44 protein-coding genes and 4 pseudogenes (2 of these 48 only partly in view) are annotated in these 57,671 nt (G+C 64.6%); 28 read left to right on the forward strand and 20 right to left on the reverse strand.

All coding sequences use genetic code 11. The features are described from left to right. A protein-coding gene (locus tag HYN69_RS00610; RefSeq protein WP_108434032.1) for a LysR substrate-binding domain-containing protein crosses the window boundary here: on the reverse strand, positions 1-630 show its 5' portion. Its footprint begins 267 nt before the window's first position; 630 of the gene's 897 nt are visible here — the first part of the coding sequence; the start codon lies at positions 628-630; its stop codon lies off the left edge, out of view. A 101-nt stretch (positions 631-731) separates the two neighbouring features. Between HYN69_RS00610 and HYN69_RS00615 the strand changes: the two genes are divergently transcribed. Next, entirely contained in the window at positions 732-1,553 is an 822-nt protein-coding gene (locus tag HYN69_RS00615) for a creatininase (protein WP_108434033.1), read from the forward strand. Between the two features lie 59 nt (positions 1,554-1,612). Here the strand turns inward: HYN69_RS00615 and HYN69_RS00620 are convergent, their stop codons facing one another. From HYN69_RS00620 to HYN69_RS00630, 3 genes are all read right to left on the reverse strand, one after another. Further along, positions 1,613-2,824, reverse strand: a complete 1,212-nt coding sequence (locus HYN69_RS00620) for an aminopeptidase P family protein (RefSeq protein WP_108434034.1) — start codon at positions 2,822-2,824, stop codon at positions 1,613-1,615. A 170-nt stretch (positions 2,825-2,994) separates the two neighbouring features. Then, positions 2,995-3,777, reverse strand: coding sequence for a COG4705 family protein (locus tag HYN69_RS00625; protein ID WP_230426453.1), 783 nt, complete (start codon positions 3,775-3,777; stop codon positions 2,995-2,997). A 4-nt stretch (positions 3,778-3,781) separates the two neighbouring features. Beyond that, positions 3,782-4,429, reverse strand: a complete 648-nt coding sequence (locus tag HYN69_RS00630; protein ID WP_108434035.1) for a hypothetical protein — start codon at positions 4,427-4,429, stop codon at positions 3,782-3,784. A 178-nt stretch (positions 4,430-4,607) separates the two neighbouring features. Between HYN69_RS00630 and HYN69_RS00635 the strand changes: the two genes are divergently transcribed. Both HYN69_RS00635 and HYN69_RS00640 read left to right on the forward strand, forming a co-directional pair. Next, positions 4,608-5,279, forward strand: a complete 672-nt coding sequence (locus tag HYN69_RS00635) for a response regulator transcription factor (RefSeq protein WP_108434036.1) — start codon at positions 4,608-4,610, stop codon at positions 5,277-5,279. A 20-nt stretch (positions 5,280-5,299) separates the two neighbouring features. Continuing rightward, positions 5,300-6,661: a sensor histidine kinase gene (locus HYN69_RS00640; protein WP_108434037.1), complete on the forward strand. Its 1,362-nt coding sequence runs from the start codon at positions 5,300-5,302 to the stop codon at positions 6,659-6,661. A gap of 133 nt (positions 6,662-6,794) precedes the next feature. Here HYN69_RS00640 and HYN69_RS00645 read toward each other — a convergent pair whose 3' ends face one another. From HYN69_RS00645 to rfaE2, 4 genes are all read right to left on the reverse strand, one after another. Beyond that, positions 6,795-11,843 carry a beta strand repeat-containing protein gene (locus HYN69_RS00645; protein ID WP_108434038.1) on the reverse strand — a complete coding sequence of 1,683 codons (5,049 nt, stop codon included), beginning with the start codon at positions 11,841-11,843 and terminating at the stop codon, positions 6,795-6,797. Positions 11,844-12,025: 182 nt separating this feature from the next. Then, a complete protein-coding gene (locus HYN69_RS00650; protein WP_108434039.1) occupies positions 12,026-13,180 on the reverse strand; it encodes a glycosyl transferase family 8 in 1,155 nt (384 codons plus the stop codon). Then, a complete protein-coding gene (locus tag HYN69_RS00655; protein WP_108434040.1) occupies positions 13,177-15,285 on the reverse strand; it encodes a tetratricopeptide repeat-containing sulfotransferase family protein in 2,109 nt (702 codons plus the stop codon). Before HYN69_RS00655 ends, HYN69_RS00650 begins: the two co-directional genes overlap by 4 nt. A 127-nt stretch (positions 15,286-15,412) precedes the next feature. Continuing rightward, positions 15,413-16,831 carry a D-glycero-beta-D-manno-heptose 1-phosphate adenylyltransferase gene (rfaE2, locus tag HYN69_RS00660; RefSeq protein ID WP_108434041.1) on the reverse strand — a complete coding sequence of 473 codons (1,419 nt, stop codon included), beginning with the start codon at positions 16,829-16,831 and terminating at the stop codon, positions 15,413-15,415. Positions 16,832-16,997: 166 nt separating this feature from the next. On the opposite strand from rfaE2, the gene HYN69_RS00665 reads away from it, so the two are divergent. From HYN69_RS00665 to HYN69_RS00680, 4 genes and pseudogenes are all read left to right on the forward strand, one after another. Continuing rightward, complete coding sequence (locus HYN69_RS00665) at positions 16,998-17,549, forward strand: D-glycero-alpha-D-manno-heptose-1,7-bisphosphate 7-phosphatase (RefSeq protein ID WP_108434042.1); 552 nt, start codon at positions 16,998-17,000, stop codon at positions 17,547-17,549. Between the two features lie 149 nt (positions 17,550-17,698). After that, positions 17,699-18,691 (forward strand): AGE family epimerase/isomerase, encoded by a 993-nt coding sequence (locus HYN69_RS00670; RefSeq protein ID WP_230426537.1) that lies wholly within the window; start codon positions 17,699-17,701, stop codon positions 18,689-18,691. Next, positions 18,655-19,188 (forward strand): annotated as a pseudogene (locus tag HYN69_RS00675) (integrase core domain-containing protein); the annotation flags it as partial. The gene HYN69_RS00670 and the pseudogene HYN69_RS00675, both read left to right, overlap by 37 nt. A 50-nt stretch (positions 19,189-19,238) precedes the next feature. Next, a pseudogene (locus HYN69_RS00680) lies at positions 19,239-19,717 on the forward strand (IS5 family transposase); the annotation flags it as partial. Positions 19,718-20,026: 309 nt separating this feature from the next. On the opposite strand, the gene HYN69_RS00685 reads toward HYN69_RS00680, so the two are convergent. Further along, entirely contained in the window at positions 20,027-22,309 is a 2,283-nt protein-coding gene (locus tag HYN69_RS00685) for an adenosylcobalamin-dependent ribonucleoside-diphosphate reductase (protein WP_108434044.1), read from the reverse strand. Between the two features lie 146 nt (positions 22,310-22,455). Between HYN69_RS00685 and HYN69_RS00690 the strand changes: the two genes are divergently transcribed. Next, positions 22,456-22,887 carry a DUF1489 family protein gene (locus tag HYN69_RS00690; RefSeq protein ID WP_108434045.1) on the forward strand — a complete coding sequence of 144 codons (432 nt, stop codon included), beginning with the start codon at positions 22,456-22,458 and terminating at the stop codon, positions 22,885-22,887. A 294-nt stretch (positions 22,888-23,181) separates the two neighbouring features. Then, a complete protein-coding gene (locus tag HYN69_RS00695; protein WP_108436956.1) occupies positions 23,182-24,063 on the forward strand; it encodes a DMT family transporter in 882 nt (293 codons plus the stop codon). Here HYN69_RS00695 and hisG read toward each other — a convergent pair. From hisG to hisS, 3 genes are all read right to left on the reverse strand, one after another. Continuing rightward, complete coding sequence (gene hisG / locus HYN69_RS00700; RefSeq protein WP_108434046.1) at positions 24,060-24,734, reverse strand: ATP phosphoribosyltransferase; 675 nt, start codon at positions 24,732-24,734, stop codon at positions 24,060-24,062. The genes HYN69_RS00695 and hisG overlap by 4 nt on opposite strands. Continuing rightward, on the reverse strand, positions 24,731-25,837 hold the full coding sequence (locus tag HYN69_RS00705) for an ATP phosphoribosyltransferase regulatory subunit (RefSeq protein ID WP_108434047.1): 1,107 nt from the start codon (positions 25,835-25,837) through the stop codon (positions 24,731-24,733). Before HYN69_RS00705 ends, hisG begins: the two co-directional genes overlap by 4 nt. 261 nt (positions 25,838-26,098) lie before the next feature. Further along, a complete protein-coding gene (gene hisS / locus HYN69_RS00710; protein WP_108434048.1) occupies positions 26,099-27,598 on the reverse strand; it encodes a histidine--tRNA ligase in 1,500 nt (499 codons plus the stop codon). A 96-nt stretch (positions 27,599-27,694) separates the two neighbouring features. Between hisS and HYN69_RS00715 the strand changes: the two genes are divergently transcribed. The 4 genes from HYN69_RS00715 (at position 27,695) to HYN69_RS00725 (ending at position 30,121) form a co-directional block, all read left to right on the forward strand. Continuing rightward, positions 27,695-27,898, forward strand: coding sequence for a SlyX family protein (locus HYN69_RS00715; RefSeq protein WP_108434049.1), 204 nt, complete (start codon positions 27,695-27,697; stop codon positions 27,896-27,898). A 137-nt stretch (positions 27,899-28,035) separates the two neighbouring features. Further along, positions 28,036-29,103, forward strand: a complete 1,068-nt coding sequence (locus tag HYN69_RS00720; RefSeq protein WP_108434050.1) for an AbrB family transcriptional regulator — start codon at positions 28,036-28,038, stop codon at positions 29,101-29,103. Positions 29,104-29,179: 76 nt separating this feature from the next. Continuing rightward, a complete protein-coding gene (locus HYN69_RS20420) occupies positions 29,180-29,356 on the forward strand; it encodes a hypothetical protein (RefSeq protein ID WP_159082314.1) in 177 nt (58 codons plus the stop codon). Between the two features lie 57 nt (positions 29,357-29,413). Beyond that, positions 29,414-30,121 (forward strand): hypothetical protein, encoded by a 708-nt coding sequence (locus HYN69_RS00725; protein ID WP_159082315.1) that lies wholly within the window; start codon positions 29,414-29,416, stop codon positions 30,119-30,121. Here the strand turns inward: HYN69_RS00725 and dnaE are convergent. Next, the gene (gene dnaE / locus HYN69_RS00730) at positions 30,118-33,549 is read right to left on the reverse strand and encodes a DNA polymerase III subunit alpha (protein ID WP_108434052.1); all 3,432 of its coding nucleotides are present in this window, start codon (positions 33,547-33,549) and stop codon (positions 30,118-30,120) included. The genes HYN69_RS00725 and dnaE overlap by 4 nt on opposite strands. Positions 33,550-33,784: 235 nt before the next feature. Between dnaE and xdhA the strand changes: the two are divergent. The 10 genes and pseudogenes from xdhA (at position 33,785) to HYN69_RS00780 (ending at position 46,684) form a co-directional block, all read left to right on the forward strand. Further along, positions 33,785-35,196 (forward strand): annotated as a pseudogene (xdhA, locus tag HYN69_RS00735) (xanthine dehydrogenase small subunit). Continuing rightward, the gene (xdhB, locus tag HYN69_RS00740; protein ID WP_108434053.1) at positions 35,193-37,622 is read left to right on the forward strand and encodes a xanthine dehydrogenase molybdopterin binding subunit; all 2,430 of its coding nucleotides are present in this window, start codon (positions 35,193-35,195) and stop codon (positions 37,620-37,622) included. Before xdhA ends, xdhB begins: the two are co-directional and overlap by 4 nt. 50 nt (positions 37,623-37,672) lie before the next feature. Further along, entirely contained in the window at positions 37,673-38,620 is a 948-nt protein-coding gene (gene xdhC, locus HYN69_RS00745; protein ID WP_108434054.1) for a xanthine dehydrogenase accessory protein XdhC, read from the forward strand. Further along, a complete protein-coding gene (locus tag HYN69_RS00750) occupies positions 38,617-40,155 on the forward strand; it encodes an ABC transporter ATP-binding protein (RefSeq protein WP_108434055.1) in 1,539 nt (512 codons plus the stop codon). Before xdhC ends, HYN69_RS00750 begins: the two co-directional genes overlap by 4 nt. A 99-nt stretch (positions 40,156-40,254) precedes the next feature. Then, positions 40,255-41,375 (forward strand): annotated as a pseudogene (locus tag HYN69_RS00755) (ABC transporter permease). Further along, complete coding sequence (locus HYN69_RS00760; protein ID WP_174213643.1) at positions 41,372-42,304, forward strand: ABC transporter permease; 933 nt, start codon at positions 41,372-41,374, stop codon at positions 42,302-42,304. The pseudogene HYN69_RS00755 and the gene HYN69_RS00760 overlap by 4 nt, the downstream one beginning before the upstream one ends. Positions 42,305-42,381: 77 nt before the next feature. Then, a complete protein-coding gene (locus tag HYN69_RS00765) occupies positions 42,382-43,485 on the forward strand; it encodes a BMP family ABC transporter substrate-binding protein (protein ID WP_108434057.1) in 1,104 nt (367 codons plus the stop codon). A 124-nt stretch (positions 43,486-43,609) separates the two neighbouring features. Next, positions 43,610-44,518 carry an aldo/keto reductase gene (locus HYN69_RS00770; protein WP_108436957.1) on the forward strand — a complete coding sequence of 303 codons (909 nt, stop codon included), beginning with the start codon at positions 43,610-43,612 and terminating at the stop codon, positions 44,516-44,518. Further along, on the forward strand, positions 44,515-45,585 hold the full coding sequence (locus tag HYN69_RS00775; RefSeq protein WP_108434058.1) for an NAD(P)/FAD-dependent oxidoreductase: 1,071 nt from the start codon (positions 44,515-44,517) through the stop codon (positions 45,583-45,585). Before HYN69_RS00770 ends, HYN69_RS00775 begins: the two co-directional genes overlap by 4 nt. Positions 45,586-45,892: 307 nt before the next feature. Continuing rightward, positions 45,893-46,684 carry a glycoside hydrolase family 25 protein gene (locus HYN69_RS00780; RefSeq protein WP_108434059.1) on the forward strand — a complete coding sequence of 264 codons (792 nt, stop codon included), beginning with the start codon at positions 45,893-45,895 and terminating at the stop codon, positions 46,682-46,684. Here HYN69_RS00780 and HYN69_RS00785 read toward each other — a convergent pair. The 5 genes from HYN69_RS00785 to HYN69_RS00805 form a co-directional block, all read right to left on the reverse strand. Further along, positions 46,676-47,266, reverse strand: a complete 591-nt coding sequence (locus tag HYN69_RS00785; RefSeq protein WP_230426454.1) for a poly-gamma-glutamate hydrolase family protein — start codon at positions 47,264-47,266, stop codon at positions 46,676-46,678. The genes HYN69_RS00780 and HYN69_RS00785 overlap by 9 nt on opposite strands. Positions 47,267-47,389: 123 nt before the next feature. Further along, positions 47,390-49,885, reverse strand: coding sequence for a GcvT family protein (locus tag HYN69_RS00790; protein WP_108434060.1), 2,496 nt, complete (start codon positions 49,883-49,885; stop codon positions 47,390-47,392). A gap of 283 nt (positions 49,886-50,168) precedes the next feature. Beyond that, complete coding sequence (locus HYN69_RS00795; RefSeq protein ID WP_108436959.1) at positions 50,169-50,960, reverse strand: metal ABC transporter permease; 792 nt, start codon at positions 50,958-50,960, stop codon at positions 50,169-50,171. Beyond that, complete coding sequence (locus HYN69_RS00800; protein WP_108434061.1) at positions 50,953-51,735, reverse strand: metal ABC transporter ATP-binding protein; 783 nt, start codon at positions 51,733-51,735, stop codon at positions 50,953-50,955. The genes HYN69_RS00795 and HYN69_RS00800 overlap by 8 nt, the downstream gene beginning before the upstream one ends. After that, complete coding sequence (locus HYN69_RS00805) at positions 51,732-52,265, reverse strand: Fur family transcriptional regulator (RefSeq protein ID WP_108434062.1); 534 nt, start codon at positions 52,263-52,265, stop codon at positions 51,732-51,734. Before HYN69_RS00805 ends, HYN69_RS00800 begins: the two co-directional genes overlap by 4 nt. A 70-nt stretch (positions 52,266-52,335) precedes the next feature. On the opposite strand from HYN69_RS00805, the gene HYN69_RS00810 reads away from it, so the two are divergent. Both HYN69_RS00810 and HYN69_RS00815 read left to right on the forward strand, forming a co-directional pair. Further along, positions 52,336-53,277 (forward strand): zinc ABC transporter substrate-binding protein, encoded by a 942-nt coding sequence (locus tag HYN69_RS00810; protein WP_108434063.1) that lies wholly within the window; start codon positions 52,336-52,338, stop codon positions 53,275-53,277. 67 nt (positions 53,278-53,344) lie between these two features. Next, the gene (locus HYN69_RS00815) at positions 53,345-54,379 is read left to right on the forward strand and encodes an aldose epimerase family protein (RefSeq protein ID WP_108434064.1); all 1,035 of its coding nucleotides are present in this window, start codon (positions 53,345-53,347) and stop codon (positions 54,377-54,379) included. 7 nt (positions 54,380-54,386) lie between these two features. Here the strand turns inward: HYN69_RS00815 and HYN69_RS00820 are convergent, their stop codons facing one another. Further along, positions 54,387-55,613, reverse strand: a complete 1,227-nt coding sequence (locus HYN69_RS00820; protein ID WP_108434065.1) for a urate hydroxylase PuuD — start codon at positions 55,611-55,613, stop codon at positions 54,387-54,389. Positions 55,614-55,726: 113 nt separating this feature from the next. Here HYN69_RS00820 and HYN69_RS00825 point away from each other — a divergent pair, with 113 nt between their 5' ends. The 3 genes from HYN69_RS00825 to HYN69_RS00835 all read left to right on the forward strand — a co-directional run bounded on the left by HYN69_RS00825 (position 55,727) and on the right by HYN69_RS00835 (position 57,543). Continuing rightward, positions 55,727-56,653: a LysR family transcriptional regulator gene (locus HYN69_RS00825; RefSeq protein ID WP_108434066.1), complete on the forward strand. Its 927-nt coding sequence runs from the start codon at positions 55,727-55,729 to the stop codon at positions 56,651-56,653. Positions 56,654-56,917: 264 nt separating this feature from the next. Further along, positions 56,918-57,133 (forward strand): FitA-like ribbon-helix-helix domain-containing protein, encoded by a 216-nt coding sequence (locus HYN69_RS00830; protein WP_108434067.1) that lies wholly within the window; start codon positions 56,918-56,920, stop codon positions 57,131-57,133. After that, entirely contained in the window at positions 57,130-57,543 is a 414-nt protein-coding gene (locus tag HYN69_RS00835; protein WP_108434068.1) for a PIN domain-containing protein, read from the forward strand. The genes HYN69_RS00830 and HYN69_RS00835 overlap by 4 nt, the downstream gene beginning before the upstream one ends. Here HYN69_RS00835 and uraH read toward each other — a convergent pair. Beyond that, positions 57,528-57,671 carry the end of a hydroxyisourate hydrolase gene (gene uraH / locus HYN69_RS00840; protein ID WP_108436960.1) on the reverse strand. It continues 207 nt past the right edge of the window, so 144 of the gene's 351 nt are visible here — the last part of the coding sequence; its start codon lies beyond the right edge, outside the window; it ends in the stop codon at positions 57,528-57,530. The genes HYN69_RS00835 and uraH overlap by 16 nt on opposite strands.

Genomic DNA, 57,671 nt, shown 5'->3' on the forward strand with positions numbered 1-57,671 from the left:
CCAGCGCCGCGCCGCGCCGTCCAGCGCGTCGACCATGCGCGAACGATAGTCGCAACCTTCCAGATGCGCGCCCAAAGGCACCGGGCGCGCCGGGTCCGGCACATAAGAATCGGCCGCCGCCCAGATTGGCTGCTCGACCCATGACCGCGACAGGTAGGGCATGCGCGGGCTGTTCATGGTAGCGATGATCAGGTCCAATTCCTCGGCCCGCAGCATCTTGTGCAACTCGCGGCTCAGGTCGCAGTGGATTTCCAGATCGACCTGCGGGTTGTCATGCAAGAAGCGGGTCAGGGTGTTTTGCAGGAAGGCGACCGCATAATCGGTGGGCAGGCCGATCCGCAGCACACCGGAGCGATCGGTGCGGTGGAAATAGCTGACAGCCTCGTCATTGGTACGGACCATCTCGCGCGCATAACTCAGCAGAGCCTCGCCCGCCGGAGTGGGAAGAATATTGCGCCCGTCCTGCATCAGAAGCTGGGCTTTAACCAGTTCCTCCAGACGCCCGATCTGAAGCGAGATCGCAGGCTGGCTGCGCCCCAGCGCCGCCCCCGCCTTGGAGTGTCCGCCCAGTTCGACGACCGTGATAAACGTCCGCAAAAGGTCGGTCGGGAGATTGACCAGCGCTGCCATTCGGATTTGCCATCATAATGAAGCCATAAGGACTATATATTTTCCAAATGCGTTTGGCGCAACGAATATGACGGAGACCACTTTCAACCCGTCGAGGACCCATGCCCCTGTCATCAGCCTTTGCCTCGGAACTTACCTGGCCCGACTATGATGCCGCCGTGCGCGACGGCACGACCCCGATCCTGATCCCCATCGGGTCGATGGAACAGCACGGCCACCATATGCCGCTTCATGTCGATGTGCTTCTGCCCACCGAATTTGCCCGCCGCGTGGCACTGGCCGTCGGCGGTCTGGTCGCCCCGCCTTTCACCTATGGCTACAAGTCGCACCAGAAATCGGGCGGCGGAAACCATTTCAGCGGCACGACCAGCCTTGACGGGGCCACCCTCGTCGCCGCGCTAAGGGATGTGGTCAAGGAATTTGCCCGCCACGGCGTCCGCAAGGTCTGTCTGGTCAACGGCCACTTCGAAAATTCGTGGTTCATCATCGAAGCGATCGATCTTGCGCTGCGCGAGTTGCGCTGGGACGGGATTACGGACCTCAAGGTGATCGTGCTGTCCTACTGGGATTTCGTCGACCCCGAGGCCATCGCAAAGCTGTATCCGAACGGATTTCCGGGCTGGGATATCGAACATGGCGGCGTGCTGGAAACGTCTCTGATGCTCGCGCTCTATCCTGATCTGGTGCAGCTTGATCGCGCGATCGATGTCGCCCCCGCAACGTTCCCGCCCTACGACGTCTACCCGGTCAAACCGGAATGGACCCCCTGTTCCGGCACGCTTTCGTCACCGAAGGAGGCCAGCGTCGAAAAGGGGCATATCCTGCTCGACGTCTGCACCAAGGGCATCACCGCGGCGCTGCAGGCGGAATTCGGACTTGGGCGCCATGCCACGACAACGCCAGACCTTGCGAAAGCGTCCTGAGCGCGACCTTGAAACCTCCCCGCTCGGGGCCCTTCGGGGCCCCTTTTTTTATCGGATCGTTACCCTACGACGTTATGGGCAGGCCCCATGGGGGCGGATGTCAACCGCTCGGCCCCTTCGCTGGTGACGATCAGCAGGTCGGTTTCGTGGTAACCGCCCGCCCCGGCGCTTCCTGCGGGTGACAGGATCATCGGACCCACCGATACCGCCATGCCGGCCTGAAGTTCGGTCTGCACATCCTCGCGCAGATCTACCGCCTGCTCACGCCCGAAGAACGGGCCGGTGACGCCTGCCGAATGGCCATAGCCACAGGACCGCTGCCGCAGCAGGCCCCAGTTCCGGTACATCTCGTTCAACTCTGCCGCGATCTCGTTGCATTTCGCGCCGGGACGGACCAACTCGATGGCCCGCCGGTGCACGGCAAGGTTTTTCTCCCATAGCGCAAGGCTGGCATCGTCCACATGGCCGCAGAACAGGGTGCGCCCCAGTGCCACCGAATAGCCGAACAGCATCGGACAACAGGTCAGCGACAGAATATCGCCACGCGCGATGCGCCGGTTCGTCACCGGATTATGCCCGCCATCGGTGTTGATGCCAGACTGGAACCATGTCCAGCTTTCCATCGGCTCGATATGCGGAAAGGCATCGGACGACGCCGCGATCATGGCGGTGGTTGCAGCGGTCGCCACTTCGAATTCCGGCACGCCCCCGGCAACCCGCCCGATAGCTTCCGAAAAGCCGATCTCGGCGATCTTTGCCCCCTTTCGCAGCAAATCCTGCTCCTCGGGGGATTTGACGGTTCGCAGCCACATGGCCGGCAAGCTGAGGTCGACCATCTCGACACCCGGAAGCGCCGCATCGAGAAGGCGCCGGAAGTCGAGCGAGACGTGGTCGAACTCGATTGCCAGCCGCTTTACCCCGGCCGTCAACTGGCGCACCGCGCGGTAGAAATTATCGCGCCGCCAGTCGGTATAGGTGACGTTTGGGCCATAGCTGTGCCGCCAAGCCTGTCCCCCGTCCACGCCTGCGGAAATGGTCGTGCCTGCCGTCCGTGTCAGGACCATCCCGTATTTCCGGCCAAAGGGGCGGTGCATCCATCCGGCAAAGTAAAGAATGCACTGGGGCGAGGTGAAAAGCGCAGCATCGACTTCGGATATGTCCATCCAGTCACGCATAGCGGTCTGGCGCCGATCCATCTCGAGGTCGGAAAAGGGCGCGTAACCCTTGGCACCGTTGTGCCACTCCAGAACATGCAACATATCGTGCGTCACAGACGTGCTTTCGCAGATTTCATCAGCGAAACGATAGCCAACTGGATCGGGAGAGTTGAAATTTGTAATTGAAATCAACGCATTTGCAGTGCGGAGAAAGAGCGGAAACGTCGGAAACCGGGCTAGCGTAAAATCCCCCCGAACGGATCGGGGGGCGCGGGTGGTCAGGGTCAGGCGCGGTTGCGCCGCCGGAAGGTCATCACAGCCACGGTCACCGCGATGATGCCAAGGAAGGCGAGGCTGGTCGTGATCGTGCCAAGGCCCAAGCCGCCATATTCGTCGGGCTGCGACAGGAAATCCCCGACCGAAGCGCCCAGTGGCCGCGTGAAGATATAGCACAGCCAAAAGGCCCAGATCCCGTCGAGGCCAAGCGCGAAGTAGCCCAAGGCCAGCGAGGCGATGATCAGCCCGAACAGCACGCCCGTTCCGGCAAAGCCCACGCCGAAGGCTTCGGCCACCAGATCGCCCGCAGCGGTGCCGAGGGCAAAGGTGAACAGGATGGCCAGCCAATAGAACGCCTCGCGCCGGAAGGTGAAAACCTCGTGGATCGACAGGGTGCGTTCGGAGGCGAACCATGCAAGGAAGGTCAGCCCGAGCGCCAAGCTGAAGCCGATGGCGGAATAGAGGAGCGGGATACCGAAGGCATCGGTCATGTTGTCAGTGATCAGCGTGCCCACCACCGAGATCAGGACCACGGCGCACCAATAGGCCGCCGGAACATAGACCCGCTGGCGGAACTGCCAGACCATCGCGGCGACCAGCACCGCCGTCATCAAAAGCGTGGTCGTCTGCAGGCCAAGGCCCGCATTCACCGCCAGAAAGTCGGCGGCGGTTTCGCCCATGGTGACGGCGGTCAGCTTGATAAGCCAGAAGCCGGGGGTCACATCGGGCACGCGGTTCGGCGCGGTTCCTGCGGCAGGGCTGGCAGTCGTGTGAAATGTCGAAGCGGTCACCTTGTCATCCTTTCAGTTGGGCCAGCGCCTGTGCCGACAGGGCATTGGCGCTTGTGTCATCATCTGCGTTGCAGCGTTCCAGTGCCTTGGTCTGCAACCCGGCCACGGCGGCGGCGGCAGGCTTGGCGCCAATCGCCGAATCCAGCTGTTTGATCAGCACCTCGCAGGGCAGCGCGTGTCCGTTCGCATCGGTCACGGCGATCCCCGACACCCTCTGCACGGATCCGCCCGCAACAGCGGCAGGCGTGCCACCCTCCGGCGCGCCAAGGGCGACCACCAGCGCATCGAGCGCCGCGTTCACCGATGCTGCATCCGGCGCGCTTGCCCGCAGCGCCTTGAAGGCGGCATCGTTGGCCGCGTCGACCATGCCCCAGCCATTCGCGTCAGCGGCCCGCATGGTATCGGCATTCCTGTCCCACAAGACTTCCAGATCGGTGATCCGGTGCCCGGCCGCCGCGAAATCGCCCGTGGCCGCGATCTTCTGCGTATCGGCCACGATGGCGGCGTAAGCCGACAGGTCGCCAAGACCCGCAGCCGGTGTGCCAGCGGTCGCCCCGACCGGCGACATCATCAGTTCCGCCACGGTAAAGCCGCCCGCCGGAACGCCGATCAGCGCCACCGACAGGATCAGGTTTCGGAGTGTCGTGTTCATATGCGTCTGCCTTCTTCCCTATCCGGGCCAAGCCCTTGGACGGGTCAGGGATCGCATGGCAGGTCCTGCGTCGCCTTTCCGGCTTCTTACAAATCCGTAAGGGCAAGGGCGGCACGATGCGCTTCGCAAGCGGGGCCGTCTGGGCTATGCCAAGGGCATCAGACGGGGCAGACCGCAGATGAGGATTCTTATCGCCGAAGACGATGCCGAAGCCGCGCGTTACGTCATGCGCGGCTTGCAGGGCGAAGGCCACGGCGTCGACCATCTGGCCCACGGGCGCGACGCGCTGGCGCAGGCCATGACGGGCGATTACGATCTTTTGCTGCTCGACCGCATGCTGCCGGGGCTGGACGGCCTGTCCATCCTGCGCGCGGTGCGGGCGGCGAAGCTGCCGGTTCCCGTTATTCTGCTTACGGCAATGGGAAGCGTCGAAGACCGCGTGACCGGCCTGCGCGCAGGGGCCGACGATTACATGGTCAAACCCTTCGCCTTTGTCGAATTGCTGGCACGGATCGACACGATCAGTCGCCGCCCGTCCTTGCGGGACGAGGTTCTGGGCCTGACCGTCGGCGATCTGACCCTCGACCTTCTGACGCGCGAGGCGCGACGCGAGGGGCAGTCGATCGAGTTGCAGCCCCGCGAATTCCTGCTGCTCAAGCATTTCATGGAACGCCCCGGTCGGGTGCAGACGCGGACGATCCTGCTGGAAACCGTGTGGGGGCTTCATTTCGACCCCAAGACCAGCGTCGTGGAAACCCACATCAGCCGTTTGCGGGCCAAGATCGACAAGCCCTTTGCCAAGCCCTACCTGACCACGCTGCATGGCGTGGGCTATGTGCTGCAACCGTGACGCGGCCCTTGTCTTGGTCGATGCGATTTGCGCTGTCGCTGTCGGCAGTCTTCGTGATCGCCACATTCGCGGCGGGCGGGCTGTCATGGCTTTTCGTGTCGCAGGAACTGTCCCGCCGCCTGCAAACCGATGTGCAAAGCGCGGCCGGGGCCTTGGCTGGCATCGCCGAGGCAGGCGACCGCACCGACCTTTCCGAACAGATCACGGCACAGGCCCGCGCCGTGCGCGACGGCGCGACGCTTTACGCCTTTGTCGATGGCGAAACCGGCAAGATCACCGGCTCGTTGCAACTCGCCGCCCCGTTCGAGGGCGCAAAACAGCTTTCCCCCGATCGCGATTTCCCGCCGCCCCTGTCCAGCGGACGCCCGCACGAGGACCCCTATCTCGCCTATGGCATCCGCACGCCGCTGGGTTGGGTGATCGTGGCGCATGATACGCAAGGCATCGTGGAAACCGGCGAAATCATGGTTCGCGCGACCGGTGCCGCCACGGTTGCCGCGCTGATCCTGTCGCTTGGCCTTGCGCTCGTCATCGCCCGCCGGACCGGGGCGCGCATCGGCAGGATGGAAAGCGTGCTCGACGCGATCGGGAACGGCAACCTTGCCCGCCGGATCGGCGACACCGGCAATGACGATCTGGCCGATCTTGCCCGCCGCGTCGACCTGATGCTCGACCGGTTGCAAAGGAGCATCGCGGCGATAAGGCAAGTGTCGACCGATGTCGCCCATGACCTGCGCGCACCGCTTGCGCGGCTGCGGATGCGGCTTGAACCCCATGCGCTTTCACCCGCCGTCCCCGGTGCCATTCGGGCCGAGATCGGGCAGGCGCTGGAGGACATCGACGGTATCTCTGCCACGTTCGACGCGATCCTTCGCCTGTCCCGGCTCGAGTCCGGCACGGCCGAGGCGCGGTCCGAGACGGTGAACCTGACCGCCCTGACGCAAAGCGTGCATGACATTCTGGAACCCGCGGCGAACGATATGGGCCATAGCCTTATGCTTGACAGCGGGCCGGGCAACGTGACCGTGACGGGGGATCAGGACTTGCTGATGCAGGCTTTGGTCAACCTCGTCGACAATGCCCTGCGCCATTGTCCGCCACCGGCCCGCGTCACGCTTTCCCTGCGTGAGGGGCCGCACGGCCCGACCCTTGCCGTGACCGATGACGGCCCGGGTATTCCGGCGGCCGACCGTGCGCGGGTGCTGGATCGCTTCGTGCGTCTGGATGCCAGCCGGACAGTCCCGGGAAGTGGGCTGGGCCTCTCGCTTGTTGCAGCCATTGCGCGGCACCACGGCGCCAGAATGTCCCTGACAGACAACCACCCGGGCCTTCGGGTTTCCCTGTCATTCCGACAAAGCGCACAAGACCTCACGTCAGGGTGACGCACCTATGCTGCCGCCGGGTTCAGTCCGATCGCGGTTTTGGCACCGCCCGCGCAGATCGGCCTGCGACTGCAAAATGACAGGCCGGGGCTGGAACGCGCGTTCCAAGCCCCTGCCACCCGATGCGGGCAACCTAGAACCGAAGCTTTGCCTTCAGTTGCACGCTGCCCTGACTGCCGTAACCGTCCTGCATCACGTTGGTCGTATAATCCAGCGACACATTCAGATTGTCCTGAACGCTCAGGTTGAAGGATGCGGTGATGCGGCCGTAATTCTGGTCCACACCCGCAACGGTTGCGTCAAAGATGTCGCCAGAGCCTAGGAAGCTCGTTGCGACCGAACGTTCACCGTCGCGCACGGCATGGATCCAGGCTGCGTCGAGTGTCGGGGACAGGGTCATGCCGTTAGCCAGTTGGACATTGGTCGAAACCGTAGCCCCGATGGAGGTACCGGCGTTCCATGTGCTGTCGGCACCGACTTGCAGGGGCGCGTCACCAATCCCGGCCTCGTCATAGGCATCGGTCGATTGCTGCGTGTAGGACAGGGCCAGATAGGGCTTGATCGACAAGCCGTTTGCGAATTTCAAACCGTTGCTCGAAATCTTCGCATAGGCGTTGAAGGCATCGCCATCGGGTGACGCGGTGTAGACATAGCCCGCAAGGCTGCGGCTGATGTCGTGGGATTGGCGGTAATAGGCAAGATAGCCTTCAAGTCGCAGGCCCCCGCCCAAGGCGGTATCGCCGAACAGGCCCACACCCTTTGAATCTACGCGGTCAGAGGTGCGCTGATTGGAGCTTTCGCTGGTGAAAAGCGACCCGAACACGCCGATGCGCGCGTCTGCATCGCTGAGCTGATGCGCTGTGCCAAAGGTCAGGCCGATCGCCTGTGCATCGAAACCCTCGGTTTCGGCCGTGGCGTCATAGCGGGCGATGGCACCCTGCGCGATGGCAAAGCCGTTCATCCGTGGCGCTGGGGCACCGCTGCTCGATATGCGCAGGCTTTCGTCGGGCGTCGCTTCCGCCGCAGCGCGCATCTGGAAAAGCTGGCCGAGAACGGCGCTGCCATCGAATTGCTGCGCGAAACTTGTGACGACCGCGGTCTGGTTGACGGCGGTCACATTTTCCTTCGTCGGGGCTGTGATCAGGTCTTCGACGACAAGGTCCCAGACACCGCCACCGACATTCACAAGGTTCCAGTCATAAAGGACCGTATCCTGCAGGAAGGTTCCGACCACCGTCGCGTCCTGCCCCTCGACCGTGCCCAGCCCGCTGATGACGCTGGCATAGGTCGCCCCGTAGCTGAGGGTCGACCCGGCCGCCACTTCGAAATCGGCAAGCGTACCGACGGGTGACGACAGGGCAAGCTGGCCGTATTGGCTGCCTGACACGACGTAATCGAGATAGGCGCCCGGCAGATTGCCCGAATAGGTCAGCGCGGTGATCGATCCGCCGCCCTGCGCGTTGATCAGGCTGCCGATGCTGCCACCGTTGACGATGGCGGCCCCACCCAGCCCGCCGGTCATGATGCCAAGGTTGGACAGCGTTGCGATGGATGCGCCGGAAATATTGTTGAAACCGGCCGCGCCCATGATGGTGCCACTGTTTGCCAAAAGCCCGATGCTGCCCTTGTTCAGGCCGCCCGAGATCGACCCGTCAAGCACACCGCTGTTGGTGAAGCTGCCCAGACTGCCCGCCGCTGCGACGTATAGCGGCGTGTCCGTCCCGCTGATCGTGCCCGCGTTGGTAATCGACCCGTAGCTGCCGCCGACGTAATAGTTGCCGATGGACAAGAGCAGGTTGTTTGCGTCGACCGCTTTGACCAGTGCCAACCCGTCAAAGCCCTCGGCCACGGTGACGGTCGCGCCGGTATAGTCAGACCCCGCGCCACCGGCGACCAGCGTGCAGCCCACCGATCCGGCCAGATAGGTACTGCCCGACGTCAGGCAATCCGCCTTGCGGGTGATGCTTGCACCCGCCAGATTTGCGACACCGCTCACCACCAGTTTGCCTGCGCCAGACAGCGCCAACGATCCGCCGGTTTGGCTGAAGTTGCCTGTGACGCTTATCTGGCTGCCCATCGACAGCGCAGCACCCGAGTTGGTGACCGTGTTGGTCCCGACGTTGATGTTGTCGTTCACCAGCAGGTTGCCGCTGGCAAAGACAAGGTTCGACGAAGTGTTCGTGATGCTGCCACGATTGGCGGGGTTCGCACCTGTCAGCGTGCCGGTGACAGTGCCCGTTCCGCCCGTGATCGTCAGGGCGCGCGACGAGGCGTTCACGATGTTGCCCGATACGATGCCGCTGTTCGAGAACCCGCCCAGCGTGCCCGATATGTAAAGCGCGGTGTTGCTGCCCAAGGTGCCGCCGGCTTCGTTGATCAGCGTTCCCAGCGATCCTTCGAGGTTGATGCCATTAATGCCGCCGCCGATGAAACCGCTGTTGGTAAGTGACCCGACAGTCCCGCTAAGCCCGATGGCCGATTGCGGTGCCGTCATCCTGCCCGTGTTGCTGATCGTCGAGATGGAGCCAGAGTTGTAAATGCCCTGCGGTCCGCCGTTGATGCTGCCGCTGTTGGACAAGAGCCCCAAGGTGCCATAGTTCGCAAATCCCGCCGAACCCGACGAGATCAGCCCCGCATTGGTGATCGTGCCCATCGAGGTGTCGTTTTGCAGCCCTGCGGCGGTACCGCCCGTGATCGTGCCGGTCGCGCTGTTGGTCAGGCTGGTGATGGTGGACTGGTTGCCCATCCCCTTTTCGCTGCCGCTGATCAGCCCGTCGTTGACGAAACTGCCGATGCTGCCGTTGTTCGACCCGCCGTTCGACGTTCCGGTCAACTGTCCGCTGTTGGTAAAGGTGCCGATGCTGCCGGTGTTCGCCACGTAAAGCGCGTTGGTCACACCTGTGATCGTTGCGGTGTTGGTGATCGAGACTTGGGTGTCGCCGACGTAGTTGTTTGCGACGGCCATCAGCAGGTTGGTTCCGCTGGTCGAAGCGGTGGCGGCCAGTCCGGTAAAGGCGCCCGCGATCGAGACGTTCACGCCCGTGTAGGTCGAGCCTACGCCGCCCGATACCAGCGTCCGGCTGTTCGAGCCGACCAGATAGGTGCTCGTCGATGAGAACCCTCCGACCAAGACCGATCCGCCGGTGATGCTGGCCGCCTGCGTGACGGCCAGTTTGCCTGCGGTTCCCAGGTTCAGGCTGCCTGCGGTCTGGGTGAATTTGGCATCGACCGAAACGATGGTCGACAAGGTGATATCAGCCCCGCTGTTCAGCACTGTCGCACCGCTTGCCGCAAGGGTGCCGGCGGCAGTGATCGAATTGTTCAGCAGCAATGCGCCCGAAGCAAAGGTCAGGGTGGGCATCGACATGCCGATGGTCCCCTGCAACGTGCCGCTCGCACCGGTGAAGGTGCCGACCGTGCCATTGCTGCCACCGATGATCGTGCCGATCGTGCCGCCGTTTCCGTTGACGTTGCCGCGCATCACGCCGCTGTTGACGATCGTGCCGAAGTTGCCCGCGATGACGTTGCTTCCGCCCGACATGGTGCCGCTGTTGTCGAGCAGGGTGATCACGGCATTGTTCTGGATCGCGTTGCCCCCGCCCGCAATTACACCGCTGTTGGTCAGCGTCGAAATCGTGTTGCTGTTCAGGATGGCCCAGCTGCTGTTCGAGATTGTGCCGGTGTTGACTAGTTGGCCGATGGTGCCCTGGTTCCAGAACGCGGTGAAGTTGCTGTTGGTGATCAGGCCGCTGTTGGCAAAGCTGCCGATGCTGCCGCGGTTGTTCACGCCGAATTGCGCGCCACCAAAGGTGCCTGAATTGGTCACCGTGCCGATGGTGCCGGTCGTGGCCACATAAAGCCCGGTGTTCGCGCTGGTGATCGTCGCGGTGTTGTTGAGTGTCGCGAGCGTGCCGCCGACATAGTCATTCGCGACCGTCAGCGCCACTTGGTTGTTGATGGTGCTGACCGAATGGGAAAGTCCGGCCAGTGAGCCGACCGAGACGGTCGCCCCGCTGAGGTTCAGGCTTGTTGCGCTGACAAGGGTTCGCGTACCGACCAGGTAATTGCCGGTGCTTTGGAACGACGACATGATGGTGCCGCCCGAAAGCGTGGCGGCGCCCGATATGGCCAGTCTCCCCGAAATCAGGTCGATGTTCAGCGTGCCCGCGCTTTGGCTGAAGGCGCCTGCGATATTGATCGAGTTCGCGATCGAAAGGTTGGCGCCGGTGTTGGAAACCGTGTGGCCGGTGGCGTTGATATTGTCGTTGAGCAGCAGGTTGCCGCCGGTGAACACGAGGTTCGACAGCGTGTTCACGATGCTGCCACGGTTGGAGGGGATCGCACCGGTCAGCGTGCCGGTGACGGTTCCCGCCCCGCCCGAGATCGTCAGCGCGTTCGACGAGGTGTTTACGATGATGCCCGACACTATGCCGCTGTTCGAGAACCCGCCGAGGCTGCCCGAGAGGGAGAGCGCGAAGTTGCCGCCCAAGGTGCCGCCGGCTTCGTTAACCAGCGTTCCGAGCGAGCCTTCGAGGTTGATGCCGTTGCTGCCGCCGCCGATGAAGCCGCTGTTGGTGAGCGATCCGACAGAACCGCTGAGGCCGATGGCCGATTGCGGGGCCGTCAGTCTGCCCGAGTTGGTGATCGAGGTGATCGAGCCGGAGTTAAACAGGCCCTGCGGTCCGCCGCTGATGCTGCCGCTGTTGGACAGCAGCCCCAAGGTGCCGTAGTTCGCAGCGCCCGCCGACCCCGACGAGATCACGCCCGCATTGGTGATCGTGCCCATCGAGGTGTCGTTTTGCAGGCCTGCGGCGGTGCCGCCCATGATGGTGCCGGTCGCGCTGTTGGTCAGGCTGGTGATGGTGGACTGGTTGCCCATCCCCTTTTCGCTGCCGCTGATCAGCCCGTCGTTGACGAAACTGCCGATGCTGCCGTTGTTCGATCCGCCGTTCGGCGTCCCCGACAGCGTGCCCGTGTTGGTAAAGGTGCCGATGCTGCCGGTGTTTGTCACGATCAGCGCGGTCTCGCCCCCGCTGATCGTATCTGCATTGCTGACCGAGGCCTCGGAGGTCGATACCGTGATCGGGTCGGCCCAGGTCGGCTGAGGCAAATTGACCGCAACGGAAACAACGATAAGCGCGGTAGTTCCGAGCAATGCCCGGTTGAATTTGATCCGCGACATGCTGGGCCTACCGAATGAGTGTTATCAAATCAACACCTTAGGAATGTGCTGATCCTCTTCAACTCGACGCTTGGGAATGACGTTCTGTCATTTGGACATAGATACATACCAAGGTAGGTAATACCTGTTAACTTTGTCGGTACCGGCAGACAAAAGGCCACGGATAGGCCTTGCCCGTAGGCCTATGCAAGCGACTTGCGTTCGGCCAGCGCCGCGGCGACCTGCGCGATGACCTGATCCCACCGGCCCCATTCGGTCTGCCGGAACAAACGGGCCGAGGGATACCAAGGTGAATCCTCGCGACCCAGCAGCCAGCGCCAATCCGGCAGCATGGGCAGCATAACCCAGACGGGAACCCCAAGCGCACCCGCGAGATGCACCGGCGAACTGTCGATCGAGATCAGCAGATCGACCTCGGACAGTATGGCTGCGGTATCCTCGAAATCGGCGATTTCAGGGCTTAGGCTGACCATCTCCATGCCGTGTGGCGGGGACAGGGCATCGCCCTCGGTCGGCCCTTTCTGGATCGAGAAGAACGTCACGCCCTCTTGTCCAAGCGGGGCCAGCGCCGCCAGAGACATCGACCTGTTGGCATCGTTGAAATGGGTGGGACGGCCCGCCCAGAGGAAGGCCACCTTCAGCCCCGCATAGGGCGCAAGACGCGCGCGCCAGACCGCGCGGCGTTCGGGCAGGGCCGAAAGATAGGGCATCGGCGTGCCCGGCAGATCGGCCAGTTGCAACCGCATCGCGGCGGGCAGGCTCATCATTTCGCAGTGGGTGTGGAAAGGCGGCGGCAGTTGCCCGCGCAGGGTGATGGCGTCAAAGCCCTTCATCCGGCTCGCGATGCTGGCCATGTCGTGATTGATCTCGAGCACGACATTGGCCTGACTGCGCTCTTTGGCCCAAGCGACCATACGCATGAACTGAAAGGTGTCGCCATACCCCTGTTCGTCATGGATCAGCAGCGTCTGGCCCGGAATGGGGCGGCCATCCCAGCGCGGGCGCTGCACCTTGCGTTCGATGGCTGCGGTATGGGCAAGGCTGTAGCGGAAGCGGTATTCGCGCCAGCCGCGGTCAAATTCGCCGAGCAAAAGCAGGGTTTCCGACAGGTCGAACCGTGCCGAGTATTGCCCCGGCAGGGCGTCGACCAGCATTTCCTGAATGGGTTTGGCGTCAAGCACGCGGCCCTGAACGCGCAACGCCTGTGCCAGCAGCGCCCAAAGGCTGACCGGACCTGTGCCATCTGCCAGCAAGGGCGCGATGATCGCTTCAGCTTCGGCCCCCCGTCCGGATGCAAGCAAGCTGCGGGCGCGTTCCTCGACTGCCGCAAGCGTCACGGGGCCACCTTGGCCCTGACGGTTGCGTCGGCGTCGATGCCAAGCCCGTCAAGCAGTACGGCGATCTGGCTGGCATAGGGGCGCCAGCGCCCGACACTGCCCGAATAGATCGGTTGGCGCACCTGATTCAGGCTGGCCGTCCGGATCGTACGCCGGGTCTGGTGGAAATCGACACAGGCGGGGTTCCAGTCCAGACCGCAAAACGCGACAAGCCGCCGCGCTTCGGTCTCGATGTCGGCGACGACATCTTCGTAAGCCACCTCGATGAACCGATCCGGCGGCAGGATCGCGCGCCAGTGGTCCATCAGTCGCATGTAACCCCGATAGAACAGTGCAAGCTCGGCCTGATCGTAGCTGAAAAGCTGTTCACGGGTGAAAAGCTTGGAATAGCACGACAGGCAGGTGTCGACCGCATCGCGGCGGACGTGGATGATCGTGGCATCTGGCAGGATGCGGTTGATCAGACCCGCATACATGAAGTTCGACGGCATCTTGTCGACCAGCCGCGCCCGATTGCCCGCAAGGTGGCGGATGGCATCAAGATAGGCCTGCCCCAGCGCGCTTTCGCTTTGTTCGGTCAACTGGCCCGCCAATGCTGGCCAACCGCCCGACTGGCCGACCAGCGCGGGCAGCACGCCCAACTCGCCCGCCCCCCGCACCGCCGGATGCGAGGCGAGGATCTGTTCGATCAGCGTCGTCCCCGAACGCGGCATACCGACCACAAAGACGGCAAGCCCGCTGCCTGCGACGGCTGCTTTCGGACGCTGCACCAGTTCGGGCGGAAAGCTGGCGATGATCTGCGAGAACCAAGCATCGATGGCTTGCGCGTCATAGGCAAAGGTCGCCCGCTTCTGGCGGTTGCCTTCGTCCATGTAGGCAAAGGCGCGCTCGGCATCGCCCGCATCCATCCACGCCTTGGCGAGCGCGAAGTGCAGCGCCGTGCGGTCGTTTTGCGATTGCACCGCGCCGGGGGCGACAAGCGCCTCCATCGCTGCGATGGCAGGATCGCCCGGCGCAAAGCGGTGCAGGTCGGCCATGTTGAACCAGGCCGAGGCAGAACGGGGGTGCCGCACCAGCACCGCATCGAACGCAGCCTTGGCGGCCTGCGTGTCGCCCTGCTCCATCAGCACGACACCGCGGTTCACCATCGCCTTTTCCGCCGCGAACCCGATCGTGCCCGCCGCCTTGTCAAACGCCGCCAAGGCTTCGTCGGTCTGGTCCAACGCCTGCAGCGCCTCGCCCAGAATGTTCAGCGCCTCGCCGCTTTGCGGGGAGGCGGCCACGGCGCGCCGCGCCTCAGCCAGGGCTTCGTCCAGCCTGCCCATGCGGCGCAGCACCGTCGAGCGCACCGACAGCCCGTTGGCATGGACGGGGGCATAGCTTAGCAAGGCGTCGACCCAGCGCAGGGCTTCGGGGTAGCGGTCGCGCGACACCTCGACCGCAGCCGCGTTGATATAGGCGTCCGACAGGCGGGGATTTTCCTCGATCGCCTGCCGCGCCATGCCAAGCGCCGCATCGAACTGCCCCAGATCGGTCAACAGATTGGACAGGTTGCTCATCGCCTCGGAATATTGCGGCGCAAGCGCAAGCGCCTGCCGGTAATGCCCCTGCGCCTGATCGAGCCGCCCCAAGCGTTTGAGCGTGTTGCCCAGATTATTATGCGCCTCGGGCGAGTTGGGCTGAAGCGCTGTCACCCGTTCAAGGCAGGTCAGGCTTTCTTCCAGCTTGCCCGCTTCTTGCAGGATGATCCCGAGGTTGTTCCACCCTGCAACCAGTGTGTTGTCCATCGCGACCGCGCGCCGCCCCGCCTGTTCGGCATCGGCCAGTTGGCCGGCCTGACGGCACATCTCGGCAAGGTTACTGACGTAGACCGCAGGCGCACGCGGCGCGAGGCAGGCGCGGCGCAGATGGTCGATCGCAAGGTCGAGGTTGCCATAGGCATGGGCCATCAGACCCATCAGGTGCAGCGCATCGGCCTGCCCCGGCCAGATCGCAAGCACCTGCTGGCACAGACGCTCGGCCTGATCGGCCTGACCAGCCTGCCAATGGCCATGCGCCTGCGCCAAAGCTTGTTCGATGGTCAGATCGTTATTCGCGCTGGTCATAGGGATAGCCATTCCATGGAACTGTTTCAGTCAACCGGCAAAAGCCGTGCCGTTTCGACGCCGAACCTTCGGGGACAGGTTACCCTCGTCAGGGCCGCATGGCAAAGGACGCGGGCGAAAGCGGGGTTCATCGGCCCAAGGCCCCCAGCGTCGCCGTTGTCGACCGGCCGGGCAGAAGCGGCACGGTCATCACCCGCCCGCCGGACTGGCGCACGACATCGGCCCCCACGATGCTGTCGGGCGTATAGTCGCCCCCTTTGACCAGCACATCGGGGCGCAGCGCCTGTATCAAGGCAAGCGGCGTGTCGTCTTCGAAGACCACGACATGATCGACGGCGGCAAGCCCGCTGATGACCTCGGCACGGTCTGCCAGCGCGTTGACCGGACGCGGCGCCCCCTTTAGACGGCGCACCGACGCGTCAGAGTTTAGCCCCACGATCAGGATGTCGCCCTGACGCTTGGCCTCGGCCAGCAGGCGCACATGGCCCGCGTGCAGCACGTCAAAGCAGCCATTGGTGAAAACGACGCGCGCGCCCGTTTCCCGCGCACGCGCGATCCGGTCGCACAGCATGGCAAGCGGAACCAGCTTGGTCATGAAATGCTCGCGCCGGTACAGGCGTTCGTCCAGATCACCGCGCGTCACCACATAGGTGCCGCGCCGTGAAACGGCGATGCTTGCCGCGATATTGGCCTGATCGATGGCGGTCGCCATGCTCAGCCCCTGCACCAGCCCCACGACAAGCGCTGCGATGATGGTATCGCCCGCGCCGGTCACGTCGAACACTTCAAGCGCCTGTGTCGGGCGGTCGACCACCTCGCCGTCGCGCGACACCAGCAAAATGCCCTTTGCCCCGCGTGTGATCAGCATGTGGTCAAGCCCCATCTCGTCAAGCGCGCTGCGGGCACGGTCGACGATCCGGTCAGGCGGGCAACTTCCGAACAGCGCCTGAAACTCGGCCATGTTCGGTTTGAGCAGGAACGCCCCCCGATAGCGGGCAGGGTCAACCGGCTTTGGGTCGACGAATGTAGCCACCCCCCGCTGCGCCGCGATGGCCAGAAGCTCGGGCAAGGCTGTCAACACACCCTTGGCGTAATCGGAAAAGATCACCGCGCCGACCCCGTCAAGCAGCGCCTCGAACCGTGCGGCAAGCGTGGCGCGGGCGGCATCGGTCACGGTGCAATCATGATCGATACGTGCAATCTGCTGCACGCCCGAAATCAGGCGGATCTTCTCGGTGGTGCGCTGGCCTTTGTCAGTGACGCAATCGAGCGTGACGCCCTGCCGCGCCATCAATCCGTTCAATTCGACTGCCGCGCCATCATCACCGCAGATGGTGAGCAGGCGACACGCGACCCCCAGTGCAGCCACGTTCGCGGCGACGTTTGCGGCACCGCCAGCCCGGATCTCCTCGGCTCCGGCGCGGACGACGGGAACCGGAGCCTCGGGCGAAATGCGGGTGGTATCACCGAAAATATAGCGGTCGATCATGACATCGCCGACCACAAGGATAAGCGGCCCTGCAGTTTCGACCTTTGCGGTAACCATGTTTACTTCCTGCAATGTCTACCGCTGGTAGCATGAACTCCCTGCCCGTCAAACCCAGCCCAAAGTATGTAGGCATAGGGCAGTTCAATGGGGGGGTGACCGGCTTGATCTTGCTTTTGCACGGTGTTTCCGGTAGCCGGATCGCCTTGCAGGAGGGATATTCCCTATGGCGATTGCACCTCCGATCCCTCCGTCTTCGTCCCTTGACCGGCGCGGCCTGCGACAGGCCGTCTTCTTCGACCGTGACGGTGTATTGATCGCAGACACCGGCTATCTGTCGGACCCCGAAGACATCCGCTGGATGCCGGGCGCGCACATGGCCTTGGCCCTGCTGGCCGCGCGCGGTTATCTGTTGTTTGTCGTCACGAACCAGTCGGGCGTCGCGCGCGGTTACTTTCCCGAAAGCGCGATCGCCCGCGTCCATGCGGCGATGCAGGCCGACTTGCCGCTCGATGCGCGTTTTACCGACATTGCCTGGTGCCCGCATCACCCCGAAGGCTCCGTGCCCCGCTTTACCCGCATCTGTGACTGCCGCAAGCCCGCGCCGGGAATGGTGACCTCGCTGATCGCCAGACATGGCATCGACACCAGCCGCAGCTTCCTGATCGGTGACAGGCCAAGCGATATGGCCGCCGCAGCGGCGGCAGGCATCGCCGGCCACCTGTTTTCCGGCGGCGACCTGCACAGGTTCGTCGCAGACCTGCCGGGCCTGACATGACCCCCTCGCAGCCCGCCCGCTGGATCGACTGGCTCTGCCACCAGGCCCTGCCATTGTGGAGCGATGTGGGCTTTGACCGGCGCGGCGGCAGCTTTGTCGAACGCCTGTCACCACAGGGTGCGCCTTTGGTCGACGTGCCGCGTCGGTTGATGGTGCAAGCCCGCCAGATCCACGTCTTCGCGACCGCCGCGCGCAATGGCTGGGACAAGGACGGCGGATCCCTTGCCCTGCGAGCGGGGGATGCGATGATCGCGGCTTACGCGGCGGGAAGTGACGGCTGGGTCTTTTCCTGCAGCGCCGACGGCACAGTCGCCGATCCCCGGCGCGACCTTTATGCCCATGCCTTCGTGCTTTTGGCCCTGGCCGCGCTTATCCGGCTGGACGGACAAGTGCGCCACATCCGGATGGTACAGACAACCCTTGCCTTCCTCGATCGCGAAATGGCCCACCCGGCGGGCGGCTTTGCAGAAAACTGGCCGAACACGTCACTGCCGCGCCGGCAAAACCCGCACATGCATCTTTTGGAAGCCCTGATTGCATTGCAAGAAACCGGTCTTTGTGGAGACATGTCGGATCGGATGAAAGCGATCGTCGCGCTTTTCGACAGGCGGTTCTTTTCGCCGGACGCCGTTCTGACAGAGTTCTTCGATGACGAATGGTCGCCCCTGAACCCCGACAACGCCTTCGAACCGGGGCATCATTTCGAATGGGCATGGCTTTTGGCACGGCACGGCGCGATGACCCGAAGCGGTGCAGGCAACCGCATCGACAGGCTTTTGGCAAAGGGCCTGCGGGGTTGCGACACAAAGGGCACCGTGACCGAAGCTGTCAGCGACAAAGGAACGGCCAACACCAGCCGTCTTTGGGCCGCGATGGAGGCAGCAAAGGCCCTTTCGCCGCCGATAGCCGCAGCAGTGCGGGCGGCTGGCACGGAAAAGGTTCTGGACAAGGCTTGGCAAAGCTTCATCGCCCCTGCTGTCGCGGGGGGCTGGGTCGACCGGGTCGATGCCGCAGGCAACAGCCTTGTCGACCATATACCGGCAAGCTCGCTCTATCACATCGTGACGGCAATCGATTTTCTGACATCGGAAGACCGGCAACGGGCCAGGCGAAGCTTCGCGATGACCGGGCTGTCGCTGTAGGACCGAATGATGTCTGGGCGATGGACTTCGTTCATGATCAGTTGGCGACCGGCAAGAAACTGCGTGTCGTGAGCATTGTCGATACCTTCTCCCGCTACGTCCCGGTGCTCGACGTCCGATACAGCTACCGCGGCGAAGACGTCGTGGCGACGCTCGACAGGGTGTGCCGAACGGCGGGCTATCCCAAGACGATCCGCGTCGATCAGGGCAGCGAGTTCGTCTCGCGCGACATGGACCTCTGGGCTTACCAGCGCGGGGTGGTCCTCGACTTCTCCCGGCCCGGCAAGCCGACGGACAATGCCTTCATCGAAGCCTTTAATGGACGCTTCCGGGCGGAATGTCTGAACCAGCATTGGTTCCTCACCCTTGCGGACGCTGCCGAAAAGTTGGAGGCTTGGCGCAGATACTACAACGAGGAACGGCCACACGGCGCGATCGGCAACAAGGTCCCGATCATGCTGACGAAATCAGGGGGCGTCACCAGCCCGTCACCCTGAGCGAAGCCGGAAAACTCTGCCTTCGGGCGGTCCAACGTTGGGGATCGGATCAGGCGCATCGCACGGCGACCGGCCTGCGGTCGAAAAAGGGGGGCCAGGCGACCATAAGGGCCGTCTGATCGGTCGGACGAAGGGCGGCATGAACACCAAGTTGCATGCCGTCACCGACGCTGATGGTCGCCCGATCCGGTTCTTCATGACGGCGGGCCAAGTCAGTGATTACACCGGCGCGGCGGCGCTGCTGAGCAGCTTGCCAAAGGCAGATTGGCTGCTCGCTGACCGGGGCTATGACGCCGACTGGTTCAGAGAAGCATTGAAAGACAAGGGGATAAAGCCCTGCATCCCCGGAAGGAAGTCTCGCGACAAACCCATCAAGCACGACAAGCGCCGCTACAAACGCCGCAACCGGATCGAGATCATGTTCGGACGTCTGAAGGACTGGCGCAGGGTCGCGACCCGCTACGATAGATGCCCAAAAGTCTTCCTCTCCGCCGTCGCACTCGCCGCAACCGTTATGTTCCGGCTATGAAACGAGAACGAGTCCTGACCCTAGCACGATAGTAGGCCGGGCCCCTTGAGTTGATCGGTGCAAGAAAAGTGCCTCTGAAGAGAAAACCTTTGAGGTGCGCTGCAGAGGCGGATCGTCAGGATACCCAGGCTCGATGTGCTCGCTTTAAGCCCTTTCGAAGAGTCCACCAAAGATTATTTTATTTCAATTACTTATGACCGAGCGAAAAACTGGCCGGTCAAAGAAGGAAAAACCTTGCGCCAATCGATGGAAGGAAAACGCCCCCAAAAGGAAAAACCTATGGGGACGCTACAGCAGCCCCCCGTCACATCACCCGCATTTCGAATAGCCGCAGCTCGCACAGGTCATGCAGCCTTCGACCATCCGCATGTCGAACCCGCCGCAGCTCGAGCAGCTTTTGCCTTTGGGGGCGCTGAGGGATACCACCTCGGCCTGCGGGTCCGACTTAAGGCCAAGGCCTTCACCCGCGATGAAGCCGATCTCGATAAGATGGCGCTCGATCACGCCCCCGATCGCTGCAAGGATCGACGGGATGTAGCGCCCCTCCATCCATGCCCCGCCGCGCGGATCGAAGACCGCCTTCAGCTCTTCCACCACGAACGAGATATCGCCGCCGCGCCGGAACACCGCAGAAATCATCCGCGTCAGCGCCACGGTCCAGGCGAAATGCTCCATGTTCTTCGAGTTGATGAACACCTCGAACGGCCGCCGGTGCCCTGCGATCACCACATCGTTCACCGTGATGTAAAGCGCATGCTCCGACCCCGGCCATTTCAGCTTATACGTGGCCCCCTCCAGCGCCGCCGGACGGTCGAGCGGTTCCGACAGATACACCACCTCGCCGCCTTCACCCGCGCGCACCGTTGCGGGCGCCTCGGTCGGCGTCTTGTCCGACGCTTCGGAAACCGACAGGACCGACCCCGTCACATCGTTGGGCCGATAGGTCGTGCAGCCTTTGCAGCCCTGATCCCAGGCGGCCATATAGACCTCTTTGAAATCCTCGAACGAGATATCCTCGGGGCAGTTGATCGTCTTGGAGATCGACGAATCGATCCATTTCTGTGCCGCCGCCTGCATCCGCACGTGGTCAAGCGGGGGCAGGGTCTGGGCGTTCACGAAATGCGCGGGCAGGGGGCCGTCGCCATGGGTTTCGCGATACAGCCGTACGGCGTAATCGACGACCTCTTCTTCCGTCCGTGACCCGTCTTTCTGCAGCACCTTGCGGGTGTAGGCATAGGCGAAAACCGGCTCGATCCCCGATGACACGTTGCCCGCATAAAGGCTGATCGTCCCGGTCGGCGCGATCGACGTGAGCAAAGCGTTGCGGATGCCATGCTTTGCAATTGCATCGCGAACATCGCCGTCCATATGCCGCAACGAGCCGGATGCCAGATACTTCCCGGCATCGAACAGCGGAAACGCGCCCTTTTCCTTGGCCAGATCGACGGAAGCGAGATACGACGCCCGCGCAATCGCCTTCATCCACGCCTCGGTGGCTTCTGCCGCCTCGACCGACCCGTAGCGCAGGCCGACCATCAGCAGCGCATCGGCAAGCCCCGTTACGCCCAGCCCGATCCGGCGCTTGTTCCGCGCCTCCTCGGCCTGCTGGGGCAGGGGGAAGCGGCTGGCATCTACCACATTGTCCATCATCCGCACGGCCACGCGCACCAGATCGTCCAGCGCTGCCAGATCGACCCGCGCCGATGGCGTGAAGGCATCGGCAACCAAAGTCGCCATGTTGATCGACCCGAGAAGGCAGGCTCCGTAAGGAGGCAGGGGCTGCTCGCCGCAGGGGTTGGTCGCGGCGATGGTCTCGCAATAGGCAAGGTTGTTCATCGCATTGATCCGGTCGATGAAGATCACTCCCGGTTCGGCGAATTCGAAGGTGTTCTTCATGATCCGGTTCCACAGATCGAGCGCCTGCACCGTCTTGTAGACCTTGCCGTCGAACACCAGCTCCCACGGCCCGTCGGCCTTGACCGCCGCCATGAAGGGGTCGGTCACCAGCACCGACAGGTTGAACATCCGCAGGCGGGCAGGGTCTTTCTTGGCCTCGATGAAAGCCTCGATATCGGGGTGGTCGCAACGCATCGTGGCCATCATCGCGCCACGGCGGCTGCCTGCCGACATGATGGTGCGGCACATCGCGTCCCAGACATCCATGAAGGACAAGGGGCCGGACGCATCGGCGGCAACGCCCTTCACCTCGGCCCCGCGCGGGCGGATGGTGGAGAAATCGTAACCGATCCCGCCGCCCTGCTGCATGGTCAGCGCGGCTTCCTTCAGCCCGTCGAAGATGCCGCCCATGTTGTCGGGGACGGTGCCCATGACGAAACAGTTGAACAACGTGACCGACCGCCCCGTGCCGGCCCCCGCGGTGATCCGCCCCGCAGGCAGATACTTGAACCCTTCGAGTGCTGCGTAGAATTTCGCCTCCCAATGGGAAGGGTCTTTCTCGACCTCGGCCAAGGCGCGCGCGATCCGCCGCCAGGTATCCTCGACCGTCCCGTCGATCGCCGTGCCATCCGCAGCCTTCAGCCGGTATTTCATATCCCAGATCTGCTCGGCGATGGGGGCAGCGAATCGGGACATGGAAAAATCCTTGTTATTGGGGGTGCTTTTGACGGAACGCACAAGATAGAGCGTTCCGCGCCAAAGGCCAAGCCCGTTAACGCCTGACCATGGCCTTGCCCCCGTTAACCAACAGTCTAGGATAAGCCCCCTGTACGGGGAAAATCATGGCCGGATTCGTAAACATCCTGAAACTTTGCGTCGGCGCGGATTCGGTCGAAGACCTGACCCAATGGCAAGACGCGCACAGCCATGTCTGGCCCAAGGGCCGCGCCCTTCACGTCACCCGCATGTGGCCAAAACGCGAGGCCGAGGTGCTTGCGGGCGGCTCGCTCTTCTGGGTCATCAAGGGCGTGATCCTTGCCCGCCAACGCATCGTCGGGCTGGAACGTGTCGAAGGGGCCGATGGCATCGGGCGCTGCGCCCTCGTGCTCGACGCCGAGGTGATCCGCACCGAAGCCGCCACCCGCCGCCCGTTTCAGGGCTGGCGCTACCTCGACCCTGCAGAATCCCCCCGCGACCTGCCCAAGGGCCGCGCCAAGGAAGAGGCGCTTCCCCCCTCGCTCGCCCAGGCGCTTGCCGAAATCGGCCTGCGCTGACCCGACCCCGATTTTTCTGCGAAAAATCGCGCCCTTTTCTGAACCGCTGCACCTGCGCCCACGGTTGGCTGAGTATTTATCGCAAAGGTGAAACAGCCTGTCGCTTTCACCTTTGCGAAAATACTCCGGGGGGAAGCGGCCAAAGGCCGATGGGGGGCTGGCCCCCCTTCGCCCCTTGGCAAAAACGCCACGCAACAAGGCAGGCGGAGATTTTTCGCAGAAAAATCGTGGGCGGCATGGGGCGCTGTCGGGAACAGGCGACCGTCACGGCGGGCGATGTTGCAGGGTCCGGTCATGTCAAACCGTCCGCTCTGGCTGATAGCCGCCCCGTCTGTTTTCCTGATCCTGTGGTCCGCCGGTTTTGCGGTGGCGAAGCTCGGGCTGCAGCATGCCAACCCGATGACGCTGCTTGCCCTGCGCTATGTCTGCGTGCTTGTCGTGCTCGCCCCTTTCGCGCTGGTCCTGCGCCCGCCCCTGCCGCGCGGGTGGCGGGCCTGGGCCGATGTGGCGCTGGTCGGGTTCCTGATCCAGGTCTGCTACTTCGGCCTATGTTACATCGCCTTCAAATCCGGTGTCTCGGCGGGCGGGGTGGCGATCATCGTCTGCCTGCAACCGATCCTCGTCGCCCTGATCGCCCCGCATTTCGTGGCCGAATCTGTCAGCCCCAGCGCATGGGCGGGCCTTGCACTCGGCCTTGCGGGTGCGGTCATCGTCATCCTGTCGCGCTCGGCGGTCGAGGCTGGCAACAGCTTCGGCATCCTGTGCACCATCGGCGCGCTTTTCGGCATCACCGGCGGCACGCTATACGAAAAGCGCTTCGGCGTCAGCCACCATCCAATCGCGTCAAACATGATCCAATACGCCGTCGGTGCGGCCTTTTGCCTGCCCGTGGCTTGGGCGACCGAAAGCCTGCACATCGACTGGAACCTCGAATTCGCAGGTGTCCTCGCCTATCTTGTCCTGGGCAACTCGCTGCTCGCCATGTCGCTTTTGCTCGCCATGATCCGCCTGGGCGAGGTTTCCCGCGTCTCGGCCCTGTTCTACCTCGTCCCGGCCTTTTCAGCCCTCTTCGCATGGCCGATCCTGGGCGAGGCGATGCCCCCCCTCGCATGGGTCGGCATGGCGCTGGCCGGGGCGGGCGTCGCCATGGCCAGCCGCCGCAAGCCGCAAGTCTAAAAGCCCAGTTTGCCCAGCAACCCGTCAAGCGCCGGATCATCCGCCAGCTTCGACCGGAACAGCATCGCTTCCGATTTCAGGATGACCGAGTCCGACAGGATTTTGAGGTGGTTCGCCCGCAGTGTCTCGCCGCTTGACGTTATGTCGGCAATCGCCTCGGCGGTCAGATTCTTGACCGTTCCTTCGGTCGCGCCCTGACTGTCGACCAGTTGGTAATCGGCCACCCCGTTCGCGGTCAGGAAATCGCGCACCAGACGGTGGTATTTCGTGGCGATCCGCAGCCGGAAGCCATGCTCCGCCCGAAACGCCGCCGCCGCGGAATCGAGGTCATCGAGTGTGTCGACATCGACCCATGCATTCGGCACGGCGATGATCAGGTCGGCATGGCCAAAGCCGAGGGGGGCGACCTCGGCCACGATCTCGGCCCAATCGGCCAGTTTTTCGCGCACGAGGTCGGTGCCCGTCACCCCCAGATGGATGCGCCCCGCCGCCAGCTCGCGCGGCACCTCGCCTGCCGACAGAAGCACCAGTTCGACGCCGTCGGCACCTTCGACCGTGCCGGAATATTCGCGCTCGTTCCCCGTGCGCCGCATCGCCAGACCACGCTGGCCGAACCAGTCAAAGGTCTTTTCCATCAGCCGCCCTTTTGACGGCACCCCGATCTTGATCATGCGAGGCTCCCTTTCAGGCGGGCGACAAGGCCCGGACGGATCACCCCGCCCACCGCCGGGATCGACTGGCCCTGACCCAGCACGCCCGTCAGCGCGTCATAGCGCCCGCCGCTTGCCACAGGCGGCAGGGCCGCATCGGCAGCATGAAAACTGAATACGAAGCCGTCGTAATATTCCAGACTGGTGCGCCCGTGGCTGGCCTCGAAGGGCAGGGCGACCGTGTCGATGCCGCGCCCCTGCAACGCATCCAGACGCGCGGCAAAGCGGTCGACTGCGGGGGCGATGGCGGGCAGCATCGGGGTTATCCCGCTCAGATGCGCCAGCGCCGCGCGAGCAGGGGCTTGCAGCGACAAAAGGTCGTAAAGCAGCGCCGCTTCGGGTGCGGCCAGCGCAGGCGTCGCGGCATCCTCGATCAGCGCCGCCGCCCGTGCCGCGATATCCGAGGGTGACCGCAGCCCGACGAAACTGCCCGCCGCCTCGATCAGCGCCTCGGGCGTGTCGGCGGCCAGACGGTCGAGCAACTGCACCCGCGCCTGCGGCAGGGGGGCGCGGCCCGAAAACCGGTCGAGCAACTGGCGAAAGCGCTTGGGCCGCCAGATGTGGCGCAGCAACGCCTGCTTGCGGCGTTCACTGGTGGAAAGCCCGCGCACGGCGGCCATGAGGATCCCGATATCCCCCGTCGCCGCCCGCAGCCCCAAGGGGGCCAGAAGCCCCGCGAACAGCGCGAAAACCTCGGCATCGGCCGCCTCGGGGGCGGTGCGGTCGAACAGTTCGAACCCCACCTGCAGATATTCGCTCGCCCGTGGGCCGCGCGTGTCTTGCTTGCGGAACACCTCGCCCAGATAGCAGTAACGCGCAGGGTCGGCCCCGTGCGCCATATGGGCTTGCACCACGGGCACGGTGAAATCGGGGCGCAGCACCATTTCGCCGCGCAAGGGGTCGTTCGTCACATAGGCGCGGGCGCGGATATCCTCGCCATACAGATCAAGCAGCGTTTCGGCGGGCAGCAGAATGTCGGCCTCGACCGGCACCGCACCGGCGGCACGGAAGGCGGCGAAAAGCGCCTCGGCCTCGGCGCGGATGGCGGCTTTGGGCGGGATCATGCGACCCCCCCCGACAACGCGCGGCGCGTGCCGCGCGTACTGCGACCGCTGTCCACAGTCCCGCCCGTGCGCCCCGCGCACGGGCCGCGCCCGCCCGCCCCTTGGCGGGCGCGATTCCGCGCCCACCCGTGCGGGCGCGGCCCATGCCTGATCGGTCTTGACGGCTGACCGCCCCTTGCCGCCGCGTCGCCGCGTCGGCAATCGGACCGGCAGATCGGTCCGCAGGACCGCTCCGCGTCGGTCCTCTGCCCCCCCCCGCCTTCATTGCCCCAGCATCTTCCGCACGGCAGCCACCAGCCCGTCGCGCGGCACCTCCACCTGCGCGGGGCGGTCTTTCCATTCCTCGAGCGTGGCATTCTGCGCGATCTGCGCGCCGAGGATCAGGTCTTTCAGGATCACGACACCCGTCTCGGCCTCGTTCCCGCCCTGAATCACCGCGACCGGAGAGCCGCGCTTGTCGGCATATTTCAACTGGTTGCCGAAATTCTTGGGGTTGCCCAGATAAACCTCGGCCCTGATCCCCGCATTGCGCAGATCGGCCACCATGCCCATGTAATCGGCCATGCGGTCACGGTCCATCACGGTCACCACGACCGGCCCCGCCACGTCACCGCCCACACGCCCCTTGGCCCGCAGCGCGGCCAGCAGGCGGTCCACCCCGATTGAAACCCCCGTCGCAGGCACCGACTGCCCCGTGAACCGCTTCACGAGGTCATCATAGCGCCCGCCCCCCGCGACCGACCCGAAGCTGCGCTTCCTTCCCTTTTCGTCGAGGATTTCAAAGGTCAACTCCGCCTCGAACACCGGCCCGGTATAATAGCCAAGGCCCCGCACGACACCGGGGTCGATGACGATCCGGTCAGGGCCATAGCCCTGCCGGTCGAGGAGTTCTGCGATGGTCTCAAGTTCGGCCACACCTTCGGCGCCGACCACCGATCCACCGACCAGCCCGCGGAGCGCGGCCACCGTCTCGGCTCCCGTGTCGCGCCGTGCAGCCATGAACCCCATCACTACCTCGGCCTGCCCATCCGACAGCCCAGCCCCCTTGGTGAAATCGCCGCTTTCATCCTTGCGGCCATCGCCCAGAAGTGCCCGCACACCGGCCTCGCCCAAGCGGTCGATCTTGTCGATGGCGCGCAGCACGATCCCGCGCTCGGCCTCGAACTTTGACGGGTCCGCAGGGTCGAGCACGCCGGCCACCTCCATCACCCCGTTCAGCACCTTGCGGTTGTTGACCCTCACCACATAGTCGCCGCGCGGAATCCCGACCGTCTCCAAGGCATCCGACAGCATCGCGCAAATCTCGGCATCCGCCGCCACCGATGGCGCACCGACCGTATCGGCGTCGCATTGGTAGAACTGCCTGAACCGCCCCGGACCGGGCTTTTCGTTGCGCCACACCGGACCCATCGCATAGCGGCGGTAAGGCGATGGCAGGTCATTGCGATACTGCGCCGCCACCCGCGCAAGCGGGGCGGTCAGGTCATAGCGCAGCGCCAGCCAATCGGCATCTTCATCCTGCCACGCGAACACACCCTCGTTCGGGCGGTCGACATCGGGCAGGAATTTGCCCAAAGCTTCAACCGTTTCGACGGCACTGGTTTCCAGCGGGTCGAAACCGTAGCGATGGTAAACCGCCGCGATCTTGTCGAGCATCGCATTGCGCTCGGTCACCTCGGTGCCGAAATAGTCGCGAAACCCCTTCGGCGTCTCGGCACGGGGGCGGCCCGGTTTCTTCTGGCTGGATTTGTCCTGTGACATCGGTCGGACCTTCGCTTTTTCCCGCCGCCCGTGTATCGCAGGGGGCAGGACGCGGCAAGCGCCGCACTTGGCCATGCGCCGAACAAGGAAAGGCCGATGATGGACCGTCACGACGCGATAGAAGAACGCTTGGCCCACCTGATCCGCGCGATGGAAGACCTGTCGGACGTGGTCACAACCCAAGGCCGCGAGATCGACCGCCTGACGCGCCTTGTCCATCTGCTGTGCGAACGCGAGGCCGAACGCGAAGAGATGGTGGGCGACGCCCCTGCCGCCAACGCCCCGCCGCCGCATTGGTGAAACGGGGGCGGTGGGTGCAAAGCACCCACCCTACGAAAACTGATGCCCCGCCCGTGCCGAAACCACCCCTCCCCGTCACGGGGAGGGGCAGGGGGAGGGGGGGGCCGCAACCTGACCAAAGGGACAGCAGACCCGACATGAAGCGCCTGCCACAGATCGACCTGCCCGCCCTTGCCCTGACCCTGATGATCGGTGCGGCTGGCGGATTTCTGGCGCAAAGCCTGCACCTGCCGCTCGCGCTTCTGCTCGGATCGCTCGTTACCACCGGCACCATCGCAGCCATCGGCTGGCGACCCTTCGGCCGCACCGTCCTTCTGCCACCCCGCCTGCGCCTCGCCTTCGTCCCTGTCATCGGCGTTTCCATCGGCGGCGCCTTCACCCCCGCCGTTATGGCCGCCGCACCTGCATGGTGGCCGAGCCTGCTGGCGCTTTTCCTGTTCCTGCCCGTCAGCCATGCCATCGGCTACGCCATCTATCGCGCGGGCGGCTTGCCGCGCACCGAAAGCTTCTTCGGCGCCATCCCCGGCGGGCTGATCGAGACCGTCCAGCTGGGCGAGGAAGCGGGCGGCGATCCGCGCCTTTTGACCGTGCTGCAATTCCTGCGGCTGATCTTTACCATCATCTTCGTCCCGCTGATCTTTACCATCCTGACCGGCGGCGCGGTCGGCTCGGCCAGCGGCGTCAGCCTGCCTGCCGCCGCGATCCCTCTCACCCTGCCCGAAATCGCCCTGCTCCTCGCCGCCGGAGCGTTGGGCTTTGCCACCGCCCGCGCCTTGCGCTTTCCCGCCGCCATCATGACCGGCCCGATCTTGTTTTCCGCCGTGGCCCATGCCACCGGCCTTGTCCACGGCGTGCCGCCCGCGTGGCTGGTGGGCGTTACGCAGATCGTCATTGGCTGCGGCCTTGGCGCACGCTTCGCCGGGGCCGAAAGGCGCATGCTCACCCGCGCCTTCGCGCTCGCCGCCGCCACCTCGGTCGCGACCCTGCTTGTCGCCTTCGGCTTCGCGCTTGGCCTGTCCCCGCTCGTCGACGAACCCGCCCCTGCCGTCTTCCTCGCCTTCGCCCCCGGCGGACTGGCTGAAATGAGCCTGATCGCCCTGTCGCTACAAATGAGCGTGGTCTTCGTCACCCTGCATCACATCGCCCGGATCGTGCTGTCCGTGTTCGTTGCAAAAGCCGGCGCGCGCTGGCTTTCAAAGGGATAATCCCGACACAAGCGATACGTGCGCCGCGACTTAAACTGTGTTACCATGCCCCATGCGTCCACTTGGGGGAGTTGCGATGCGTGCGATGCTCTTCATGTCCCGGATCGTCGGGATGGTGATCGTCATGGTCGCCGTCCTTTTGTCGGTGTTCATCGTCCTCGACATCATGCGGGAAGGCCCGCACGCCCGCGGGTTCCTGCTCGGCTCGGGCCTTTGGCACGAATTGACGCGCTGGGCCGACAGGCTGTTCTGACGGCGGCTTGACCGCCGCGGCTGGGCTTGTTCAGCTTTTGGCTGAAGGTGCGTGCAGGTGTCACATGCGGTTCGAAGTGGTGCGCTGGAGTTTGTGGCATTTGCCGCTTTGGCCTTGGCCTTCGGCATTGCCCGTATCGCCATAGGGGATGCGTGGCACGACGACCTGTCCCTGATCGCCCTGCAACTGACCGTGGCCGCCGCATACATCCTGTCGGTTCATGTGGCCAGCACACCGCAAACCCGTCTTGCCGCGGTCAATGACGCGGTGGCGATGGCGCTTTTCATCTATGCGCTGCACGTCATTTCCGCGATCGGGGATGCGGGCTTTGACGCGGCGCTGACGGCCCCACTCTCTCAAACCTATCTGCCCGTGCTTCTGGCGGCGCTTGTCGTCGTGCCGCTTTTCCGAACCTCGCTGCCGCTGGTCATCGCCGGTGAGGTCGCACGCCTTGCGAGAGAACTCGGCGCCAAGCTGGCCTTTGCCGTCCTGATAACCCTTGTGTTCCGCTTGGGGGTCACGGACCCGTCCCTTGCCCATCTTCGTGCCTTTGCCGCCGCGACCGTCTTCTTCTTTCTCTACCGCAGCTTAAGCGCCCGTGTTCCGGTCATCGGCCGGATCAGGGCAGACCAGATCGCGCCCGTCCTGCTGGTTGCCGTCTGCCTTTTCAGTCCGAACCGAGAGGACTGGCAGATCGAACTTGGCATGCTTGCGGCCATGGGCCTTTTGGCGCTGATCCACCGCCTGTGGCCGGTGCCGCGCTAAAGCTCTTCCACCAGCACCACGCCTGCCATTGCCTTGATCGCCCCCTTGATCTGCGGCGTGATGGGGTAGGGCTGCGGCAAGGTCAGGTCGATCTCGCGGCCCTGATCGTCGGGCACGCAGATGGTGATCTGCGCCTTGTTGCGCCCCTCGACACGGGCGAACAAAGCCGCGACCGAAGCCGCCGCTTCCGCCTTGTTCAGATGGATACGCAAGGCCGACGCCCCGCCTTCCGCCGCCACCTGGTCAATCGGCTGCGCGCCACGGCAGAGCAGCTTCAGCGTATCCCCCTCAAGGTTCGCCTCGACCGTCAGCACCACGTTCTTGCCCGGTTCCAGATGCTCGCGCGCCGCTTCCAGCGTGTCGGAAAACACCGTCACCTCGTACAGCCCCGTCGGGTCTGACAGTTGCACGAATGCAAAGCGGTTGCCCTTGGCCGATTTCCTCTCCTGCCGCGACGACACCGAACCCGCCAGCTTGGCCACCAGCGGCCCCCGCTCGGCCTTGGCGGTCAATTCCGTCAGCGTCATCACATTGCGCCGTTTGAGCGGGGCCATGTAATCATCCAAGGGATGCCCCGACAGGTAGAAGCCCACCGCCTGATGCTCATGCCCCAGCCGTTCCACCGGCAACCAGTCGTCGCGGCTGGCAATCCGCGGCTCGGGAATATCCGTTCCGGCCTCGCCGAACAGCGACACCTGATTTGACGCCTTGGCCTCGTGCACCGCCGCCGAATAGGCGACCAGCCCGTCCAGCCCCTCGAACACCCGCGCGCGGTTGGGGTCGAGCATATCAAAGGCCCCAGCCCGCGCCAGCATCTCCAGCGGGCGCTTGCCCACGCGCTTCAAATCCACCCGCCGCGCCAGATCGAACAGCGTGGCAAAGGTCTTCCCCCCCCGCGCTTCCACGATCAGCTTCATCGCCTCGACGCCCACGTTCTTCAACGCGCCAAGCGCGTAAACGACCTGCCCGTCCACCACCGTAAACGTCGCCAGCGACCGGTTGACGCAAGGCGCCACCGTCTTGATCCCCAGCTTGTCGACCTCGCGCTTATAGACGGCCAGCTTGTCGGTCAGGTGGATATCGCAGTTCATCACGGCGGCCATGAACTCGACCGGATAGTTCGCCTTGAGGTAAGCCGTCTGGTAAGAAACCACGGCGTAAGCGGCAGCGTGCGACTTGTTGAACCCGTAATTGGCGAATTTCTCCAGCAGATCGAAGACCTCGCCCGCCTTCTTGGCGTCGATCCCGTGCGTAACCTTGGCCCCTTCGATGAACTTGGGCCGTTCCTTCGCCATTTCCTCGGCGATCTTCTTACCCATCGCACGCCGCAAAAGGTCGGCCCCGCCAAGCGAATACCCGCCCATGACCTGCGCGATCTGCATCACCTGTTCCTGATAGACGATGATCCCCTGCGTCTCGGCCAGAATATGGTCGATGGTCGGATGGATCGACTCCAACTCGCGCAGCCCGTTCTTGACCTCGCAATAGACCGGAATGTTCTCCATCGGGCCGGGACGGTACAGCGCCACCAGCGCCACGATATCCTCGATACAGGTGGGCTTCATGCGCCGCAGCGCATCCATCATGCCGCTGGATTCCACCTGAAACACCGCAACCGTCTTGGCGGCTGCGTAAAGCTCGTAGGTCGGCTTGTCGTCCAGGGGGATCAGGCTGATATCCAGCGTAACCCCGCGCAACGCCAGCAGGTCCAGCGCGTTCTGGATCACGGTCAGCGTCTTCAACCCCAGAAAGTCGAACTTGACCAAGCCGGCCGCTTCGACCCATTTCATGTTGAACTGCGTGGCAGGCATGTCCGACGCAGGGTCTTGGTACAGCGGCACCAATTCATCCAGCGGGCGGTCCCCTATCACCACACCTGCGGCATGGGTCGATGCGTTGCGGTAAAGCCCCTCGATCTGCTCGGCATAGCCCAGCATCCGGCCCACCACCTCTTCCTTCGCCGCCTCGCGCAGGCGCGGCTCGTCGGCCAAGGCCTTGGTGATCGAAACCGGCTTCACGCCTTCCAGCGGGATCATCTTCGACAGGCGGTCCACCTGCCCAAAGGGCATCTGCAAGACCCGTCCCACATCGCGCACGGCGGCCTTGGACAGCAGCGCGCCGAATGTGATGATCTGCCCCACCTTGTCGCGCCCGTAGCGGTCTTGCACATACTGGATCACCTCCTCGCGGCGATCCATGCAAAAGTCGATGTCGAAGTCGGGCATCGAAACCCGCTCGGGGTTCAAAAACCGCTCGAACAGCAGCGCGTAACGCAGCGGGTCAAGATCGGTGATGGTCAGGGCATAGGCAACCAGCGACCCCGCCCCTGACCCCCGCCCCGGTCCGACCGGAATCCCGTGGTCCTTGGCCCATTTGATGAAATCCGACACGATCAGGAAATAGCCGGGAAACCCCATCTTCTCGATGATGCCCAGCTCGAAATCCAAACGAGCCTGATAGTCCTCGACCGTCACCGCATGGGGAATGATGGCCAACCGCGCCGCCAACCCCGCATTGGCCTGACGGCGCAATTCCTGCACCTCGTCATCCGCGAACTTAGGCAAGATCGGCTTGCGCTTGTAGGCGGCAAAGGCACAGCGCCGCGCGATCTCGACCGAGTTTTCCAAAGCCTCGGGCAGGTCCGCGAACAGCGCGCACATTTCGGCTTCGGTCTTGAAATAGTGCTGCGGCGTCAGGCGGCGGCGCGGCTGGCTCTGGTCGACATAGGCCTTTTCGGCAATGCAGATCAGCGCGTCATGCGCCTCGAACATGCCCGCTTTCGGGAAATAGACGTCATTGGTCGCCACCAGCGGCAGGCGCATTTCGTAAGCCATCTCGACGAATCCGCGCTCGGTTGCTGCCTCGGCTTCGGTCAACCGCCCGCCCTCGCCGGGGTGACGCTGCAATTCGACGTAAAGCCGGTCGCCGTAAATCGCGGCCAACCGCTCCATCAGCGCCCGCGCCTTGGCGGCTTGCCCGCCCTGCAACAGCTTGCCCACCGGCCCCTCGGCCCCGCCGGTCAGGCAGATCAGCCCTGCGGAATACCGCTCCAACTCGTCCAGCGTGACCTGATTAAGCTGCCCGCCCTTGTCGATATAAAGGCAGGAATTCAGCTTCATCAGGTTCATATACCCTGCATCGTCCTGCGCCAGCAGAACGACAGGCGCAGGCAACCGCAGCTTTTCCCCCTGCGCGGCAGGGTCATAGGCCACCGAGACCTGACAGCCCACGATGGGCTGCACCCCCGCATCCTTGGCCGTGACCGAAAACTCCAGCGCCGCGAACATGTTGTTCGTGTCGGTCACCGCGACCGCAGGCATCTTCGCCTCGGCCACCAGCTTGACCAGCTTCTTGACCGGAACCGCGCCTTCCAGCAGCGAATGTTCCGTGTGCACCCGCAGGTGGATGAATCGGGGCGTGTTTGTCATGCCCCCAACCTAGCGCCGCGCGGCAGGACTGGAAAGCCCGCCACTTCTTTCGGCAAAAGACGAAACTGCTTCCAGTAAAACCCGAAAGGAATGTCTTGCCATGTGGCGTCCCTGCTTGCTTCACTGCTAGGATAACAACAGGCCCGAAACGGGCATGGGGCGCGTGGCCCGCTTTACGCCGCATCGGGCGGCCACGCATGACGCCTCGAACGGGGAGAAGGCGGCGGGTTAAAACATGTCCGAGATCGCGTTTCTCCTCAACGGAACGCCGGTCCACCTTGAGGGGGTCACCCCGACACGGACCCTTCTCGATTGGCTGCGCGAAGACGCCGCGCTGTCCGGCACCAAGGAAGGCTGCAACGAAGGCGACTGCGGCGCCTGCACCGTCATGGTGACAGACGCCAACGGTAGCAGGGCGTTGAACGCCTGTATCCTGTTCCTGCCGCAACTCCACGGCAAGGCCGTCCGCACCGTCGAAGGCATCGCAGGCCCCAAGGGTGCGCTTCACCCCGTGCAGGCCGAAATGATCACCCACCACGGCGCGCAATGCGGCTTTTGCACGCCGGGTTTCATCGTCTCGATGGCGGTCAACCACACCAACGCCCGCACCGACCATGACGACACGCTGGCGGGAAACCTGTGCCGCTGCACCGGCTACGCCCCGATCATCCGCGCCGCCCGCGCCGCCGAAGCCGCCCCCGTGCCCGACTGGATGGCCGCCGACAGTCACGCACTTGGCCAGATCGCCGTTCCGGGGGGCCGGGGGGGCAAATTGCCCCCCCGGCCCCCCCCGCCGCCTTCCGCCCGACCAGCAGCGACGAACTGGCCGACTGGTATCTGGCCAACCCTGACGCGACCCTGATCGCTGGCGCCACCGATGTCGGCCTCTGGGTCACCAAACAACTCCGCACCCTCGCCCCCGTGGCCTTTCTGAATGGCGTCACCGACCTGCAACAGATCGAACGCCAAGGCGGCATGTTCCACATCGGCGCGGGCGTCACCATCTCCGCCCTGCGCGATTTCATCGCCCCCTTTCACCCCTCGTTTGCCGAACTGCTGCGCCGCTACGCTTCCGAGCAGATCCGCAACGCCGCGACCATCGGTGGCAACATCGCCAACGGCTCGCCCATCGGCGACGGCCCGCCCGCGCTGATCGCGCTGGGGGCCACGCTGCACCTGCGCCGCGGCGACGACCTTCGCTCCATTCCGCTCGAAAAGTTCTTCCTCGACTACCGCAAGCAAGACCGCAAACCCGGCGAATTCGTCGCGGGCATCTCCATTCCCGAATCCGCGCCCGCCCTGCGCTGCTACAAGATATCCAAACGCTTCGATCAGGACATCTCGGCTGTCTGCGCCTGTTTCGATGTGACCACCCAAAACGGCACGATCACCGCCGCTCGCTTCGCCTTTGGCGGCATGGCAGGCATCCCCAAACGCGCCAGCCATGCCGAAGCCGCCCTGATCGGCCAGCCGTTCACCGAAACCGCCATCATCGCTGCCCAAGCGGCGATCCCGTCCGATTTCACCCCGCTTTCGGACATGCGCGCCAGCGCCGCCTACCGCTTGCAAACCGCGCAGAACCTGCTGATGCGCTACCTGCACGACCTGAACGGAACCCCCGTGTCCGTGCTGGGGGTGACAGCATGAGCATCGGCAAATCGCTTCCCCATGATGCCGCCCCCCTGCATGTAACCGGCCAAGCCCGCTACATCGACGACATCCCTTTGCCGTCCGATGCGCTGCACCTCGCCTTCGGCCTGTCGACCGTGGCGCATGGCGATATCACCGATATCGACCTGACGGCCGTCCGCGCCGCCGAAGGCGTGGTCGCCGTCATGACTGCCGCCGATTTCACCGAGGTCCCCGATTGCTCGCCCAGCTTGGGCGACGAGCCGCTGCTTGCCACCGGCACGGTGCATTTCGTCGGCCAACCCGTCTTCCTCGTCATCGCCACCAGCCACCTCGCCGCGCGCAAGGCCGCCCGTCTGGGCAAGATCACCTACCGCGAACGCCCCGCGCTCCTGACCGTCGATGACGCCCTCGCCGCCAACAGCCGTTTCGAGAACGGGCCCGTCATCTGGACCAAAGGCGACCCCGTCCGCGCCATCGACAGCGCCCCCCACAGCGTAGACGGCAGCTTCGAGGTCGGCGGACAGGAACATTTCTACCTCGAAGGTCAGGTCGCAGCCTGCCTGCCGCAGGAAGGGGGCGATATGGTCGTCCTCTCCTCCACCCAGCACCCGACCGAAATCCAGCACAAGGTCGCCCACGCCCTGCACCTCCCGATGAGCGGCGTGCGCGTCGAGGTCCGCCGCATGGGCGGCGGCTTCGGCGGCAAGGAAAGCCAAGGCAACTGGCTCGCCGTGGCCTGCGCCGTGGCCGCCCGCGCCACGGGCAAGCCCTGCAAGATGCGCTACGACCGCGACGACGACATGGTCATCACCGGCAAGCGCCATGACCTGCGTATCCTCTACCGCGCGGGCTTTGACGACACGGGCAAGCTGACGGGGGTCGAGTTCACCCACCTGTTCCGCTGCGGCTGGTCGATGGACCTGTCGCTGCCGGTGGCCGACCGCGCCATGCTGCATGCCGACAACTGCTATCTGCTGCCCGCCGTTCGGATCGAAAGCCACCGGCTGAAGACCAACACCACCAGCGCCACCGCCTTTCGCGGCTTTGGCGGCCCGCAGGGCATGATCGGCATCGAACGGGTGATGGACCACGTCGCCCACGCGCTACGGCTTGACCCGCTGGCCGTGCGGCGCGCGAATTTCTACCGCGCGATGTCCGAAACAGCGGGAGGGCCGTCTGCCCCCCCGCACCCCCCCGAGAGTATTTCGGCAAAGGTGAAAGTGGAACCGGAAGCCGACCTCACCTCGCGCGGCCGCGCGGCATCGGTCGGCTCGCACGCCCTGCCGCCCGATGGCGCGGTGCAGACCACCCCCTTCCAGATGCCGGTCGAGGATTTCATCGGCCACGAGTTGACCGCTGAACTGGAACACACCTCCGATTACCAGTCCCGCCGCGCCGCAATTGCCGCGTGGAACGCGAAAAGCCCGATCCTGAAGCGCGGCATCGCGCTGACGCCGGTGAAATTCGGCATCTCCTTCACGCTGACCCACCTCAATCAGGCGGGGGCCTTGGTGCATGTGTATCAGGACGGGTCGGTGGTGCTGAACCACGGCGGCACCGAAATGGGGCAGGGCCTGTTCCAGAAGGTGGCGCAGGTGACCGCTTCGGTCTTCGGACTTGACGCAAGCGCCGTGAAGATCACCGCCACAGACACCGCAAAGGTGCCGAACACCTCTGCCACCGCCGCCTCCAGCGGGTCGGACCTCAACGGCATGGCCGCACAGGCGGCAGCCACCACGATCCGCGACCGCATGGCCGCCTTTATCGCGGAAAAGCATCAGGTCGCCCCCGAAACCGTGCGCTTCAAGGATGGCATGGTCCGCGTCGCGGGCGAGGAATACGATTTCCCCCGCGTCGCCGCATGGGCCTATCAGGCCCGCGTGTCGCTTTCGTCGACCGGCTTTTACGCCACGCCCAAGATCACATGGGATCGCTTGCGCGGGCAGGGGCGACCCTTCCTTTACTTCGCCTATGGCGCCGCTGTGACCGAAGTGGTGATCGACACGCTGACAGGTGAAAACCGCATCCTGCGCGCTGACCTGCTGCATGACACGGGTGCGAGCCTGAACCCCGCGCTCGACATCGGCCAGATCGAAGGCGCTTACGTTCAGGGCGCAGGCTGGCTGACCACCGAAGAACTGGTCTGGGATGCCAAGGGTCGCCTGACCACCCACGCCCCCAGCACCTACAAGATCCCCGCCTGTTCCGACCGTCCGCCCGTGTTCAACGTCTCGCTCTGGGGCAAGGGCAACCGCGAAGACACGGTGGGCAAATCAAAAGCCGTGGGCGAGCCGCCCTTCATGCTGGGCATCTCCGCGCTTTACGCCCTGTCCGATGCCGTGGCCGCTTGCGGCGACGGGTCGGTCTACCCTGCGCTCGACGCACCCGCCACGGCGGAACGCGTCCTTGCCGCCGTGGGCAGGGTGCGAAACCATGGGTAGGCCGGGCCAGAATTTTCGCAGAAAATTCGTCCCCGCCAAAGGGGGTGCCGATGTTTGACCTCGCCGCCCTGCGTGCCGCCGTTGCGCGACATCACCGCGTGGCCCGCCTTGTCATCGCGGCGCATGACGGATCGTCGCCCCGCGAAACGGGGGCCTCCATGCTTGTCTGGCAGGGTGGCCAAAGCGGCACCGTCGGCGGCGGTGCGCTGGAACACGAAGCGACGCTCCGCGCCCGCGCCATGCTGGCAGCAGGTGGTGCAAGGATCGACCGCACCCCCCTTGGCCCCGCGCTGGGCCAATGCTGCGGCGGTGCCGTGACCCTGCTGACCGAGGTTTACGACGAAGCCAATCTTCCCACCCCCGAAGCGGGCCTGATTGCCCGCCCCGTCGCCCCCTCTGGCTATGGCCGCCCCCGCCCCCTTGCCGTGCAGCGCCTGATCGACCGCGCCCGCGCCCAAGGCGTGGCGCCTGTGCCCACGCTTATGCAAGGCTGGTTCGTCGAACCGCTCGCCCGCCCCATCCGCACGCTCTGGATCTGGGGCGCAGGCCATGTCGGCCGCGCTTTGGTCCATACGCTTTCCCCGCTGCCCGACCTTGCCATCACATGGGTCGACATCGCCCCCGACCGCTTCCCCGAAATCCTGCCCGACACCGTCACGCAACTGACCGCAGCGAACCCCGCCGATCTGGTCGCCCATGCCCCGCAAGATGCCGAGCACCTGATCCTCACCTATTCCCACGCGCTCGACCTCGATCTGTGCCACCGCCTGCTTGCCCATGGCTTCGCCCGCGCAGGGCTGATCGGATCGCACACAAAATGGGCACGCTTCCGGTCGCGCCTTGCCGCCTTGGGCCATTCGCCCGGCCACATCGCAAGGATAGATTGCCCCATCGGCGATCCCTCCCTAGGAAAGCATCCTCAGGCCATCGCCATCGGCGTGGCCGCCAGCTTTCTGCACGACCATAAAAACGCGTCACGACAGGAGAACGCGGTATGACAGGGGAAACCGGCCGGAGCGAGCTTCTCGCCATCTCCGGCGTGACCAAGGCCTATCCCGGCGTGGTCGCAAACAGCGACGTGTCCTTTTCCATCGGACAGGGCGAAATCCACGCGCTTCTGGGCGAAAACGGCGCGGGCAAGTCGACGCTGGTCAAGATGATCTACGGCCTCGTCAAGCCCGACAGCGGCACGATGCGCTTTCGCGGGCAACCCTATGCCCCCGCCGAACCCCGCGCTGCCCGCGCCACGGGTGTGGCCATGGTGTTCCAGCATTTTTCTCTGTTCGAGGCGCTGAACGTTGCCGAAAACGTGGCGCTGGGCATGGAAAACCCGCCCAAGATGGGCGAACTGTCTGCCCGTATCCGCAAGGTCAGCGAAGAATACGGCCTGCCCCTGGACCCCGACCGCATGGTGGGCGACCTGTCCGCAGGCGAACGCCAAAGGGTCGAGATCATCCGCTGCCTGCTGCAAGACCCCAAGCTCTTGATCATGGACGAACCGACCAGCGTTCTGACCCCGCAAGAGGTCGAGATCCTGTTCAAAACCCTGCGCCAGCTTTCCGCCGAAGGCACCGCGATCCTTTACATCAGCCACAAGCTGGAAGAAATCCGCACGCTGTGTGACGAGGCGACGATCCTGCGCCGTGGCAAGGTGGTCGCCACCTGCACCCCGCGCGACCGTTCCGCCCGCGAGATGGCCGAACTGATGGTCGGCGCCACGCTGACCCCGCCCGAACGCAACGCGAAAGCCAAGGGCGCGGTGGCGCTGCAAGTCACCGGCCTGTCGGTCGCCTCGCCCATCCCCTTTGGCACCTCGCTGAAAAACATCGGCTTTTCGGTCGCACGCGGCGAAGTCCTCGGCATCGCTGGCGTCGCGGGCAACGGGCAGGATGAACTGCTGCTGGCACTGTCGGGCGAGCTTCGCACCGATCCGGGCGCGGTGCGGATCGACGGGGCCGATATGGGTGCCAAAGGCCCCAACGACCGCCGCCGCGCCGGACTCGTAGCCGCACCCGAAGAACGCTTGGGCCATGCCGCAGCACCCGACATGAGCCTTGTCGAAAACGCGCTGCTGTCAGGCGCGACCCGTCAGGGTCTTGTCACCAACGGCTTCATCGACTGGCCCAAGACCACCGCCTTTGCCGACAGCATCGTGCAGGCCTTCGACGTCCGCACCCCCGGCACCCATGTCGCCGCCCGTGCGCTGTCCGGCGGCAACCTGCAAAAATTCGTCGTGGGGCGAGAGCTTAGCCAAGCCCCTTCGGTCATCGTCATCAACCAGCCGACTTGGGGCGTCGACGCCGCCGCCGCCGCTGCGATCCGCCAAGCGATCCTCGACCGCGCATCGGACGGGGCCGCCGTTGTGGTGATCTCCCAAGACCTCGACGAACTTTTGGAAATCGCCGACAACTTCGCCGCCCTGAACGAAGGCCGCCTGACCGCCCCGCGCCCCGTGGCAGGGCTTACGGTCGACGAGATCGGTCTGATGATGGGCGGCGCGCATGGCATGGAGATGGCGCATCATGGCCAGTGAGCGGCCGCCCTTCCCGAATCCCGGAGAGGGCCGTCTGCCCTCCCCGGACCCCTCCCGAGGATATTTGAAGGCAGAAAATGACATGTGCGAGGGGACGATATGTTGAGGCTTGAAAAGCGACCGTCCCCCAGCCGCTTCTGGCAGGTGGCAACGCCCGTCTTTGCCGTCATCCTGACCATCGTGGCGGGCATCCTGATGTTCGCGCTGCTCGATCAGGATGCCACCCATACCGCCACCGACAACCTGCTTTACGGAATCGAGGCGATCCGCACCATCTTTTGGGATCCGCTGTTCAACCCGCAATACGCCGCCTATTCGCGCCCGCAATTGCTGGTCAAGGCCGGACCCCTGATCCTGATCGCCATCGGCCTTTCCTTGGGCTTTCGCGCGGGCATCTGGAACATCGGGGCCGAGGGGCAATACATCATGGGCGCGATCTTCGGCGCGGCGGTGGGGCTTGCGCTTTACCCGGTCGAGACGCGCTGGGTGTTTCCGCTGATGATCCTTGCAGGCATCTTCGGCGGCTGGCTCTGGGCGATGATCCCCGCCATCCTGAAGACGCGGTTCCGCACCAACGAAATCCTCGTCTCGCTGCTTCTGGTATATGTCGCGCAGAACATCCTTGCGTCGATGTCGCTCGGCCTGCTGCGCAACCCCGAAGGCGGCGGCTTTCCGGGCAGCCGCAACCTGAGCCAGATCCCCGCGATGCAGAACGTCGAGCTGATCCACGGCACCGGCCTGCACTGGGGCATCGTGGCGGCCATCATCGTCACCATCGCGGCCTACATTCTGCTGCAACGCCACATACTCGGCTTCCAGATCAGGCTGGCAGGCCAGGCCCCCCGCGCCGCCCGATTTGCCGGAGTGTCCCCCGAACGGCTGACGCTTCTGTGCATGGGCATATCGGGCGGTCTCGCCGGAATGGCGGGGTTGTTCGAGGTGACAGGCCCCGCAGGCCAGATCAGCATCGATTTCAACACCGGCTACGGCTTTACCGCGATCATCGTGGCCTTCCTTGGCCGGTTGAACCCGCTTGGCATCCTGCTTGCGGGCCTCCTCATGGCGTTGACCTATATCGGGGGGAACTGGCCAGCTTCATCCTTGGCCTGCCATCGGCCGCGATACAGGCGTTTCAGGGCATGCTTCTGTTCTTCCTGCTGGCCGTCGACCTTTTGACCAACTTCCGCATCCGCTTCGGCAGCAAAAGGGAGGCCATCTGATGCTTGGTGGAATCAATCCGGCCATCCTGATCGCCTCGCTCATGGTGGCATCCGTCCCGATCATCCTTGCCGCGATCGGTGAATTGGTGGTGGAAAAGGCGGGCGTGCTGAACCTTGGCGTCGAGGGGATGATGATCATCGGCGCGATCTGCGGCTTCGTCACCGCCGTCGGAACGGGCAACCCCTACCTTGGCTTTATCGGCGGCGCAGTCGGTGGCGCGGCCTTGTCACTGGTGTTCGGCATCCTGACGCAGGTTCTTTTGTCCAATCAGGTCGCCACGGGCCTTGCGCTCACGCTCTTCGGGCTGGGTCTTTCGTCGCTGATCGGGCAGGGCTACAACGGCATCAAACCACCTGCCACCGGTCAGGTGCCATTTGGTCCCCTTGCCGATATTCCGGTCGTGGGCACCATCCTGTTCAACCATGACTGGATGGTTTACTTTTCCATCGCCATCATCGCCGCCGTCTGGGCCGTGCTGAAATACACCCGCACGGGGCTGATTCTGCGCGCCGTGGGCGAAAGCCACGACGCAGCACACGCGCTGGGCTATAAGGTGGTGCGGATCCGCCTGCTCGCCATCATGTTCGGTGGCGCGATGGCGGGCCTCGGCGGGGCCTACATCAGCCTTGTCCGCGTCCCGCAATGGACCGACGGCATCACTGCAGGCGCTGGCTGGATTGCGCTTGCTATCGTGGTCTTTGCCAGCTGGCGGCCGTGGCGTGTCCTGCTTGGTGCCTATCTTTTCGGCGGTATCACCGTGCTTCAGCTTAATCTGCAGGCAGCCGGAGCGGCTATACCTGTGCAATACTTGTCCATGTCGCCCTATCTGATAACCATCCTCGTGTTGGTGATCATGTCATCGGGCAAGGGCAGGGCGTCGCTCAACGCGCCGGCAGCCCTTGGGCAGAACTTTCACGCCTCGCGCTAGGGGGCGTAAGACAACGGGGCAATAATGCCCGAAGCAAATGACAACAGGGCGGACCGCCCGAAGCAGGGGAAAGAAAAATGCAAAGAAGAACCATTCTCAAGGGCGGCGCGGCGCTGGGCTTCGCCACCATGATGGGCGGCAAGATGGCCCTCGCGCAGGGACTGGAAAAGGTCAAGGCCGGCTTCATCTACGTCGGCCCGATCGGTGACGGCGGCTGGACCTTCCAGCATCACCAGGGCGCCTTGGCCGTGCAGGCCGAATACGGCGACAAGGTCGAAATCGTCTGGCAGGAAAACGTGCCCGAAGGCGCCGATGCCGAACGCGCGCTGACGCAGATGGCCCTTTCGGGCTGCAACATCATCTTCACCACCTCTTTCGGCTACATGGACCCGACCAATGCGGTCGCCGCCAAATTCCCCGATGTGAAGTTCGAGCACGCCACCGGCTACAAGCGCGACAGCGCCAACGTCTCGACCTATAACGCCCGCTTCTACGAAGGTCGCGCCATCCAGGGCCATATCGCCGGCAAGATGACCAAGACCAACAAGATCGGCTACATCGGTTCGTTCCCGATCCCAGAAGTCATCATGGGCATCAACAGCTACTTCCTGCACGCCCGCAAGGTGAACCCGGATGTCGAACTGTCGGTCGTCTGGGCCTTCACCTGGTTCGACCCCGCGAAAGAGGCCGACGCCGCCAAGGCGCTGATCGACCAGGACGTCGACGTGATCGCATCGCACACCGATTCGACCGCACCGCTCGCCGAAGCCGCCAAGACCGGTGGCAAGGTCATCGGCTTCGGTCAGGCTTCGGACATGGCGATCCCCGAATACATGCCGACGCCGCGCGTCTCGTCGATCATCGACAACTGGGCGCCCTATTACATCAAGCGCGTCGGCGCCTTGCTTGACGGCACCTACGCACAGGTCGACGTCTGGGAAGGCATCTCGGGCGGCGAAGTCCAGATCGGCGAAATCACCGAAGCTGTTCCGGCCGATGTGAAAGCCGAAGCCGAAGCCCTGCGTGACGCCATCGGCGCGGGCACCTACCACCCCTTCACCGGCCCGATCAACAAGCAGGACGGCTCGGCTTGGCTGGCCGAAGGCGTCACCGCACCCGATGGCGACCTTCTGGGCATGAACTTCTACGTCGAAGGCATCACCGGCGACATCCCGTCCTGATCGCCGACGGCAGTCACAGGAAAGGCCCGCCCCCGTGGCGGGCCTTTTCGTTTTTGTCGCAGCGTGGCACGCCCCGTCGCACACGGTCTTTCCCTCCGCCCGCAGCCATGCCACCTTCCCGCCCATGACACTCCCGCTTCCCCACCGCGCCGCTTTCGGCTGCATGCAATTCGGCGGCCGCGCAGACGATTCCGCGTCCCGTGCGATGTTCGACGCCTGCCTTGACGCAGGTATTACCCATTTCGACACGGCCCACGGCTACACCGAAGGCGCGTCCGAAACCCTGCTGGGCCAGTTCGCCGCGCCGCTCCGGGACCGCCTCTTCATCGCCACCAAGGCGGGCTACCAAGGCGGGGCAGGGCGCGCCAATCTGCTGGCGCAATTCGACGAAAGCCGCAAACGGCTGGGAATGGATACGGTCGATCTTCTCTACATCCACCGCTACGACGCAGACACACCACTTGACGAGACGATACAAACCCTTGCCCGCCTGCAATCCGACGGCAAAATCCGCCAGATCGGCCTGTCGAACTTTGCCGCTTGGCAGGTGATGAAAGCCCAAGCCATCGCCGCCCGCCTCGGTACGCGGATCGACGCGATCCAGCCGATGTATAACCTCGTGAAACGTCAGGCACAGGTCGAGCTTCTGCCCATGTGCGCCGACCAGTCCATAGCGGTTTATGGCTATTCCCCGTTGGGCGGTGGCCTGCTGACCGGCAAATACGCCGCAGGCAGCGCGGGCCGCCTGACCGAAGACCAACGCTACGCCGCCCGCTACGGCCAGCCCGAAATGCACCGCGCCGCCGCCGACCTTGCTGTCCTCGCGGATGAGGTCGCGATCAACGCTGTCACACTCGCCGTCGCATGGGTCATGCGGCGCGGCCTCTGCCCCATCCTCTCGGCCCGTTCGGCAGACCAACTCGCGCCCTCTCTCGCGGCACTGACCTTCACGCCCGACGATGCCCTCGACTCCCGCCTGACAGCCCTCGCCCCGAACCCGCCCCCCGCAACCGACCGTCTGGAAGAAGCATGACCGATTTCCTCATCGTCGGCGGTGGCATCGCCGGCATCTCGGCCGCAGCCCGCCTGTCCGAACTCGGCTCGGTCACCCTCCTCGAAGCCGAACCGAACCTCGCGCATCATGCCTCGGGCCGGTCTGCCGCGCTTTACGAACCGCATTACGGCGCGCCCGCCGTGGTGGAGTTGTCGCTCGCCTCGGGCGATCATTTCCGCAGCCTGCCAAACGTGCTGTCGCCGCGCGGCATGATGATCATCGCCCGCGCGGATGAGGCGACCACCTTCCACCACGATGCCGCCGACATGGGGCTGGATCCGATCACGCCCGATGAAGCCCGCGCCCTCGTGCCGATCCTGAACGACAGCGTCGCCTTCGCCGCCCATGCCGACCACGCTTGGGACATCGACACCGACCTGTTGATCCAGACCTTCGCCCGCCAAGCCCGCGCGCGCGGCGCAACCATTGTGACCGGCGCCCCAGTCACGGCCATCACCCGCACCGCAACCGGCTGGCACGTCACCGCAGGCGGACGAGAGCACAGCGCCACAACGCTGGTCAACGCGGCGGGCGCATGGGTCGACACCATCGCGCGCCTTGCAGGCATCCAGCCCCTCGGCTTCCAGCCCAACCGTCGCTCGATGGCCCGCATCCCCGCGCCCGGCGGCCATGACGTCAGCCGCTGGCCGATGATCTTCGGCGCGGGCGAGACATGGTACGCCAAGCCCGACGCGGGCGCGCTGATCGTCAGCCCCGCCGAAGAGCACCCGATGGATCCGCATGATGCATGGGCCGACGACATGGTTCTGGCCGAGGGCCTTGCCCGCTACGAAGAGATGGTCACCGAACCCGTCACCCGCCTGATCTCGAACTGGGCGGGCCTGCGGACCTTTTCGCCCGACCGCGTTCTGGTCATCGGCCGCGACCGGCGCGACCCTGCGTTCTTCTGGCTGGCAGGGCAGGGCGGCTACGGCTTCCAATCCTCACCGGCCGCCAGCAAACTCGCCGCCGACTTGCTCGCGGGCCGCCCGCCAGACCTTGCTACCGACATCGTCGCCGCCCTATCTCCCGCGCGCTTCGACTGATCGTTCAGGGCGTGCCCGACCGTGGAGGCAGGCAACACCCCGACGCAAAGTCTATCACCCCCGAATTGCCGCTTCCCTTCGATCCGGCCAAAAGCAAGATGAGTATTTGGGCAAAGGTGAAACAGCAGCGTTAACCTTAACGCGCCGCTATTAACCTTAACGCCCCCATTCACCTTTGCCTAAATACTCACCGCGCAACGAACGGGCAGGGCGCTGTGAGCAAATAGGGGAAAAACATCCGTGCAGATGTAAGCCGACAGTACAACCGACAGGTGACAGGCGGCGCAACTTGCGGCACCATCCCGCCATGCGCATTTTCCCCAGCCTCTGCTTTGCCCTGACCCTCGCCGCATGCGGCTCTGCCCCCATCGCGACCGTCAGCACCTCGCCCACCCTCGGCACCCCCGCGCCGCGCGTGAATTTCGCCGACAGCGCCCCGCATGACTTCGGCCTGCGCGGTCCCCACGGCCACCCCGTCCACGGCATCGACGCCTCGCGCCACCAGCCGCAGATCGACTGGCAGACCGCCCGCGCCAACGGCGTCACCTTTGCATGGCTAAAGGCGACCGAAGGCGGCGACATGCTCGACCCGGCCTTCCGCGAAAACTGGCGCGGGGCGCGGCGGGCAGGCGTGGCCCACGGCGCTTACCATTTCTTCTACCACTGCCGCCCTGCCGCCGAACAAGCCCGCTGGTTCATCCGCCACGTCCCACGCGACGCGGGCGCACTTCCCCCCGTCCTCGACCTCGAATGGACCCCGTTCTCGCCCACCTGCACCATCCGCCGCGCCCCCGGCGTGATCCGCTCCGAAGCCCGCATCTTCCTCGATGCCATCGAAGCGCATTACGGCAAGCGCCCGCTGATCTACACCAGCATCGATTTCTACCGCGACAATGAACTCTGGCGCGTCGGCGCCTACGACTTCTGGCTCCGCTCCGTCGCCGCCCATCCGGACGAGATTTACGGCAACCGCCCCTGGACCTTCTGGCAATACAGCGCCACCGGAGCCGTCCCCGGCATCCCCGGCGAGGTGGACCTGAACACCTTCAACGGCAACGAAGCGCAATGGCAGGCGTGGCTCGCCGCGAATTCAGGCTGAGCCCAGCCTGACCGCTGCCGCATAGCGTGTCAGTAAACCATCGTCACCCAGAAGGCTCTGCCGCAGGGTCAAGGGCATTTCCAATTGCACCCCCGCCCCGCTGCGCCCGCGATTGCAGATGTTTTCCGGCTCCAGCCCTTTCAGCGTCTTGGTCGCAATCGTCGCTTCGAAACCCCCCTGTCTCAATGCGTCAACGACCGCCTGCTTCCGCGCCAGGTCCAAACCGCCCACCCACGTGGTCGCGCCATCGATCCGTCCTCGTTGCAAATCCTTTCGCCCATGCACCGCGACAATCCGATCGACTTGCCCCGCAAATGCCAAGGCTTGCGGCTCGTCGAAGTTCTTCGAGGTGACGTGCAACTTCGCGTTCCCGTCCAGTTTGATCCCCTCAAACAGATACAGCGACACCTCCCGCCCCGCTATCGCTGAGGCAACCTGCGACGTCCCCGTCTCGATACCCCCGCCATGTGGCGCCATCACCCCCAACGACCCACCCCGTTCATAAACGACGATCCGGTAATCCACGTCCTCGCGCTCGTGCTGCTGCAACACGAGAAAATCCGGATATGTATCAGCCATCATCAAGTCACCCCCCAAAAACACAAGTGCAGCAAATAACGAAAAAGGGCGCAGCCAAAGCCACGCCCCTCATTTTCTGTCTCTAAATATCCCGGGGGTGCGGGGGCTGGCCCCCGCTGCAACCGTTCAGCCGTCCACGCGGATCCGCGAGTTCGACGGATCGAACGGGCTGTCCTCGACCACCACGGCATCCCACAACTCGCGGTTCATCCGCACCTGCATCTTCGTGCCGACTTCCGCGAGGTCCGGCCGCACATAGCCCATCCCGATCTGCTTGCCGAAAGCCACCGAATACCCGCCCGAGGTCAGACGCCCGATCTTCTCGCCATTCACCACCAGCGCTTCCTTGCCCCAGGGGTCGGTGTCGGCGGGTCCGTCGATCAGCACCGTCACGCATTTGGAACGGATGCCGACAGCCAGCATCGCCTCTTTGCCTTGGAAATCCTTGGACAGGTCGACGAAACGGTCCAACCCCGCCTCGAGCGGTGTCGCATCGCGACCAAGCTCGTTGCCGAAGGCGCGGTAAGATTTCTCCTGCCGCAGCCAGTTCTGCGCCCGTGCGCCGACCAGCTTCATCCCGTGCTTGGCACCCGCCACCATCAACTGGTCCCACAGGTAACGCTGCATCTCGATCGGGTGGTGCAATTCCCAACCCAATTCGCCGGTATAGGCCACGCGGATAGCGTTGACGGGGCACATGCCAAGCTCGATCTTGCGCGCCGAAAGCCAGGGGAAGCGCTTGTTCGACAGCACCGTGTCGGGGTCGGCGTCCTTGACCAACTCCTTCAGGATGGCGCGACTGTTCGGCCCGGCCAGCGCAAAGACGCCCCATTGCGTCGTGACGTCATGGATGTCGATATGCCCGAACTTCGGCGCCATATCCTCGGCGCACTTCCTCAGGTAATCCGCGTCATAGGCCGTCCATGCGCCTGCCGAGACGAGGTAATAGTCGTTCTCGCCGTTCCGCACGATGGTGTATTCCGTCCGCGTCGTCCCCGCAGGGGTCAGCGCATAGGTCAGGTTGATCCGCCCCACTTTCGGCAAGGCGTTGCAGGTGAACCAGTCGAGGAAGGCCGTCGCGCCCGGGCCGCGCACCAGATGCTTGGTAAAGGCGGTGGCGTCGATCAGCCCCGCCGTCTCGCGGATCGCCTTTGCTTCGTCGACCGCATATTGCCACCAGCCGCCACGGCGGAAGCTGCGCGCATTGTGGTCAAAGTCTGCAGGCGCGTCTTTCGGCCCGTAGTAGATCGGTCGCTCCCAGCCGTTCACCTGCCCGAATTGCGCGCCCAAAGCCGCCTGACGGTCATAGACCGGAGCTGTCCGCAGCGGGCGGCAGGCTTCGCGTTCCTCGTCGGGGTGATGCAGCACGAAGACGTGGTCATAGCATTCTTCGTTCTTGCGCGCGGCGTATTCGGTCGTGACCCAGTTGCCATAACGCTTGGGGTCAAGCGATGCCATATCGATCTCGGCTTCGCCGTTCACCATCATCTGGGCAAGGTAATACCCCGTCCCGCCCGCCGCCGTGATCCCGAAACTGAAGCCTTCCGCCAGCCACATGTTGCGCAGCCCCGGCGCAGGGCCGACAAGCGGGTTGCCATCGGGTGTGTAGCAGATCGGGCCGTTGAAATCGTCTTTCAACCCCACAGTTTCCGACGAGGGCAAGCGATGGATCATCGACATGTATTCCGCCTCGATCCGCTCCAGATCGAGCGGGAACAGGTCGGCACGGAAGCCCTGCGGCACGTCATAGAGGAACCGCGCAGGCGCGCCCTTTTCGTAAGGCCCCAAAATCCAGCCGCCGCGCTCCTCGCGCACATACCACTTGGCATCGGCATCGCGCAGCACCGGATGCTGCGGGTTGGTCTTGCGCCATTCGACCAGCGCCGGGTCAGGCTCGGTCACGATATACTGGTGCTCGACCGGAATGGCGGGGACCTTGATCCCCAACAGCCGCGCCGTGCGCTGCGCGTGGTTGCCGGTGGCCGTCACCACATGTTCGGCATGGATTTCGAACTTGTCGTCGGATGGCACAAGGTTGCCGCCCTGTTCCACCATCCGCGTGCAGGACACGATCCATTCGCTGCCGGTCCAGCGATAGGCATCGACCTGAATCCGCCGCTCGATCGTGGCCCCCAGCATCCGCGCGCCCTTGGCCATCGCCTGCGTCACGTCGGCGGGGTTGATATAGCCGTCCTGCGGATGGAAGATCGCGCCCTTCAGATCATCGGTCCGCACCAGCGGCCAGCGGTCGGCAATCTGCTTGGGCGTCATGAATTCATGATAGACACCCGCCGTTTCCGCGACCGACGAATAGAGCATGTATTCGTCCATGCGGTCCTGCGTCTGCGCCATCCGCAGGTTGCCCACCACATAGAAGCCGGGGTTCAGCCCCGTCTCGGCTTCCAGCCCCTTGTAGAAATCGACCGAGTATTTGTGGATATGCGTCGTCGCAAACGACATGTTGAACAAAGGCAGCAGCCCTGCCGCGTGCCATGTCGACCCCGATGTCAGCTCGTCCCGCTCGACCAGCATCGTATCCCAACCGGCCTTGGCAAGGTGATAGGCGATTCCGTTCCCGACGGCACCACCGCCGACGACAAGGGCTTTGACATGGGTCTTCATGGGCAACGACTCCGGTCGCTAAAGGTGTTTGCCCCTATCTGCCCGAACCGGACGGGAACGGGCAAGTCAACCCGACCCTTGGCGGCGAAAAACGACATGCATGGCAGCTTAGCGACTTTTGTCGCACCCCTTGCCACCCGCGCAGGGGGCCGTCTGCCCCCCACGGCCTGACGGCCTCCCCCCGAGGATATTTGCGCGAGCATGAAAGCGGGAAAAGAAAGAGGCGTGACGCAAGGCGCCCCCTCTCCCCCCGGGGGAGAGGGTCGGGGTGAGGGGGGCGGGCTTAGCCCCGCCGCATCCGCCCGAGGCTGGCCGAAAGCGCGAACAGAACCGCCGCCACCGCGATGATCGACGGCCCCGCAGGCGTGTCTTGCCAGAGCGACAGTTGCAACCCGCCCAGGGCCGCGCCCGCGCCGATCAGCGTGGCCAGGATCGCCATGGCTTCGGGATTGCGCGCCAGCCCCCGCGCCGCCGCCGCCGGAATGATCAGCATCGCGGCGATCAGCAAGGCGCCGACGACCTTCAAGGCCACCGCCACCACCAGCGCCAAGGCCAGCGTCAGAACCAGCCGCTCGCGGTCAGGGTTCAGGCCTGATGCATGGGCAAGGTCTTCGTTCAGCGTGGCCGTCAGCAAGGCCTGCCAGCGCCAGACCAAAAGCCCCAGCACCAGCGCTGCCCCGCCCCAGATGAACCCCAGATCGCCCCGAGACACCGCAAGGATGTCGCCGAACAGATAGGCCTGCAGATCGGTCCGCGCGCCGGGCACGAAGCTGACCGCCACAAGCCCGAGGGCCAGCGCCGAATGGGCCAGCACCCCCAGCGTGGTATCCATCGCCCAGCCCCTTGCGGCCAGAGTGCTGACCGTAACGGCCATGGCCAAGGCCACCGCCAGCGTGCCCGCACCGACCGGAAGATCGGTCGCCAAGGCCAGTGCCACGCCCAGAATGGCGGCATGGGCCGTGGCATCGCCGAAATAGGCCATCCGCCGCCAGACCACGAAAGACCCCAGCGCCCCCGTGGCCAGTGACAGGCCCACCCCCGCAAGGCTGGCGCGGATGAGGAAATCGTCAAGCATGGTCGTGATGGGCATGGTCATGCTCCGCATGGTCGTGATGGTCATGATGCCCGCCCGAATGCCCGTGCCCGTGTTCATGGTCATGCACATGCTGGTAAAGCGCCAGCGCGCCTTGCGTGCCCAGCCCGAACAGCGCGCGGTATTCCGGCGCTGTCGACACCACCCTCGGCGTCCCCTCGCAGCAGATATGACCGTTCAGGCAGATCACCCGGTCTGACGCGGCCATGACCACGTGCAGATCATGGCTGACCATCAGCACCGCCACCCCCGTCTCGCGCCGCACTTCCTCGATCAGCCGGTAGAATGCCGCTTCGCCGGGTTGGTCCAAGCCTTGCGTCGGCTCGTCGAGGATCAGCACCTGCGGCCGCGCCAGAAGCGCCCGCGCCAGCAGCACGCGCTGAAATTGCCCGCCCGACAATTCCCCCATCTGCCGCGCCGCAACATCCGGCACGCCCACCCGCGCCAGCGCCGCCGCCGCCTCGGGGTCGCCCACCCGCACCGGCAGGGACAGGAACCGCCGCACCGTCATCGGCAGCGTCCGGTCCACCGCCAGCCGCTGCGGCACATAGCCGACCCGCAGCCCCTTGGCCCGCGTCACCACGCCCGCCGCCAGCGGCAATATCCCCAGCAGCGCCCGCAGCAGCGTCGATTTGCCCGACCCGTTCGGCCCGAGGATGGTGACGATCTCGCCCGCTTTGACGCGCATCGAAACGCCGGTCAGTACTTCGTTCCCGTCCAGCCGCACCGTCAGATCCTGTGCTTCGATCAGGCTCATGCCATGGCCCCCTCGCCCTGCGCGTCACGGCAGCGCGGGCACAGCCCCATCGCCTCGACCGTGGTGCGCTCGATCTCGAAGCCCAGCCCGTCTGCCGCAGCGCCCAAGGCCGCGCGGACGGGGGTGGCATCGGCCTCGGCCACCGCGTTGCAGCCGGTGCAGATCAGGAAAACCGGCGCATGGGCCTCGCCGGGGTGCATGCAGGCGGCAAAGGCGTTCAGCCGCTGGATACGATGGGCAAGCCCCTGATCCACAAGGAAATCGAGCGCACGGTAAGCCACCGGCGGCTGGTTGCCGAACCCGTCCGCCGCCAGCCTTTGCAGCACATCGTAAGCGCCAAGCGCGCGATGCTCTTCCAGCAATATCTCCAGCGCCCGTTTGCGAACCGGTGTCAGCCGCACCCCTTGGGCACTGGCCAAAGCCTCGGCACGGTCCATCACGTCCGCGGCGCAATGCGCGTGGTCGTGGCGGGCAAAGGCCACCTCGGGCGCTGCGGCGCAGCCGGGGCAGGCGTCGGAATGGTCATGCATCGCGGGGCCTCTTGACATGTTATAATATAACATACACAAAGCCCTCCGTCAGAACAAGAAGGCCAAAGCGATGCGTTATATCATATCACTTGCCCGAACCAGCCTTGTCGCAACCGGCCTGCATTTCGGCCTTGGCCTTGCTGCCGCTCAGGCGCAGGTGCCCGATGTGGTGACCGATATTCCGCCGGTGCATTCGCTCGTGGCGCAGGTGATGGGCGACCTCGGCACGCCCACGCTCTTGCTGACCAAGGGCGCGTCGGAACATGACTTCCAGCTTCGCCCCTCGCAGGCGCAGGCGCTGGCCGATGCCGAACTGGTGGTCTGGATCGGCCCCGAACTGACCCCGTGGCTCGACCGCGCGATGCAGGGCCTGACCGATGCCGAAAGCCTGCCGCTGCTTGACGCGCCCGAAACCGCAACCCGGCCTTTCAGCGCAGACGGCGCGCATTTGCACGACGACCACGCGGATGGGGCCCACGACCATACAGGCACCGACCCGCACGCATGGCTCGATCCGGCGAACGCAAAGGCATGGCTCGGCCTGATCGCGGCACGGCTTGCAGCACTCGACCCGGCCAACGCCGCCACCTATGCCGCCAATGCCGCCCAAGCGCAGGCCGCGACCGACGCGCTCGATGCCCGCATCGCAGCCGAACTCGCCCCCCTCCAAGACCGTCCCTTTGTCGTCTACCACGATGCCTATGGCTACTTCGCCGCCCGCTACGGGCTGCAAATCGCAGGCTCGGTCGCGCTGGGCGACGCCACCGCCCCCGGTGCCGCCAAACTTTCCGCGCTGCAACAGGGCCTTGCCGCCGGTCAGGCGACCTGCCTTTTCCCCGAGGCCCAGCACGACACCGCCCTTGCCGTGCAACTGGTCGAAGGCACCAGCCTCCGCCTCGGCCCGCCCCTCGATCCGGTCGGATCGACCCTGACCCCCGGCGCAGGGGCCTATGCGGCGCTTATCGAAACGCTTGCCACCGCAATCGCAGGCTGTCTGACCGACGCCCCCTGATCGCCAGACGCTTGACCAAATCCCGCTCTCGCGTCACCACTGGCGCGGGGACAGTGGGGCAAGTGCAATGACAATCAGACAAATCGGAATCGCACCTTTCGGTGCGACTCAAAATGGCGATGCGGTCAGCCGCATCACCCTTGGCCGGGGTGATCTGACCGTCTCGATCCTGACATGGGGCGCGGTTCTCAACGGCGTCTGGCTTGCCGGCGTGCCGCGCAACCTGACCCTCGGCTCCGACCGGCTGGCCGATTACGAAGGCGATATGCGCTACCACGGCTCGCTCATCGGCCCCGTCGTCAACCGCCTGACCGATGCCAAAGCATCCGTCGGCGGCCGCCCCTGCACCTTTGACGTCAACTTCAACGGCCGCCACAGCCTGCACAGCGGCAGCGCCGGAACCCATCTCAAGGTCTGGACCCTTGCCGAAGTCTCCGAAAGCGCCTGCACGCTCCACCTCGACCTGCCCGATGGCGAAGGCGGCTTTCCGGGCAACCGCCGCGTCACAGCGCAATATTCGGTGGGCGACCGCGCCACGCTGAAACTCGACCTTACGGTCACGACCGACCGCGCCACGCTGGTCAACTTTGCCAACCACAGCTACTGGAACCTCGACGGCACCGAAAACTACGTAGGCCACCGCCTTCGCATCGCCGCCGACCGCTACCTGCCCACCACGCCCGATTTCACCCCCACCGGCGAAATCCGCGCCGTTGCGGGCACCGACATGGACTTCAACGACCCGCGCCGCATCACCCCCGGCTCACCCGAATTCGACACCTGCTACTGCCTGTCCGACAGCCGCCAACCCCTGCGCGAGGTTCTGGTCCTGACCGGCCAGACCGGTGTCACGATGCAACTGGCAACCACCGAACCCGCCGTGCAGGTCTATGACGCCCGCGATGCCCGTCGCCCCGGCCACGGCGCGCACGAAGGCCTCGCGATCGAGGCGCAGAACTGGCCCGATGCACCGAACCACGCAGGCTTTCCGTCGATCGAACTCGACCGTGGACAGGTCTACCGCCAGACCACCGCTTGGCGCTTTCAGGCCGGAGAGCTTGACCGCATGGCCGGAACCGCCCGCTACGCCCGCACCCAATAGAGGGCGCTTACCCTTCGACCTCGCCCGCCCCGCGGAACCATTCTACGATCTTGGCGCGCTCGGCGGGTTCGATATAGCTCAGGTTGGCGGGCGGCATGGCATGGGTGATCCCGGCCTGCATATAGATCCGCCGCGCCTCGTGCGCGATCTGCGCGGGTGTCTCCAGCACCACGTTTTTCGGCGGCCAATACATGCCCTCCCAGCCCGGTTCGGCGGCATGGCACATGCTGCACCGCCCCTGCACGATCCCCACCACATCCTCGAAACCCCCGGCACTGGCGTAAACCAGCGCCTCGCCCTGCATCGCCGTGTCGTCCACATGCCGCATCGGCGCGGTGGAAAGCCATGCGATGATCAGGAACAGCAGCACCGTAACCCCCCATGTCCAATGCGGGCTACCCTTTCCGGCATGCTGCGTGTTGAACCAGTGCCGGATCGTAACCCCCATCAGGAACACCAAGGACGCGATGATCCAGTTATACTCTGTCGCGAACACCAGCGGGTAATGGTTCGACAGCATCAAGAACAGTACGGGCAACGTCAGGTAATTGTTATGCGTGCTGCGTTGCTTGGCGATCCGCCCGTATTTCGGATCCGGCGTGCGCCCCGCCTTTAGATCGGCCACCACGATCTTCTGGTTCGGGATGATCACCATGAACACATTCGCGCTCATGATCGTCGCAGTGAACGCCCCCAGATGGATCAGCGCCGCACGGCCCGAAAACACGTGGGTATAGCCCCAAGCCATCGCTACCAGCACGCCGAACAGCGCCACCATCACCGCCGTCTGGTTGGCATTGACGAAAACGCGGCAGATCGTGGTGTAAACCGCCCAGCCGAAGGCCAGCGAGGCGAGCGAAATCGCCACCGCCTGCAGGGTCGTCAACTCCATCACCTGCGGATCGACCAGATAAAGCTCGGCCCCGAGGTAATAGACCAAGACCAGCATCGCAAAGCCCGACAGCCACGTGGCGTAGCTCTCCCATTTGAACCAGATCAGATGTTCCGGCAGGCGTTCGGGGGCCACCAGATATTTCTGGATATGGTAGAACCCGCCACCGTGAACCTGCCACTCCTCGCCATAAGCGCCCACGGGCAGGTCCGGCGACTTCCGCAAGCCAAGGTCCAGCGCGATGAAATAGAACGACGACCCGATCCACGCGATGGCCGTAATCACATGGGTCCAGCGGGCAGCCAGTTCCACCCATTCCCACAGCACAGCCCAATCATACATCGCAGCGATCCTTTTCTCGTTTGCTCGATGCTATACCCGCAGTCATTCCTCTGTTAATCCGGCAAATAGCCCAACACTTTCAAACGGGGCCGGAAAATGGGGGCAGGGCCGCGATGTCCTACGTCAACAACATCAGAATGTTCGTCCGCGTCTACGAATTGGGCAGCATGAGTGCGGCCGCCCGCGACCAGCGCTGTTCGCCGGCCGTCGCCTCGGCCCGCATATCCGAACTTGAAAAGCACCTCGGCGTGCGGCTCTTCAACCGCACCACCCGCTCGCTGCAGCCCACCGAAAACGGCCGCATCTTTTATGACGGTGCGCGCAAGGTGCTCGAATCGATAGACGAGGCCGAAGCCGCCGTGATGGATGTCACGCAAAACCCGCGCGGCACGATCTTTGTCGCTGCTCCCTTGGGCATCGGGCGGCGGTTCATCGCCCCCCATGTGCCGCTGTTCAAAGACCTGTATCCGCAGATCGACGTGCGCCTGCGCCTTTCGGACCGCACGATCGACGTCACCACCGAAGGCCTCGACGTGGCCTTCCACCTCGGCCTGCTCGAGGACTCCACGCTCAAGGTCCGCCTCGTGGCCGATTGCCCCCGCGTCCTCTGCGCCGCACCCGCCTATATCGCACGGCGCGGCACCCCCCTCGACGGCGCGGCCCTCGTGGCTGAACGGCACGACTGCCTGAACCTGCGCTTTCCGGGGGCCAAAGAGTTCCAGTGGAACCTGCTCACCCCCGAAGGCCCGCGCCGCTTTGAAATCACCGGTCCCTTCGAATCCGACGATGGCGATGTGCTGACGGGATGGGCACTCGACGGGCGCGGCATCGTGATGAAACCGATCTTCGAGATCGCCGACCACCTCCGCATCGGCGCGCTTGTCCCCGTCTGCACCGCCACGCCGCCCATGCCCACCCAGCTTTCCGTCCTGTCGCAGCACCGCCGCCTGAAAGACCCCAAGGTGCGGCTCTTCACCGATTTCATGGCCGCCCATTGCCGCGACGAACTCCGCCGCGCCATGGCAGGCCTCGCCGCCTGACGCCCTCCGCAGCAGGGGGGCTGTCTGCCCCCCACGCGCGCAAGGGCGCGCTCCCCCCGAGAGTACTTGGGCAAGGATGAAGGTGAAGCGCGAACCCTTCCCCCTTCCCCCTTCACCCTTGCCCAAATACTCATATTTTCTGCGCTGTCACGCCCCCCAACGGTCCAATCCGGCAACAGGGGGGTCCGGGGGGCGAAATGCCCCCCGGTGCCGGGCTAAGATATCACCGCTATCAGCCGTAATGCGCTTCAAAGGGAGTGCATCATGGCCAGCATCATCATCCGCAGCCTCGAAGACGACGTCAAAGCCCGCCTGAAACAACAGGCCGCCGCCAACCAGCGCTCGATGGAGGATGAAGCCCGCCACATCCTGCGCGCCGCCCTGGGTGCCACCGACCCGAACGCCGACCTCGGCCAGCAAATCCACGCCCGGTTCGCAGCCCTCGGCCTGCACTCCCTGCCGCTTCCGGTGCGCGCATGATCCTGCTCGACACCCCCGTCCTTGCCGAACTCCTCTCGGCCACACCCTCGGCGCAGGTCCTCGCATGGTTCGCCACCCAGCCCGCAGCGACGCTCCATGTCTCCTGCCTGACCGAAGCCGAACTCCTGACCGCAGCAATCCGCCAGCCACAAGCCAAACACCTGATATCATTGATAGACGACATGATGGACGCCGACTTTTCCGGCCGCGTCCTCCCGTTCGACAGCGCCGCCGCCCGCGACCTCGCCGCAATCAACGCCCGCTCTACGCTGCCCGCCGCAACCGCGATGACCGCCGCAATCGCCCGCGCCAATGGGGCCACCCTTGCCACCGACACGCCCGAAGCCTACGCCGCCACGGGCATCGCCACGGTCAACCCCTACGACCCGCGCCCCTACGACCCGCGATAGGTCGAATAGGCAAAGGGCGAGATGAGCAGCGGCACATGGTAATGCGCGTCAGCGTCCGGCACGCCGAAGCGGATCGGGATCTCGTCCAGAAACAGCACCTCGCCTTCCGCCTGCCCCGTCGCGCGCAG

The organism is Gemmobacter aquarius (assembly GCF_003060865.1).
Classification (GTDB): domain Bacteria; phylum Pseudomonadota; class Alphaproteobacteria; order Rhodobacterales; family Rhodobacteraceae; genus Paragemmobacter; species Paragemmobacter aquarius.

Excerpts from the sequence above, each read along its gene's own strand:
- HYN69_RS00695 (WP_108436956.1), top strand. The coding sequence starts at position 23,182 with ATGTCAAACCGTCCGCTCTGGCTGATAGCCGCCCCGTCTGTTTTCCTG.
- rfaE2 (WP_108434041.1), bottom strand. The coding sequence starts at position 16,831 with ATGGTTACCGCAAAGGTCGAAACTGCAGGGCCGCTTATCCTTGTGGTC.
- HYN69_RS00615 (WP_108434033.1), top strand. The coding sequence starts at position 732 with ATGCCCCTGTCATCAGCCTTTGCCTCGGAACTTACCTGGCCCGACTAT.
- HYN69_RS00775 (WP_108434058.1), top strand. The coding sequence starts at position 44,515 with ATGACCGATTTCCTCATCGTCGGCGGTGGCATCGCCGGCATCTCGGCC.
- HYN69_RS00720 (WP_108434050.1), top strand. The coding sequence starts at position 28,036 with ATGAAGCGCCTGCCACAGATCGACCTGCCCGCCCTTGCCCTGACCCTG.
- HYN69_RS00645 (WP_108434038.1), bottom strand. The coding sequence starts at position 11,843 with ATGTCGCGGATCAAATTCAACCGGGCATTGCTCGGAACTACCGCGCTT.
- HYN69_RS00830 (WP_108434067.1), top strand. The coding sequence starts at position 56,918 with ATGGCCAGCATCATCATCCGCAGCCTCGAAGACGACGTCAAAGCCCGC.
- HYN69_RS00685 (WP_108434044.1), bottom strand. The coding sequence starts at position 22,309 with ATGTCCCGATTCGCTGCCCCCATCGCCGAGCAGATCTGGGATATGAAA.
- HYN69_RS00715 (WP_108434049.1), top strand. The coding sequence starts at position 27,695 with ATGATGGACCGTCACGACGCGATAGAAGAACGCTTGGCCCACCTGATC.
- HYN69_RS00750 (WP_108434055.1), top strand. The coding sequence starts at position 38,617 with ATGACAGGGGAAACCGGCCGGAGCGAGCTTCTCGCCATCTCCGGCGTG.
- HYN69_RS00655 (WP_108434040.1), bottom strand. The coding sequence starts at position 15,285 with ATGACCAGCGCGAATAACGATCTGACCATCGAACAAGCTTTGGCGCAG.
- HYN69_RS00765 (WP_108434057.1), top strand. The coding sequence starts at position 42,382 with ATGCAAAGAAGAACCATTCTCAAGGGCGGCGCGGCGCTGGGCTTCGCC.
- HYN69_RS00670 (WP_230426537.1), top strand. The coding sequence starts at position 17,699 with ATGGTGCAAGCCCGCCAGATCCACGTCTTCGCGACCGCCGCGCGCAAT.
- HYN69_RS00635 (WP_108434036.1), top strand. The coding sequence starts at position 4,608 with ATGAGGATTCTTATCGCCGAAGACGATGCCGAAGCCGCGCGTTACGTC.
- HYN69_RS00825 (WP_108434066.1), top strand. The coding sequence starts at position 55,727 with ATGTCCTACGTCAACAACATCAGAATGTTCGTCCGCGTCTACGAATTG.
- xdhC (WP_108434054.1), top strand. The coding sequence starts at position 37,673 with ATGTTTGACCTCGCCGCCCTGCGTGCCGCCGTTGCGCGACATCACCGC.
- HYN69_RS00665 (WP_108434042.1), top strand. The coding sequence starts at position 16,998 with ATGGCGATTGCACCTCCGATCCCTCCGTCTTCGTCCCTTGACCGGCGC.
- hisS (WP_108434048.1), bottom strand. The coding sequence starts at position 27,598 with ATGTCACAGGACAAATCCAGCCAGAAGAAACCGGGCCGCCCCCGTGCC.
- HYN69_RS00800 (WP_108434061.1), bottom strand. The coding sequence starts at position 51,735 with ATGAGCCTGATCGAAGCACAGGATCTGACGGTGCGGCTGGACGGGAAC.
- HYN69_RS00630 (WP_108434035.1), bottom strand. The coding sequence starts at position 4,429 with ATGAACACGACACTCCGAAACCTGATCCTGTCGGTGGCGCTGATCGGC.
- HYN69_RS00795 (WP_108436959.1), bottom strand. The coding sequence starts at position 50,960 with ATGCTTGACGATTTCCTCATCCGCGCCAGCCTTGCGGGGGTGGGCCTG.
- HYN69_RS20420 (WP_159082314.1), top strand. The coding sequence starts at position 29,180 with ATGCGTGCGATGCTCTTCATGTCCCGGATCGTCGGGATGGTGATCGTC.
- HYN69_RS00810 (WP_108434063.1), top strand. The coding sequence starts at position 52,336 with ATGCGTTATATCATATCACTTGCCCGAACCAGCCTTGTCGCAACCGGC.
- HYN69_RS00780 (WP_108434059.1), top strand. The coding sequence starts at position 45,893 with ATGCGCATTTTCCCCAGCCTCTGCTTTGCCCTGACCCTCGCCGCATGC.
- HYN69_RS00820 (WP_108434065.1), bottom strand. The coding sequence starts at position 55,613 with ATGTATGATTGGGCTGTGCTGTGGGAATGGGTGGAACTGGCTGCCCGC.
- HYN69_RS00815 (WP_108434064.1), top strand. The coding sequence starts at position 53,345 with ATGACAATCAGACAAATCGGAATCGCACCTTTCGGTGCGACTCAAAAT.
- HYN69_RS00805 (WP_108434062.1), bottom strand. The coding sequence starts at position 52,265 with ATGCATGACCATTCCGACGCCTGCCCCGGCTGCGCCGCAGCGCCCGAG.
- HYN69_RS00690 (WP_108434045.1), top strand. The coding sequence starts at position 22,456 with ATGGCCGGATTCGTAAACATCCTGAAACTTTGCGTCGGCGCGGATTCG.
- HYN69_RS00640 (WP_108434037.1), top strand. The coding sequence starts at position 5,300 with ATGCGATTTGCGCTGTCGCTGTCGGCAGTCTTCGTGATCGCCACATTC.
- HYN69_RS00790 (WP_108434060.1), bottom strand. The coding sequence starts at position 49,885 with ATGAAGACCCATGTCAAAGCCCTTGTCGTCGGCGGTGGTGCCGTCGGG.
- HYN69_RS00835 (WP_108434068.1), top strand. The coding sequence starts at position 57,130 with ATGATCCTGCTCGACACCCCCGTCCTTGCCGAACTCCTCTCGGCCACA.
- HYN69_RS00705 (WP_108434047.1), bottom strand. The coding sequence starts at position 25,837 with ATGATCCCGCCCAAAGCCGCCATCCGCGCCGAGGCCGAGGCGCTTTTC.
- dnaE (WP_108434052.1), bottom strand. The coding sequence starts at position 33,549 with ATGACAAACACGCCCCGATTCATCCACCTGCGGGTGCACACGGAACAT.
- HYN69_RS00770 (WP_108436957.1), top strand. The coding sequence starts at position 43,610 with ATGACACTCCCGCTTCCCCACCGCGCCGCTTTCGGCTGCATGCAATTC.
- HYN69_RS00785 (WP_230426454.1), bottom strand. The coding sequence starts at position 47,266 with ATGATGGCTGATACATATCCGGATTTTCTCGTGTTGCAGCAGCACGAG.
- xdhB (WP_108434053.1), top strand. The coding sequence starts at position 35,193 with ATGAGCATCGGCAAATCGCTTCCCCATGATGCCGCCCCCCTGCATGTA.
- hisG (WP_108434046.1), bottom strand. The coding sequence starts at position 24,734 with ATGATCAAGATCGGGGTGCCGTCAAAAGGGCGGCTGATGGAAAAGACC.